Here is a 46,300-nt window from a genome sequence, read left to right as displayed (position 1 = left end):
CTTGAAAACCCGCTTCGCCTTCCTTGAGAATGGCGATGATTTGATTCTCGGTAAAACGTGATTTTTTCATCAGAGCCTCCTGGTCGCATTGTGCCAGAAAACTCTACTTTTGGCATGTCTACCTTTTAGGGAAGCTTACGTTGTCAATTAAGGCAATCATAATTGCACATTGGCTATACTAGCAGGAGATGGGGCCATGCCTGAAATCTTCAACAAAAACTCTGCAGAAGAGTTGGGGATTAGAGAAAGATCAATGTGCTCAAACAAGAAAGTATTAATCTTTGTCGGGGCATTTTCTTTGTCAATTCTTGCTAATGCTGCTTGTGCGACTGCCCAGGCATTGTTGAAATGCCCGTAATTGAGAATGATGTGACCGGCATCCACTTGTCGCTTGCTTTGGAACTCTATTGCCGCATCAGCCAATTGAGCTGCGTTTGCAGGGTTGCTTGATGTGTAGTGAATATCATATTCGCCGTTAAGTAACGCCAGAGCAAACCTGTCGGCCTCAGATTCTTCAGGATCATCGTCAGCGAGCAAGTAAGATTCTTCCCCAACTGAATAATCGACCAGCACCTCATTTTCTTCGACGTGACCAAGGGAAATGTGGGCCAATTCATGTGCGACAATAAACAGCTGCCAAGCCTGATATCGGGATTGTTTGCCTAAAACTACAACTGGCCTACTCCCTATCTTGAGGCAAAGGCCATCCATTTTTTTTAGATCGCCAGGCATGTCGGCTAAGTGGATCGTAGGAACCCCACATTCCCACAGAAAACCAATCACGCTCATCAATGAGACTCGTTTGGCCAATCGACTTATAATGTCCTTGCGAAGTTGAAACGGATCGTTCGGGATGGACGTAATATGGGTAGGAGTAGCAGCTGCAACCATTTTTGCGACAGAGTACACGAGAGCCGTGGCGCCATCGAGATCGCATGGATCAATTTTTTTAGACCGTTTATATTTTGCGCCTTTTGGCACCTCAAATTCTACCGCAGGCATATCTTTCAATAGGTCACGAAGCTTTAACCCAAACATCCGAGACAGGGTAAGGCTCAACTCAACATTTGCAAGCGGGTCATTCAGCAATTCATCGCTCCACCAAGAGGGGAGCATATGATTTATGTATTTCTTCGAGTAGCCCACATTTTTCAGGGCGCGAAATAGCCGCTGGGCTTGTTTATTCGGAGTCATGAGTCCTCTCCTTTTTGTTCACAACATGATTTAGCTTATCGCCCAAAATTAATGCTCTGGCGAACACAGTGCTTTCATACTTCGAATGACCTTGGCTAAAGCAGCAGCATTTTTAACTGACCCATCCCAGACTTCCCTCAGAGCGTCAATCAGTACTTCATTTTCTCTAGGATCACGGTGTAATGCGTTAGCCGTTATCTGTGTCTTTATTCCTGCATAGTTGCATAAAGACAAAAGCCCTTTGGATAAACGATCCCTTTGTCGATATGCCCTGGCGCGACTTATGGTCGACTGGCTTACTCCCGCTTTTATGGCGAGATTCTGCTGAGTTCCCTGATATTCCTCCAGAAATTTTTTTAGTTCTTGGAAAATCTCTGTCAGAGGTCTTGCGTTTGGCATCATGGCATGTTACCATAATGCATAAATGCATAAAGGAGCAACAAAAAATGTTAAATCTTGACCACAACCAAGACCACCGAGCTGACACGAACAAGATGCTGAGGTATTCTTTGCCCTCCCCCAGGATCCCACTCAACGAGATACCAGATTTTTTTTGCTGGACTAAGATGGGTGTGGAAGCAGGGCAGTCTTTGCAGGCTATTGTGCGCAGAAAAGAATTAGAGAGGCAGCTTGGAGGCGGGTCATTTGTCTGGGGTATTGGAAATTCTTTGGGATCTTCATTGCATGAATTTGGGAAGGCTAACGGGGAAATCCCCCTCCTTTTTTCTCCAATTCAGTCTAAACCGCGCGCCGTTGACACCAACCCTGGGAAGTTAATTTTGTGGTTGGACTATTTTGATAATCTTGGAAAAATCCGACCTTTGCCGAAGCATACTTTGGTCACCAGCCGTGGTCTTGATGGTGCCCCAGAATCTAAAAAACGCCATTACGCCTTATTTTGCCACAGTGAAACGAGTCTTCTGGAAGAGCTCAACCTCGTAGTTGATTTTCACCAGCTACAAAATGCTAACTCCCTGAAGCCTCTTGGTTTCTCTCAAATCACAGCATTTGTTCGACATGTATCGAATATTTCGCGAGAAACTGAAGCGCGTCGTATTTATGATGTTCCATTCAGGGCAAACCTGATTAATCCTTTCTGTGTTCGCCTGACGAACGGCGTCGAAATCCCTGCAGATTTCGCCTTTCAACTTGAAGAAATTACAAATAATGCCAGCTTATCTGAATGGGAACATTTTGTTGAACAAGTGCGCCGTTGGGTCTTGCAGAAGGCACATAGAACTGTTCAGTGAAGCGGGATTCTCCCCGGATAGGGAAATTTCTGTGGATGTATTATCTATTCATAATAATGACCTAACTGATTATTTTTTCGTGCATCTCCAATCCCAAGCATTTCAAAATCTGATTCCCAAATCCCTTTTCGAGATCCCCTTTGCGGTTGAGGCTGTTGACCCTACCGCCCACCATTTCCCAACTTTATTTACTATTTGCCAACTTTATTTTTCATTTCCCAACTTTATTATCCGTTTACCAACTTTATTATTCAGGAACAGCTGCCAAGAATGCGAAAAGCCGCTACTCCACGGTGACGCTCTTGGCCAGGTTGCGGGGCTGGTCCACGTCGCAGCCGCGCAGAATGGCAATTTCGTAGGCCAGCAACTGCAGGGGCAGGACAAAGAGGATCGGGTTCAGCTCCTCATGGCAGACCGGGACCGTGATCACCTGCTCGGCGATGCGCTTGCAGTTTTTGTCGCCCGCATGGGCAACGAGGATGATCCGGCCGCTCCTGGCCTTGACCTCTTCCACGTTGGAGATGAGCTTTTCGTAGACGCTGTCCTTGGGGGCCAGGGCCAGAACCGGCATATCCCGGTCGATGAGGGCGATGGGGCCGTGCTTGAGTTCGCCTGCCGCATACCCTTCGGCATGGATATAGGATATTTCTTTCAGCTTCAAGGCTCCTTCCAGGGCTATGGGGAAATTGCTCCCCCGACCCAAATAGAGGAAATCCCGGCTCTGGGCAAAGGTTTCAGCGATGCGGGCGGTTTCCTCCTGCAAGCGGGGCAGCTCCTGCTCCATGAGCCCTGGCAGGTCGAGGAGGGCCTGGCCGATGGACTTGCGCTCCTTGGGAGCAATGGTCTTGCGGATCTCGCCTAAGAATAGGGTGAGCAGCAACAGGGCGGTGAGCTGGCAGGTAAAAGCCTTGGTGGAGGCCACCCCGATCTCCGGCCCGGCATGGGTGTAGATGGTGCCGTGGGACTCCCGGGTGATGGTGCTGCCCAAAACATTGCAGATGGCGATGACCTTGGCCCCCATCTTCTTGGCCAGCCTGAGGCCGGCCAGGGTGTCGGCGGTTTCCCCGGATTGGGAAATGGGGACCACCATCACGGTGTCGTCCAGCAGCAACCGCCGGTAGCGGAACTCCGAGGCGATATCCACCTCCACCGGGATTCCCACCCATTTTTCCAGCCAGTATTTGGCCACCAGGGCCGCGTGCCAGGAGGTGCCGCAGGCCACCAGGGAGATGCGGCTGATTTTTTTGAGCTCCGTCGCGCTCAGGCCGATCTCCGGCAACTGCACCTTGCCGGTTTCCGGATCGAGCCGCCCCCGGAAGGTGTTGAGGATGGCCTGGGGCTGCTCGAAGATCTCCTTGAGCATGAAATGGCGATACCCCGCCTTCTCGGCCATGGCCGCATTCCACTCGATGGTCTTGATCTCCTTGGCAAGCTTTTTGCCATTGGCCAACCCCATCACCTGCCAGTCCCCCTGTTTCAGGACGGCAAGCTCGCCATCCTCCAGAAAGACCACCTGATTGGTATAGGGGAGCAGGGCCGGGATATCCGAGGCCATCAGGCAACCGCCCCCCTCGGCAATCCCCAGAACCAAGGGGCTTTGATGTCTCACCGCCACCAACCGGTCCGGCTGGCCGGTCCACAAAACCCCGATGGCGTAGGAGCCTTCCACTTTTTTCAGAGCCTGGCGCACCGCCTTGACCAGATCGCCGCCTGGAAGATGCTCCTCAATGAGATGGGCCAGCACCTCGGTGTCGGTTTCCGAGCAGAAGACATGCCCGCGCCCCTTCAGCTCTTCCCGGAGGGTATGATAATTCTCGATGATGCCGTTGTGGACCACCACCAGATCGCCGCTGCAGTCGCAGTGCGGGTGGGCATTAAGCTCGGAAGGCGCGCCGTGCGTGGCCCAACGGGTATGGCCCAAGCCGATATGGCTGTCGCGGTCGCGCACCGTTTCCAGCAGCTCTTCGAGCTTGCCCAACTTGCCCGCGGCCCGGTGCTTCTGGAGCTTGCCCCCATGGACATACACCACCCCGGCGGAATCATAGCCCCGGTACTCCAGACGCTTCAAGCCTTCGAGAAGAATGGGCAGCACATGCCGCTGCCCCACATAACCGACTATTCCGCACATACTTTGTTTCCTTATCTTTTTTCCGGGAGTTACAGGGCGAAACCCTGCCTGGATTTGACAACCGCTTGCGGCAACAGGGCCAACAGGGCCGCAACCTCTGCCTCGGTATTGTACCGGCTGAGACTGATGCGCAGGGTGCCGTGCAAAAAGGGCTCGGGCACCCGCATGGCCCGCAGCACATGCGAGGGGTCCACGTCGCCGCTCTCGCAGGCGGCATGGGCCGAAACGGCTATGCCGCCCGCATCGAGATCCTGGATAAGCCCGGCCGAGGCAGCATGCCGAAAACTGACGTTGGTGGTGTTGACCAGCCTGGGCGAGGCAGCCCCGTTGATCCGCACCTCGGGGATCGCGGCGATAATCCCTGCCTCCAGGCTATCCCGCAGCGCGGCCAGCCGCTGATGCGCCGCCTCGTCCATCCCCATGGCCAGCGCACAGGCAGCACCCAGGCCAACCAGGCCGGGCACGTTCTCGGTGCCGGATCTGCGGCCATGTTCCTGACCGGAACCCATGATCAGCGGGGTGAAGGGCGCGGTGCGGCGAACATAGAGCGCCCCCACCCCTTTGGGTCCATGCAGCTTATGCCCGGCGATGGTGAGGTAATCCACCCCCAGCGCTTCCGCAGAAAAAATCGCCTTGCCCGCCAACTGGATGGCGTCGCAGTGGAAGAGCACGCCCCGCTCCCTACAGATATCCGCGATCTCCCCAATGGCCCAGATCACCCCGGTTTCGTTGTTCGCCCCCATGAGGGTGACCAGGACGGTGTCCGGCCGGATCGCACCCTTGAGCGTGTCCAGATCAAGCGCCCCGTTTTCATCCACCCCCAGCAGCTCCACCTCGTAGCCCTGGGTGGCGAGAAACTCCAGCGGCGCCAGCACCGAACCGTGCTCGACCTGCGAGGAGATAATGTGCTTCTTGCCGGGATTAGCCCAAACCGCGCTCAAGATGGCGGTGTTGTTGCCTTCGGTGCCGCCGCTGTTCAGAACGATCCGGCCCGGATGGCAGCCGAGCAATCCGGCCACCTGTTCCCGGGCCAGATCCAGACCCCGCCGGGCCGCTTCGCCGAAACGGTGGGAGCTGGCCGGGTTGCCGAACCATTCGGCCAGATAGGGGGCCATACCCTCACGCACCTCAGGGGCCAGCGGGGTGGAAGCGTTGTTGTCGAAGTAGATGGATGGCATGGCTAGATCCGCAGCATTCTATCGAGAGAGAGTTTGGCCTCGACCGCCACCTCGGGGGGTACGGTGATCCGGTTGACCACCCGCCCCTGGGCCAGGTTGTCAAGCACCCACAGCAGGTAGCCGGGCTTGATCCGGTACATGGTGGAACAGAGGCACTGGAAGGGTGAGAGGGAATGGATCTCCCGGTCCGGAAACTGGCTTTTGAGCCGGTTCACCAGATTGACCTCGGTGCCGATGGCCCACTTGCTGCCCACCGGGGAATCGCGCACCGCAGTGATGATCGCCTCGGTGGAGCCGTACTGGTCCGCCCGGCTCACCACCTCGTGGCGGCATTCCGGATGGACGATGATCCGCACCTCCGGGTCGCGCTCGCGCCAGGCAGCCACATGACCGGCGGTGAACTGCATGTGCACCGTGCAGTAGCCGTCCCAGAGGATTACCCTGGCCTTCTGCAACTGGGCCGGAGTATTGCCGCCCAGGGGCTTGTTTCGTTGCCAGAGCACCACCTCATCCTCTGGGATGCCCAGGGCGCTGGCGGAATTGCGGCCCAGATGCTCGTCCGGGAAAAAGAAGACCTTGTCGCCTTCGGACAGAGCCCAAGTCAGCACCCGCTCGGCGTTCGATGAGGTGCAGACCGAGCCGCCGTTTCTGCCGACAAACGCTTTAAGCAGAGCGGAGGAATTCACATAGGTCACGGGAATAACCCGGCCGGTAGTCACCTTGGCCAAATCCTCCCAGGCCCAGGCCACCGCTTCGCTGGTGGCCATGTCGGCCATGGGGCAGCCGGCCCGGAGATCGGGGAGGATCACCACCTGATCCGGCGCGGTGAGGATGTCGGCGGATTCCGCCATAAAATGCACGCCGCAAAAGACGATGTACTTGCTGTCCTTGGCCTCGGCGGCATTGCGGGCGAGCTTGAGGGAATCTCCGGTCAGGTCGGCGAACCGGAAGGTCGCCTCCTGCTGGTAGTGATGCCCCAAAATTAAAAGATTGCCGCCCAGCTCTTTCTTGCGGGCGGCAATCTTTTGGCAAATTACGTCTTCATTTTCCTGCAGGTATTCCGAGCCAAGCTCAACCTGCTGCAACACGGTCATCTCTCTGTCCTTCACTCCCGGCTAATCTGAAACCACCCTTCGGCAGGCTCTGGGCGAACGGCGGTCATCTTGAAATCATTGACCTTGCCGCTCGTGGCGAGCCCTGTCGAACCACATTTGTACTGCGGATATGCCAAGGCGCAAAGACCTCTTTCCCTGGCATCTTTGCGCCCCTTGCGACTCCGCGTTCGCTCTTGTTATTTAACCAGCTTTACCCAGGCCGCGGTCGGCCCCTTGTCGCCTTCGCCCTCGCCAAAGCGAACCTCGTCGCCTTCGGCCAATTGGGCCATGGTCACGTCCTTGAGGGCGTTCTCGTGAAAATACACCTCCTGGCCGTCCAGGGTCATGAGAAACCCGTAGGATTCATAGGGGAACAGGCTCTTGATGGTGCCCATGGCCGGGCCGGCTGCCGCAGCCTCCGGCTCCTTGGTGGTCTGCCGCCGCTTGCGCTGTAGCTCCTTCAACTGAAGGCCAAGGGTGTCGAATGCCTCCACCAGCAGGGGCCGCACCGTCTCCCCTTTTCTTTTTACAACCACGGTGTCATTGGGAACGGAAGCAACCACGCGAACCTCATGCCCGCCCGCTTTATGCCCGGCGGTCTCCTCAATGGAGACACGGAGGTGATGAACAAGCCCGGGATGGTGGCGATCAAGGCGCCCTTTCTCCTCTTCGATTTTTTCCTGCCAAGCCTTGCGAATTTCCAGGTTACGTCCTTCAACTTGTAGTTCCATGCAGTTCCTCCATCACAAGTGATTAAATTGCCGCCCGCATGGGGCAGCCGACTGGAGAGCTTTCGATAGTATTCTACCACGATGGCGGGCAAAAAACAGCTTCTCTTCGTGGGGGTTGCAAGAAAAAAACCGGTGCCGAAAAGGGGGTGTCACCCCCCGGGACTGCGCTCTTTTTCAGCCCGCTCCGGCAGCTCCTTGATATGCACATCCTGCTGCGGAAAAGGGATGGCGATGGCGTGTGCGGCAAAGGCCGCGTAGATGCCCTTCAACAGATTGTGGATCTCCAACCCCTTGAACCGGGGCTCCGCGACCCAGCAAAGCAGCTCGAAATCAACGGACGAACTCCCGAAACCGCGCAACCGCACCCTGGCCTCGGGGTCCTTGACCACCGCGGGATTTTCGGCGGCCACCGCCAGGAGCACCGCCTCAACCTGCTCCAGGTCGCTGCCGTAGGCAACCCCCACCGGCACCCGGATCCGGAAACGGGGAATGGGCGCGCTCTCGTTGATGATCTTGCTGTTGGCCAGAATGGAGTTGGGAATGGTGATCAGCACATCGTCCCGGGTCATGATCCGGGTGGAGCGTACGCCGATCTCCACCACCTCGCCCCGCTGGGCATCGTCAATAATGATGTAGTCGCCCACCTTAAAGGTTTTGTCGGCAAAGATGCTGATCCCGCCGAAGAAATTGGCCAGGCTGTCCTTGGCCGCCAGGGCCACGGCAATACCGGCGATGCCGGCGGAGGCAAAGAGCGGGGCCAGATTGACGTTCCAGATGGACAGCAGCCAGATCAGGGCGGAAACAATGACAATCACCCGGACCACGTTTTTGAGCAGCAAAAAGAGATCAGCCCCGATCTTGCCCCGCCCTGCAATGGATTTCAGATAATGCTCGCCCACCACCATAAAGAGGCGCAACGCGGCCAAGGTCCAGACGATAAGAGCAACACTCTGCGCCAGGGCAGGCACAAACTTCTCCCACGGCTGAGCAAGAACCGGCTCCATGGTCACGGCATGAAAAACCCCGAAAAAGAACACACTGAAAACAATGGGGGTATGCAGGATGGAGATGACCTTGTCGTCCAATTCGCTGGTGGTATAGGCGGCGGCCAACCGCTTGAGGATGCGGTTGACAAAGATATCCACTGCCTTGGCCAAAAGGGCATAGGCCGCGATTATCAGAAGCCGCTGGATAATGGGTTGCCGGGAAAGGTCTTGCAGAAATGGGGAAAGTTCCATGCATTCACTCATTGTTTATAGAAATAAGATCATGACCACACCCTTGTTTCCAAAGAGCGGCCATCTTTCCTGTTGATGTGCTGTATCGTATATGATACACTCAAAACATGCAAGCCATTCCGCGCCAACTCACCTACTACACCGATCCGCACGGAAAAAAGCCTTTCCGGGACTGGTTTCTCTCCCTGCGCGACCGTGCCGCCATGCAGCGCATTGCCGCCAGGCTTGACCGGGTTGCTGTTGGCAATCTTGGCGACCACAAGGGCGTTGGCTCCGGCGTCATAGAATTACGCATCCCCCACGGTCCGGGCTATCGTGTGTACTATGCCCACGACGGCGACCAAGTGGTGCTGTTGTTGGTCGGCGGAGACAAGAGCACGCAGGAACGAGACATAGAAACCGCCAAGGCGTACTGGAAAGATCATCAGGAGAGACAGCGATGCGCACCATGACCGATTACGAAAAAGACCTGGACAAACTGCTCAAAGACCCTGAGTTTGCCGCCGGATACCTCACCGCCGCCATCGACGAAGACGACCGCGATGCGCTCTTGCTGGCCATGCGCCGGGTGGCGCAGGCCATGGGAGGCATGACCGCCGTTGCCGAACGGGCGCACATCAAACGGGAAAACCTCTACCGCACCCTGTCCAGAAAAGGAAACCCGGAACTGCGCACCTTCCACAACATCATCCATGGACTCGGGCTCAAACTCGCCATTGTTCCCGACAAGGGATAGGCCCATCGATAGCAAGCAACATCACCACCCCCACTTCTCACATGCCACACCTGGACCTTGGAGGAGAGGAAATTGGCTTTGAATTTTGCTCGGTGGCCAAAGTGGCTTCAACAAATTGGAAAGCATCATTACAGGATGAAAAATTTCCATTTATTTTGATGTTACCGTGCCACACCTCAAACCACACATTGATTACATTTCCTTCATCATCAATGTTTTCAAACCGATATACGGTCAACCGACCTTTCTCGCCCGCGTTTGATCGAGTAGTTGTCATCAGTTTCCCCCGAGATTTGATCTTCGTAATCTTGCAATAATTACCACACCATCAGTTACACTATAGCCGTAACCATATCCCCATCCATAACCCCCTTGACCCATTACCCCAGCATTGGTATTAAAACTGTACCGACCATCAACAGTGGAAATTATTGACAAAACATCGTACCCCTCCGCATCAAGACTATTGCAGGCATCAGTGATTCTTTTTGAAAAATCTTCGATGTCTATGCAGGTATCTGATTTTTTGCCTGTCGACACCCATTCTTCGCGGACTTCATACACTGGCTCCTCTACCTCAAAGTCCTCCTTCTTAAACAGTCCCCTAGTTTTCGTTACTTTCTTTGTCCCAATTTGATGTTTGACATTCTTTTTCTCTTTGATGTCCGCCATCTTTGCCCGGACCCAACGGTGGGTGTACGCTGAATTATTGATGTCTGACATGTGCTCTCCTTTATTGACCCAACAAGTTATTCTACGGATATGGCTATCATGCTAAAAAACTTGCTAGCCGGGAATATACAAAAAAAACCCGTGCCATCACTCCCCAGCAAACCGGCTGCGCACCCCCCCAATCCTCTCCAGCGACCTCCGCACCCTCTCCTCGGAAATCTCCCCGCCCACAGCCCTACTCAATAACTCATACGCCGCAATAATCTTCGCGTGCTCTTGGCAGATCAACAGCATATCCGCCCCGGACAAAAATGAGGTGAGCGCCGCATCCGCCACGGTCCCTTCATTCTCAATTGCCCCCATCTCCAGATCATCGGTAACCACCATCCCATCATACCCCAGCTCCTCCCGGAGCACTCCGCCCAGAATCCTCGGCGACAGGGTGGCGGGAAACTCGGAATCAAGCTGCGGGTACACAGTGTGCGAGGTCATCACTCCAGCCACCCCCGCCCGGATCGCGGCACCAAACGGCACCAGATCGCACCCGCGCAGCTCCTCCAGCGAACGATCCACCACAGGCAGCACCTTATGGGGGTCCAGGGTTGCGCCGCCCAGGCCGGGAAAATGCTTGGCGCAGGCAGCCAACCCGTTCTCCTGCATGGTCGTAATCACCAGCGCACCCAAGCGGGCCACCTGCTCCGGCGTCCCGCCCAAACTTCGCCTTTCCATGAACAACCCCAACCCGGCAGGACTCACATCCAGCACCGGGGCCAGATTCATATTGATCCCCACCGCCAGCAGCTCCCTGGCGCAGGTGCGGGCATAGTCAGCCAACAATTCCTCACCCTGCTCACTCTCCGCCAGCGCCCTGGCATCCGGAAACTCGGTGAAATCCGGCCCCTTGAGCCGGGCCACGGTGCCGCCCTCCTGATCAATGGAGATCAGCGGCGCACCCAGCCCGGCCGCCCGGCAGGCATCGGCCAGCCCCTGGCAGAGGGTGCGGATCTGCTCCGGGTTCTCGGCGTTTCTCTTGAAGAGGATGAAATTATTAATCCCATACCTATTAATAAGGTCGCGGGTGGAATCATCCAGCTCCGTGCCTGGCAGGCCGACCATGAACAACCCGCCCAGTTGTTTATCCAAAAAAGACATGCATCATCTCCAGGGTTTTTCTTGTGCGGTAGTCATCATCAAGGCTCAAATCTCGGCATGCGCGCCACATGAACTCGTCAACAAGCGACGCCGGTTATAACACGATGACAGTATAACCATGTATAACTCACTATAACCAACACTGTTTCGGGTTTGCTTGATGACATCAATTCCCTTTCCCGTAAAGGAATTCCCTCCTCCCATCCCCGCACCCCAGTGTCACTGATACTCCACCGGATCAACCCGGCCGGCCTCGGCAAACCCCTTGAGCCGCAACAGGCAACTGTCGCAACTCCCGCAGGCCCGCCCCTTTTGGTCCGGATCATAACAGCTATGGGTCAGGCCGTAATCCACCCCGAGCTCGAACCCCTTTTCGATGATCTCTCTCTTGGTCAGCTTGAGGAGCGGGGCATGGACCCGGAACCGGGTTTCCCCTTCCACCCCGGTCCTGGTGGCCAGATTGGCCATGCGCTCAAAGGCTTCGAGAAACTCCGGGCGGCAGTCGGGATAGCCGCTGTAATCCATGACATTGACCCCGAGAAACACGTCGCCCGCGCCCAGCACCTCGGCCCAGGCCATGGCATAGGAGAGAAAGATGGTGTTGCGGCCCGGCACATAGGTGATGGGGATGGACGAATTCATCTCCGCCTGGCTGCGGCCCTTGGGCACCGCTACATCCGTGGTCAGGGCCGAGCCGCCGATGGCGTCGAGGTCCAGGCGGAGGATGAGGTGTTTTTTGATCCCCCTGCGAGCGACATTGGCCTTGGCCCGCTCCAGCTCCACTTGCTGGCGCTGGCCGTAGGCAAAGCTGAGGCAGCAGCACTCGTAGCCTTCGGCCATGGCCATGGCCAGGACCGTGGCAGAATCGAGCCCGCCGCTGAGTAAGACCACGGCTTTTGGTTTTTTTCGCATCATATATCTCCTGGCCGCATCAGGCGGCCGTTTTCTGTTCTCGTTACTTTATTGCAAGGGTTGCGGCGAAGCAAGCTGAGAAAATCAGCGCCTGCATTTTGCGATACAGTCCCCCCGCCCCTGGCGGGGGGGGGGTTAGGGGGCGGGGGTGCTTGCCACATCCTAGCCATCGGCAGCTTCACCCACCCCTCAGTCCCCTCCCGTCAAGGGAGGGGAAGCAAAAGCCTGGTAGCAACCCCTTTCCCGCCCCCTTAGCCCAATCGCACCGGCAGCTTTCGCGCAACAGTGATCGCCTCCTGGCTCAAGACCGCGCCATAGGCCAGCACCTCCACCCCTTGGGCCGCCACCTCCCGCAACGCTATGGCATACCCCGGATCGATGTGTCCGGCCGGGGAGAAATAGTCCACATCCTCGCGCTGGACGCAGAAAAAAACCACGGCCCGGTAGCCCTGGCGGCGCAGGGTCAGCAGCTCATCCAGATGCTTCGCGCCCCTTACGGTGACGGCATCGGGGAACATGGCCGCCCGGTCCAGAGCCAGGCTGCAGTTCTTTACCTCCACATAGATCTGCTCCTCCCCCCGGGTGAGGAGAAAGTCCAACCGGCTTTTGTCCGACACCTTGACCTCTGGCCGGATCGTCTCGATCCCGGCCAGCTCCGCCACCATCCCGGAGCTGATGGCCTCGGCGACCAGACCGTTGGTGCGGGCGGTGTTGATCCCCACCCAGGTTGTACCCACCCGCACCATCTCCAGGGTGTGACCATACTTGCGCTTGGGGTTGTCCGCCAGGGAGACGAGCACCGGGCTGCCAGGCTCCTTGCAGCCCAGCATGCTGCCGGAATTCGGGCAATGCACGGTGAGCAACCGGCCGTCGTCCATTTCCACGTCGGCGAGGAATCGCTTGTACCGCACAACCAGCCTTCCCGGCCGCAGGGTCTGACCGAACTCCATTTTTTTCCTCCGCGTCCATTGTTGTCGGGTATAATGAACCGCACATGCTCCCTTGACCACACACAAACCCAACCATACAAGCAGCGCCCATAATGCCAGATACCCCAGCAAAAAAAAAGGCTGTTGCCCTCCGCTACGACACAAGCCAGGATGCCGCGCCCAAGGTGGTCGCCAAGGGCGCGGGGGAGCTGGCGGAAAAAATCATCGCCCTGGCCAAGGAACATGGCATCCCTATCCAAGAGGACGCCGACCTGGTGGAAATCTTAGCCAAGCTGGACCTCAATGCCGACATCCCCCCGGACACCTATCTGGTGGTGGCGGAGATCCTCGCCTTTATTTACCGGGCCAACACCAAGATGACGCCTTCGTAAACAATCCACGTTCTCACCTCGCATTGGCCCACACTCCAGCCCTGTGCGCTAGGCAAAATATACCGACCCTCCTGCTCAAGCATCCATTTTTTTGACGCTCCCCGCCCCGGCCCCGCAGCTCGCAAATAACCCAACAACCACCTGTATTTACTACACTTTCAAAGCAAGCAGCACCACGCCTCTCCCCGCACAACACCCCGGCACGCCTTTTGCAAAGATAAACCACAAACACACGAGAGGTATGCCATGTTCGTCCATAACAGACTCGGATTGCTGGAAAGCGTTGAAACCCTGATCAACCAGGAGCAGCGGCTCAACCAGGTGGCAAACAACCTGGCGAATGTCGATACGCCGGGGTTCAAAAAAGAAACCGTCACCTTCGACGAGATGCTCTACCAGGCCAACCAGTATCGCCAGAGGGTCGGCAAGGGCCTGCGCATCAACACGGTTCACCAGCAAGGGGTGGTTCAAAAAACTGACGCCCCCTTTGATCTGGCCATTTCCGGGGACGGCTTTTTCCGGATCCAGACTCCGGCCGGGGAGCGCTTGACCAGGGCCGGAAATTTCCAGCGCAACAACGAAGGGGTGCTGGTCACGGCCAACGGCTATCCGGTGCTTGGCGAGACCGGGCCGATCACCATCACCGGCAACAAGGTCGATGTGGCCCGCGACGGGCGTCTGTTTGTCGATGGCCTTCCGGTCGACCGTCTGGCGGTGGCCACCGCGGACCCCCAGGATCTCAAAAAGGAAGGGGAAAACCTTTTCCGCCTTGCGGACGGCGCGGTGGCGGAAGCCCCGCAGAACCTGCAAATCCTGCAAGGACATCTGGAAAAATCAAACGTCAATACCGTCACGGAAATGACGGAGATGATCGATCTGTACCGCGCCTACGAAGGGCAGCAGAAAATGATCCAGGCCGTGGACGACCTGGACAACCTTGCCGTGAGCAAAGTCGGCGCCCTGGCAGGGTAACAACCGTTTACCGCCGCAACGAAAGCTCCCCGGGCATCAACGGCGGCAGCACTCGCGGCGTAAGGAGCCGAACAGCTCCTCAACATCCAACACAAGGGGACCAGCATGATCCGCTCATTATTCTCAGGCCGCACCGGCATGACCGGCCAGCAGTTGCAACTGGACACCATCGCCAACAACCTGGCCAACGTCAATACCGCCGGCTTCAAGAAAAGCCGGGCCCAGTTCGAGGATCTCTACTACCAGGAACTCCGGGCCATGGGCACGGAAACCGCCGATGGCGGCAGGGTCCCCTCCGGCATCCAGGTGGGCCTTGGTGTCCGCCCCACCTCGGTGCAGAAGATCTTCACCCAGGGCAGCCTCACCGAAACCGGCAACGATCTGGATTTTGCCATCGAAGGCACCGGCTTTTTCAAGGTGGTGCGCGACGGCGAGGATTACTACACCAGGGCCGGCGCCTTCAGCCTTGATGGAGACGGCAACGTGGTCACTCAGAACGGCGACCGGCTCCAGCCCGAATTCACCGTGCCCCAGGGAACAACCTCCATCGCCATCGACAACAATGGGTTGCTCGAAGCCAAGGATGCCCAGCAGCAGGTGCTCGCCACGGTCCAGATCACCCTGCACAGCTTCATCAATCCCGGCGGCCTGCGCAGCATCGGCGCCAATCTTTTTCTTGAAACCGAAGCCTCCGGCGCCCCCACCGAGGCCAACCCCGGCACCGAGGGAATGGGCACCATCCAGCAGCGTTTCATCGAGGTTTCCAACGTGGATGTCACCGAGGAGCTGGTCAACATGATCATCACCCAGCGGGCCTACGAGGTAAACTCCAAATCGGTCACCACCGCGGACAAGCTGCTGGAAGTGGCGAACACCCTGGTCCGTTAAAAGGAATGACTAAAATGCTGTTGCGCCTGTGCACGATTGCCCTGCTGCTCTGCCTTGCCTGTCCCCTGCCAGGACAGGCGGCGGACCCCATTGCGACCCCGGACCTCACGGCGTTGGAGAATATCTTCAGCGAGGTGGTACTCAAGGATTCCCCTTGGCCCAAGGAGGATGTGGAGATTGCCAACTTCAGCGTCCGGCCGCTGGCCATGACCTTGCCGGAGGGCGGTTTTGACTACCGGATCACCCAGAAGCCCAACGACACCCGGCCCGGCAAAAAAAATGTCACCGCCACCATCCTGCAGGAGGGCCAGGAGCAAGGACAAGTGAGGATGAGCGGCGACCTCCGGCTGTTCGGCACGGTGGTCAGCACGCTGAAAAGGTTGAACCGAAACGAGATCGTGGGCGAGAGCGACGTCACTGCGAAGCGGCAGGACATCTCCATGCTGGACGCGGGCCTCATCCAAGATCCGAAAGAGGCGGTCGGGAAAAAGCTCAAAACCTCGCTGCCGGCCGGGGCCATCCTGTATGCCCAAGGCCTTGAGGCCCCGACCCTGGTAAAACGGGGCGAGCGGGTGACCATCATGGCCAAATCGCAGGCAATCAAAATAACCGCACCTGGCGAAGCCAGAAATTCCGGGGCACTCGGCGAAATGATCCGGGTCAAGAACCTCACCAGCCGCCGCGAGATCCATGCCCGCGTTACGGGCGAAGGCCTCGTGGAGGCCGAGTTCTGAAACAGCGCCCCATCCATCATAAGGAGAAGAGTATGCGCACCACACTGCACACCACCAGCCTCATCCTCCTGCTGGCAGGACTTTCCGGCTGCGCCGCCGCGGGCAGCCAGCAGGCCCAGCAGTTGCCGGAACGCTACACCCTGCCCGCCCCGGCAAAGGCGGCGCAAACCCGGCCCGAGGGCACAATCTATGCGTCCGCCAACAGCCTCGACCTGTACGCCGACAGCCGGGCGAAACGGATCGGCGATATCGTTCTGGTCCGCATCGTGGAAACCTCCAAGGGCAACAAGGAGGCCAACACCAAGACCGAACGCGAGTCCACGGTCACCGGCGGCGTTTCCAGCCTTTTTGGCCTGGAGACCTGGTTGGCGGACAAAAACAGCCGCTTTTCCCCCTCGCTCACCGAGCTGCAGGCCAGGCTGACCAATGATTTCGAGGGCAAGGGCAAGACCGACCGGAAAAGCAACGTGACCGCCACCATCTCCGCCAGGGTGATCGACATCACCACCGACGGCAATCTGAACATCCGCGGCTACCAAGAGGTGAAGGTCAACAACGAAACCCAGCACATCATCCTTTCCGGCATCATCCGGCCGCAGGATGTCGCCCAGGACAACTCGGTCCTTTCGACCCATGTTGCCGACGCCCGGATAGAATACAGCGGACAGGGGGTTCTCGGCGACAAACAGCAGCCGGGCTGGCTGGCCAGGGCTCTGGACAGTGTCTGGCCGTTTTGAGGATACAGGCACAAGGCTGCAGGTGAAAAAAACGACCTTTAGCCTTTTTGTGCCTTGTTCCTGTTGACTAGGCAAAATATTCCGTACACCCCGAGGGAGATTCCATGAAAAAAAGAATATTTCCTTTAAAAATGGCGCATTACAACACCTGCCTCTCCCGTGGCACGCTGCTTGCTAAACTATCAAGATACAGGCTCCGCAGAATACAGGCCGAGGACAGCTCCATGCAGACGACCCAAACACAACCAAAAACCAACCCCGCGCGGATTTTTTCGAGCACCACGCTGCTCTTTTCCGCCGCGCTGCTGCTCGGGCTTCTCCTCAGCACCGGGATTGCCCACGCCGTTCGCTTAAAAGATCTGGCCTCGGTCAAAGGGGTGCGGAACAACCAACTGGTAGGCTATGGCATCGTGGTCGGCCTGAACGGCACCGGCGACGGCAACAAGGCGGCTTTTACCGGCCAGAGCCTCAACAACATGCTCAATAATCTCGGGGTCAAGGTGGACCCGGAAGCCACCAAGGTGAAAAATATCGCCTCGGTCATGGTGACCGCCACCCTGCCGCCCTTTTCCAAGGTGGGCCAAAGTCTCGATGTCACCATTTCCTCGGTGGGCGACGCCACCTCCCTGCAAGGCGGCACCCTGCTTGTCACCCCGCTCAAAGGGTTGGACAACAACGTCTATGCCATGGCCCAAGGCCCCATCAGCACCGGAGGCGGCCCGGATGGCCGGCCCGCGGCACGGCAGACAAACCATCTGACCGTGGCCCGGATCAGCAACGGCGCCTCGGTGGAACGGGAAGTGCCCATGACCTTTGCCAATAAGAAATGCATCACCATCAGCCTGTCCGCGCCGGATTTCACCACCATCTCCCTGATGAAAACCGCCATCGACACCTATCTGGGCGGCCCCTACGCCACCGCCCGCGACGGCGCCTCGGTGGACGTGGCTGTTCCCCCCAAATACCGAGCCCAGGAAATTGCCCTGCTGGCAGCCCTGGAAAACATCGAAATCAACCCGGAACAGCGGGCCAAGGTGGTCCTGAACGAACGGACCGGCACGGTGGTCATGGGCGCCAATGTCACCATCAACCAGATGGCCCTTTCCCACGGCAACCTGAGCCTGCAAGTCAAGCCCCCGCCCCCGCCAGGCGTTCAGGTCAACTCCCCGGCGGACCCCATCAGGGTCGGCCAGAAGGTGGTGACCCTGCAGCCGGGCGTAACCCTGGGCGAGGTGGTGCGAGCCCTGAACTCGGTGGGCGTGGCCCCCCGCGAACTCATCGCCATCTTTCAGGCCATCAAGGCCGCCGGCGCATTGCAGGCGGAACTGGAAATCATTTAGTAACTTAGAAATTATTTTCTGGCAGGAAATAATTTCGTTAACGCACTTACCCCGTTTATCGGGATGAGGAAACGCCATGGATATCATCAGCGAAGCAACAGCCGGACTTAAGGGAATCACCAATTCTGCCGATACGCTCAAGGAGAGGAAACTCCGCGAGGCCTGCGCCGGATTTGAAGCCCTGATGCTCAAGCAGATTCTGAGCCAAGCGCGCCAGGGTATTCCCAAAAGCGGCCTGCTTGACGGCGGTTATGGCGAGGAAATGTTTCAATCCATCCAGGATGACCAACTGACCCAAAAATTGGCCGGAAGCTCTGGAATCGGTTTCGGCGACATGCTGTACCGGCAACTGTCGCAAGCACATGTCCCGCCAAACAAGGAGAAATAGACCATGCAGCAGACACAGACGACGGAACAACGCTCCCTGCCCGCACGGTTCTACGAAGTGTTGGAGCAACAAGTCCAGCTTTCCGAAGACATGCTCGCCATCTTGAGCGAAGAGCAAAAAGCCCTGACAGCCATGGACATGCAGGCCCTCATCCGTCTGAGCGCCAAGAAAGAAAACAGACTGAATCGCATCCAGGCCTTGGACACCCTGCTCGCCGAGATGACCAAAGAGTTCCGCCCGGAAGCAGAGGCGAAAACGGCAAAACTTTCCGCCCTCATTCCCCTGCTTGCTCCGGAAGAAGGAAAAAAGGTCGGCCAATACAGGAAAAACCTGGCCCGACTGCGGGAGGAAATCCTCAGCCGCAACCAGACCAACGGTCATTTTGCCGCGGATGTAAAAACATATCTGAACGATGCCATTACCTTGATCACCAGCTCCATTGCGGACCGGCCCATGTACGGCCTCACCGGCCTCAGCAAAAAGCCTTCGCTGAACCAACCCTCCTTAATCAGCAGGGAGGTCTAGGCCATGGCCGGCATTTCCCATGTGCTCAGCATTGCCAAAGAGGCGCTCCTCACCCACCAGCTTTCCATCCAGGTGGCGTCGCACAATATCGCCAACGTCGACACCCCCGGCTACACCCGGCAATCGCTGCAACTGGAGTCCAACACCGCAACCCCGATCAGCGCCGGCATGCTGGGCGGCGGGGTGAAAGGCACGACCATCCTGCGAAACTACGATCAGTTCATGGTGCAGCGGCTTGCCAAACAGGAGTCAACCCTGGGCAATCTCCAGGCGCAGCAGGAATCCATGCGGCTGGTGGAAACCGTGTTCAATGAAGCGCCGGGCATGGCCATCAACGATCTGATGAACAAATTCTGGAGCAGTTGGCAGGACCTGGCCGACAATCCGGAGATATCCGCGACCAGACAAGCGGTGGTGCAATCTTCCGAACTGATCATCGACCAGTTGCATTCCATGACCACCGAAATGGCCCAGACCAAATTCGATATCGGAGTCAGCCTCGACACGGCCATCGGCGACGTCAATTCCATCGTCAACCAGATCGCCAATCTCAATGTGCAGATCTCCGGGGCGGAATCCGCGGCAGGGCAGGCCAACGACATGCGGGACAAAAGGGACACCCTGATCAACGAGCTTTCCACGCTCCTTGACATCTCCTTTTTCGAGGATAAAAACGGCGCCTACACCGTTCTTATGGCTGACGGCCATACCCTGGTGGAAAGCAACGAATCCTGGCAAGTGGACTGGGAAAACAACGAGCTTATTTGGGTAAACAAGGATGCCGATGGCGGGGAAACGCGCCGCGCAATCGGCGACGGGGCTGAGTTGGGCGGCAAGATCGGGGGCTGGCTTGAGGTGCGCGGCAACCTGATCGAAGGAGACCCAAACAATTTCCTTGGCCGGCTGGACGCCTTCGCCAATGCCCTGATCCGGGAGGTCAATCAGCAGCACTCCCAAGGAGCAGGGCTTACCATGTTCGGAGACACCCTGACCGGTGCCCAGGTGAGCAATGTCGCCATCCTCACCTCCACCGTGGACCCAGCCGCAGACGCAGCAAATGTGACCATCCCGGCAGGCACCATCACCATCAACAACCGGCCGGTCGGCGAAATCCTCGGCGGCAATGCGGTGAACGGCCTGGCCATGACCAAGGCATATAATTCCGTGAACGCCATCAATGCGGCCGAGGCAGGAGTCGAGGCGCGGCTCACCACGCTCACCTCTTCCTCTGCCGCAACCGCTGCTGCCACGGCAGGAGGCACTATCTCCATGACCCTAAACGGGGTCGGGATTAGCGTAGCAGTGGCGGCAGGCGACTCAGCCGCCGCCGTCAATGCGAACTTTCTTGCCGCCGTGAACGCGGTGAAAGACCAAACCGGTGTATCAGCCGTAATTGGAACCGGCAGCAACGGCGCACCCGCTGATACCCTTATTTTACAGAACACTGAAAATGGCGACAGTGCAACCATTGACATCACCGCCTTCGACATAGGCACAACCGCAGGGACAAATATCAATTTCTCGATTGGGACGCAAAGCGCCGACGCCACCCACAACACCGGGGAAATCACCCTGTTTTCCACCAGCACCTTCACCCTCAATGCCGGAGCAAACGACTACACCCTGGCCCAACTTGGCCTGACCGATCCGGCATTCACTTTTGACACCCAAAAAGACGACGGCTCCATCACCTACGGGCCGCTCAGCACAAATGCAACCGTGGACACCCTGCTCTCCGGCTACGACTATTTTGACGAACTTGACACCTCCGGCAGCTTCGATATCTGGGTTTACAACGATGACGGCTCGCTGGCCATCCCCCAGCCCGTCACCGTCTCCTTAAAAGGAACCTACGCGCTGAACGATGTGGCCAACGCCATCAATGCCGCCATGACGAACGCCGGGGCAGCGAGCGGCGTTCCCCCTGCCCAAAGCCCCTGGGTGAATGCCTCAATCTCCGACAACAGCCTGCGTCTCACCCCAAGCTCCGGCCGCCAGTTCGCCTTTGCCAACGACACCTCGAACTTCCTCCAGGTTGCCGGGCTCAACACCTTTTTCTCCGGCAGCGATGCGGCGACTATCGGCGTAAACAGCGCGATTACCGGCAACCTCAACAATCTCGCCGCTGCCACCGTTGGCCCCCAGGGGCAAATATTCCGCGGGGACAACACCAATTCCCTCAAGATCACAAGCATCCAGAACGCTGAATATATTTCCTTCACCGGCGGCGCCGTAAACACCCTGGATGGCTTTTACAACACCCTGGTCGGCCAGGTGGCCAACACCACCCGCACCATCAGCCAATCCTACGACTCCACGATACTGGTGAACAACCAGGTAACCGCCATGCGCGATTCGGTCTCCGGCGTTTCCCTGGACGAAGAAATGGCGAATCTGGTCAAGTACCAGCACGCTTACACCGCCGCGGCCCGGCTCATCACCATGTCCGACGAGATGCTGCAGACCCTGCTTGACTCAGTGAGATAGGAGAAAACCCATGCGACTTACCATGCAGTCCATCCATAACGATATCCTGAAAAATCTCAACAAGATCACCACGGACATGGCTCGGCTCAATTCCCAAATTTCCTCGGGAAAGCAGATGTCCAAGATCTCCGATGATCCGGTCAATCTCGTGACCGCCCTTGGGATCAGAACCAATCTCACCCAGATCACCTCCTATCAGAGCAATCTCAATTTCGGCAACAGCATGATCACTGCGTCGGAATCCGCGCTGAACAGCATGAAAGAGATGGCGATCCGCGGCAAGGAGCTGGCCATCCAGATGGCCAACGGCACCATGACCCAGGAAAACCGGGATAGCGCCGCCATGGAGGTAAGCCACCTCTGGGAAGAGGCGATCTTTCTGGCAAATTCACAGGTCGCGGGCAAATATGTCTTCGGCGGCTACCGCACCGCCGGGTACTCCGAAGCAGAACCTGCCCCCTTTATCGCGGATATGGTGGATGGGTATATCGTCAACGGAAACAGCCTGGCTCCGCTTCTTGCTGCCGATCCGGTCGCATACAGCCTCCCCAACCCCGGGGATCTCTCCATCAACGGCGTTGCCATCGGCGCGACAACGGGACTCGACCCTCTTTCCACGGCCCATGCCGATGCCTCGGCTGCGGCCAAGATGGCGGCCATCAATGCCAAAAGCACCGAAACCGGGGTGACCGCGGATTTCACCGCGGCCAGCAAAACTGGGGGGATTGTGGCACCCGGAACCATGAATTCAGGCGATCTGCTCATCAACGGGCAAAATATCTTTGACGGAGTCATCAACCCGGACCCATCGGCCATCCTTGCCCAGGATTCCGACAATGCTCTGACAAACGCCATCAACGCCCACTCTGCAACCACCGGGGTCATCGCCTCCCGCGACAGCAGTGGCACGCTGTCCCTTACCGCGGTAGACGGAAGAAATATCCAGATCACCACGACTGCCAATGGGGAGACGATTTCCAAGCTCAACAATTTAACCGGCACGGCATCAGATTCCGTTTACTTCGGCGCCGTCCAGCTCAAATCGGACCTGCCCATTACCCTGCAAACCGATCCCGGACCTCCGGAACAGGGCCTGGTTGCCCTGGGCCTGAGCGGAGGTTCCGCGGCCACCAACGAGGCAAATGATGTTGCCGGCGACGGCCTGCTCCTGATCACCACTATCCAGCAACAAAAGGGAAACGTCCGCTATGCCGGTGATCGCGACAACAACATCGCCGTCAAGGTGGGAGCCACGAGCAGCCTTGAGGTTACCAAGAACGGGATGGACGCGATAATGAGCACCGGCGTATTTTCCGCACTCAAGGGGCTGGAGAATGCCCTGCTCGGCGAAAAATACACCACCGTGACCGGCGCTGCCGAGGTCATCAACAAGACGGCTACCCTCGGCAGCGGCACCACAGGCCTGGCGCAGGCTGGCCTGGCCTTTGTCGATGGAACCCTCGCCTTTACCGTGACCGATCAATCCTTCTACCCGCCGCGGACCAAGACCATCAACCTTGCGGTTGATATCAGCCAGGATACACCCGAGACCATCGCTTCCCGGATTAACGAGATCCCCGGCATGAACGCCTCCTGGTCAACCGATGGCCATCTCACCGTGGCAAGCAGCGATCCGGACCGTTATACCTTTAACTACACGGATTCCAGTAATTTCATGACAATGAACGGGATCACCCAGGATGCGTTGCAGTCGCAAGCGATCCAGAAGTCCATCGGCGAACTCGGAACCTTGCTGGACAACCTGAGCAACCAAGTCTCCGACTTCGGAGCCCGCGCCAACCGCATCGAAGTACAGAGTTCGCTCTACATGAACCTGGAGCTGGCGGCACAGGAAAATCTTTCCGGAAAAGAAGATACCGATTTACTCAAGGCGATCATGGAACTGAATGGCAAGAAAACAGCCTATGAAGCGGCCCTGTCCGCCGCCGCACAGACCATGAAGCTCAGCCTGGTGAACTATATCTAAATTCGCCCTTGTCTTGGCCTTGCGAAAAGGGGAGAATACGTTCAGGGAAGAGCGGAACTCCTAAAAAAAGGCGTCACACACCAAGCCAGGGAGGGCGAAGGGAATGCTGATCTTATCAAGAAAACACGAGGAAGGTATTTCAATCGGAGACGATATTACGATTCGAATCCTTGAAATAAAGGGGGGGCAAGTCAAAATCGGGATCGAAGCGCCCCCGGAGATCACCGTGCACCGAGAGGAAATCTACCTCAAAATTTTAGAGGAGAACCAAAGAGCGGCCCTGGACACCCAAGCCGACTTCTCCTCTCTCGCCACCGCCTTTGCCCAGGGCAAAGGCAGAACGAGCCCCCGTCCAGGGCGAGAAAAATAAAAGGTCGCGACGATGCAAGCAGATACCACCCAAGCCCACACGGAGAAGACCATGGCCCAGAATCTCAATCATGCCTTGCCGCCGGAGGAACATACGATGCTCACCGTTTCCAGCTCGCGGTTTGGCGAGATCCAGGCAAACCCGGACAAGATCATCACCATGACCTCGCCTTTTTTGGGCTTCCCGGAATCCAAACGCTTCATGCTCATTCCCCATGGCGAGAACACGCCCTTCATGTGGCTGCAGTCCTTGGATGATCCGCAGCTTGCCTTTGTGGTTATTCCGGCCTTGATCCTTGTCCCGGACTATAACCCGGCTCTCCCGGCCCAAGCCAGGCAGGAGCTGAAAGCAGGAGAGGAGGACGAACTCAACATCCTTTTGCTGCTGACCATCCCGCATAACAATCCGCAAAAGATGACTGCCAACCTGCTTGGTCCACTGATGATCAATCCGGAGCAACGGTTAGCAAAACAGATTATTTTGGACCCGAACAAATGGGATCCTCGCTGGCCGGTCTTTACCGATGATGGGAAATAAAACAAGAATGGGGCGCCTGCTGGCAGCAAGCACCCCATTAAGAGAAAAAAAATGCGGAAAAGACTAATTCACCACAGACTCAGAAAGCAGGCTGGTCAGCATATTATCGGCAATCCTGTGTGGATCAACGGTATAATCGCCGTCGGCGATCTTTTCTTTAAGAGCCTGCACCTTATCGGCCCGCACATCAGGGGTTTGCGCAAGAATAGCCTTGGCTTTCTGCACATCCTGAGAACCGGCGGAAAGCTCCACTGTATCGGCAGGGACAGCTTTGCCCGAATTCGCGTTAGAGGCAACCGCCTCCTCGGATCTTTTGAGCTGAACCTTCTCCGTCTTAACCTGTGGAAAAATACCTGTCAGTTTCATGACCAACTCCTGGCGTCCATGCGGGTGCACCGCCATCCTTAACCTGCAACGCATAATCCTGGACCCTTGCCCAAGCCATGCACCTACAATATCTTACTTATCATATCGGCTATTCAACGACAAACTTAATAAATAAATTCATGCCGGTTTGCTAAATTACGTCTAGATCGCCCTATCTTATTGGCTTTATTACAATTCACCACGCCATTTCTTCTCCCCCAACGAAAATCTGCCCCCTCCCTTGCAGACCATCCATAAGGCTATACCGTCCCGGCGCTCTTCTCTGTTGCCCAACAAGACGCGGGCCGGTGTTGCCAAACAGGTATGCTGCTGGTAGTATCTGCCCATGAAAAATCTCGACCCTGTGTATCTCATCGACGGAAGCGCCTACATCTACAGGGCCTACCATGCCATTGCCCCGCTCACCAACAAGAGCGGCCTGCCCACCCATGCGGTGTATGGGTTCACCAACATCCTCCTCCGGGTTCTGCGGGAAAAAACGCCCAAATTTCTCGGCATCGCCTTTGATGTGCGGGGCCCGAACTTCCGCCACGAGATGTACCCTGCCTACAAGGCAAACCGTCCGGCCATGCCCGACGACCTTGCCTGCCAGATCCCCTATATCAAGGAGATCGTCGCCGCCCACAACATCGCCTGCCTGGAGCGGCAGGGCTTCGAGGCCGACGACCTGATCGCCTCGGCGGCCAAAAAGCTGGCGGCCCAAGGGCATTCGGTGATTGTGGTCTCCGGGGACAAGGATCTCCTGCAGCTCGTTTCTGAGTCCATCACCGTCTGGGACCCCATGCGGGACGTATTCATGAACCCTGCCGCAGTGCAAAAAAAATACAACATACCGGTGGACCGTCTCCTCGATTTTTTCGCCCTGATGGGCGACAGCTCGGACAACGTGCCCGGGGTGGCCGGCATCGGCCCGAAAACCGCGGAAAAATTGATCAATCAATGCGGTTCGCTGGAAGGAATCTACCAGCATATCGAGACCATTTCCCAGGCAAAGCTGCGGGAAAAACTTCTGGCCGGCAGGGAAAACGCCTTTCTCTCCCGCCAACTCATCGCCCTCAAGGACGATCTCGCCTCGCCGGAGCTCAAGGACTACGAGATCCCCGAACCCAACCAGGAAAAGCTGCAGGAGCTTTACTCTTTTCTCGATTTCAGCCGGTTGCTGAAAACCCCCGTCTCCACGGCCATCGCCCTTGAAACCACGGGATTCCACTTGATCACCTCCGAGCAGCACCTCCAGAAGGTTTGCCACCAACTGACCAAGGTCCCTTTACTGGTGCTGGACACGGAAACCACCTCCCTGGACCCGCTGGTGGCCGAGCTGGTGGGCATCTCCCTGTGCGGTTCCGCCGAGGAGGCCTATTATCTGCCCATCGGCCACCGGGACAGCGAGGGAAAACCGGTGGCCGGCCAGTTGCCCCTGGCCCTGGTCCAAAAAAATCTGGCCCCGCTTCTTGCCGACCCCAAACTGGCCAAGCTCGGCCACAACCTCAAATTCGATCTGCCCATCCTGGAAAACCATGGGCTCCCTCTCAATGGCCCCCTGTGGGACACCATGATCGCCTCCTACCTCCTCGACCCTTCCCGCCGTTCCCAGAAGCTCGACGACCTGTGCCTGGAGATGCTCGGCAAGCGGCTGACCAGCTTCGGCGAGGTCACCGCAGGGGACAAGCGGCCGGACAGCTTTGCTTACGTGGTCCCGGAAGCGGCCAAGGACTATTCCTGCGAGGATGTGATCGGCGCCTTTCTGCTCTGGCAACGGTTCCGGCCACAGCTCGAAGCGTTTGGCCTCTGGGAGCTTTTCTCCGGCCTGGAGATGGCGCTGGTCCCCATTCTGGTCCGGATGGAACAAACCGGCATCACCGTGGACCAGAACCAACTGCAGCGCTTGTCCGAGCATTTCGGCCAGCAGCTCGCGGATTTGGAAAAGACCATCTATGCCATGGCCGGAGAGGAGTTCAACATCAACTCCACCCGCCAGCTCGGCGAGATCCTCTTTGCCAAGCTGGGTCTGCCGCAAGGGCGGAAAACCAAGACCGGCTACTCCACCGATGTCAAGGTGCTGGAAAGCCTGGCCCGGCAGCACGACCTGCCCGCGGCGATCCTGGCCCACCGCAGCTTAAGCAAGCTCAAGAACACCTATGTGGACAGACTGCCGGAGCTCATCCACCCCGCAACCGGGCGGGTCCACACCTCTTTCAACCAGACGGTCACCGCCACCGGCCGCTTGAGCAGCAGCAACCCCAACCTGCAAAACATCCCGATCCGCACCCCCGAGGGGCAGAAGATCCGGGCCGCTTTCGTCGCGGCGCCGGGCCAGCTCTTTTTGTCGGCGGATTATTCCCAGATCGACCTCAGAGTCATGGCCCATTACGCCCAGGACCCGGCCCTGCTGGCCGCCTTCCGCGCGGGCCAGGACGTGCACAACCAGACCGCGGCCGAGATCTTCCGGGTCAATGCCGCCTTTATCTCGCCGGAGATGCGGCGGGTGGCAAAAACCATCAACTTCGGGATCATTTACGGGATCAGCGCCTTCGGCCTTGCCGCCCAGCTCAACCTGAGCCGCAAGGAGGCAGCCACCTTCATCGAGCGCTACTTCGCCCACTACGCCGGGGTGAAGCGCTTCATGGAGGAGATCGTCGAAAAGGCCCGGCAGGACGGCTTTGTCACCACCCTGCTCAACCGGCGCAGGCTGCTGCCCGACATCAACAGCTCCAACAAGGCCAGCCGCGAATTCGCCGAGCGCACCGCGATCAACACCCCGATCCAGGGCACGGCCGCCGACATCATCAAGCTGGCCACCATCGCCGCCACCCGGAGGATCAGCGAACTGGGGCTTGGCGCCAAGCTCCTGCTCCAGATCCACGACGAGCTGGTCTTTGAAGTTCCGGCCACGGAAATAGAAAAAACCGCCGCCGTGGTCAAGGAGGCCATGGAAAGGGTCATGCAGCTTGACGTCCCCCTGGTGGTGAACACGGTGGTGGGGGAAAACCTGGCCAAGGTGTAAGGGGCATCCCCCCGAGGCTGCTTAAATCCATTGACTGTCTCCGGGAAAAAAATTAGGATAACGTCCTGAATTTCAAACAAAACAGCCTTCTCATCATTATCCGTGGGTGACACATGCTCGACTTCATGCGCCGCAAGGCCAAATCGACCTATATTCAGGCGATCATCCTCATCATCATTCTGGTTTTTGTCTTCTGGGGGGTGAACTCTTCCCAACAAGGCGGCCCCGACGCCATTGCCACGGTCAATGGCCAGAAAATCTCCTTGCGGCAATACCAGCAGGCCCACGAACAGACGGTCAATAGGTATCAGGAACAGTTCGGCGGCACCCTGCCTCCGGAGCTGCTTGAGGTCTTGAACCTGAAGCAGCAGGTGCTGAACCAGATCATCCAGGAACTGGTCATGCAACAGGGCGCCAAGGAAGCGGGGTTGATTGTCGGCAACGATGAGGTGCGCAAGGTTATCCATGGCATGGATGCCTTCCGGGAAGAAGGGATCTTCAAACTCGACCGCTACAAAACGCTCCTTGCCTCCTCAAAAATGACCACGGCTGATTTTGAAAACAGCGTGCGCAACGATCTGCTCCACGCCAAGATTCTCGCCCACCTTTCCCGGTTCGGCCGAGTCTCCGACAGCGAGATCAAAGACCGGTTCGCCTTTGACAACGATCAACTCAAGCTCGAATATGTCGCCTTCAACGCGGATGATTTCCGGACTGCGGGCCCGGTGGCCGATCAGGAGCTGAACACCTTTTTTGCGGAACGCAAGCAAGCCTACCTGACCGAACCGCAGGTCAAGCTCCGATACCTCACCTTTCGCAATGAGCAGGGGCTGGCCGCCATCCAGGTAAGCGATCAGGAGATCGAACAGTACTACGCCTTGAACCCGGACAAATTTTCCGCCCCCGAACAGCGCCAGGCCCGGCACATCCTGCTTCGCTCCGATGCCAAGGAGAGCCCGGAGCTGCGAGACGCCAAACGCAAAAAACTGGAGGCCATCCTGGCGCTGGCCAAGGCGGGCAAGGATTTTGCTCAACTGGCCAGGGAACACTCCGAGGACTCATCCGGGGAAAAAGGGGGCGACCTCGGCTTTTTCCGCAAGGAGCAGATGGTCCAGCCCTTTGCCGAGGCGGCCTTTGCTCTCAAGGAAGGAGAGATCAGCGGAGTCGTGGAGACGCAATTCGGCCTCCACCTCATCAAGCTTGAGCACATCAAACCGGCGCAGGTGACCACCCTTGCCGGGGCGCGGGAACAGATCGCCAATGAACTCAAGGCCCAGCGCGGCAAGGATCTTACCTTCCAACTGGCAAACCAGGCCTACGAGGGCATCATCCAGGCCGGCAGCCTGGACAAGTATGCGACCGAGTCGGCGGCGCCGGTGCAGACAACCGATTATTTTACCCAGAGCAACCTTCCCGCGGCGCTGGCAGGGCCGCCCGCGCTTGTCAAAACCATCTTCGCCCTGAAAAAGGGCGAGTTGAGTTCCTTGCTCGAGATCAACGGCGGCTACGCCATTCTCTATGTGGACGAAGTGAAGGAACCCCAGGTTCCGGCGCTGGCCGAAGTTCGCGCCAGGGTGGAAAAGGATTTTCTTGACGAGCAGGCCCAGGCAAAGGCCAAGGATGGTGCCGTAGCCTTGCTGGCCCAAGCCAAAAAGGAAGGCTCCCTTGTTGCCGGGGCGGAAAAGACCAGGAGCCGGATTCAGGAAACTTCTTTTTTCACGAGAAGCCAGCAGGCAGACAGCGGCTTGCCAGCGCCCGTCGCCGCGCAGGGCTTGAAACTCAGCAGTGCTTCACCGTACCCTGATGAGATCGCGGAGAACGGCGCCACTTTCTATGTCCTCCGTTTCAAGGAAGACAAACCGGCAAGCGAGGATGTATTTGCCGGCCGGAAAGAAGCGCTGCGAAAAATGCTGACCCAGGAAAAACAGATGCAGGTCATGGGCTCTTGGCTCGCGTATCTCCAAAGCCGGGCCACAATCACCACCGATAAGAAGTTTTTGGAGTAAGCAGTCCAGCCTCGCCACGCGGCAAACGTGACGAGGCTGTGAAGCAAATGGCTGCCCTGCGGCCGCTGGCGATTATTTGCCGCGGCCCGGACTCCAAAGGGGATCATCCCCAAAACGCTCCATCCACCAGTCTTCCCCGTCAAGGGGCTGATCCTCCCCCGGCACCAGGGGGATTTTGTACTTTTTCCCATATTCCAAAAGAATCTGGCACGCCTCGGTGAGCCGGTGCATTTCCAGCCTCTGCACTTCCGGCCCCGCCTCTTTATGCCGGGCAAGATCGGGATGATGCTCCTTGGAGAGCCGTCGGTAGGCTTTTTTTATCTCGGCCAGGCTTGCCTGGTCCGGCAAACCCAAGAGAGTCTTGGCCTCCACGATCTTTTTCCATTCATCGTTGGTCATGCGCTGTTCGAGCCGGAGTCTTTTTTTCTCCAGCTCTTCTCCTCATGCTTCATGAGACGCTCGATGTTGTCCCGATGCTTGAGCCAGATCAACGCCCCTATCCCGAACGCCAGGAGAGAATTGCTCACTGAACCGGAGAGCAGCCAGACCAAACCCGGCATCAGCAGGGCCACGGTGAGCGAACCCAGAGAAACATAGCCCCAGTTGTAGACCACCCCGACAAAGAGAAGCATGCCGATGAGCGCCGCCGCCGGCTCAAGATAGAGAAAGATGCCCAGCGCCGTGGCCACGCCCTTGCCGCCCTTAAACCGCAGATACAGCGGATAGAGATGGCCCAGAAAGGCCGCGCCGCCGCAAAGCGCTACCCACAGCTCCCGCTGGCCGCTATTCTCCAGCAACCAGGCCGCGGCAAGCATCGGCAGAATGGCCTTGAGCGCATCGCAGGCCAGGGTGAGCACCCCAAGCTTTTTGCCGGCCAGCCGGGCGACATTGGTGGCGCCGATATTGCCGCTGCCCGCACCGCGCACGTCAATACCCGCCAGTTTTCCCAACACCAGACCAAAGGGTATTGAGCCTATGAGATATGAGCCGAGAACCAGGATATATTCCATGCCGCCCCTGCCAGAGTATGGATAAAAAATGTCTTCCGCGCCAGTCACTCTAAACCGCAAGACGACATTTTTCATGCTTAATTTTCTGTTTTCAGCCGTCAGACCGCAGCCATCAGCGCAGTTTTGCAAAAAAATCAATCCGGACAAAAAATATCTTTGTTCTTGATTTAAGTCAACGCCCCGGGGGATAATTACCGCTATAGTCTCCTTAACAAACGCACCAATACGGGCTACACCACCTTTACATCACAACAGAGGAGAATCGCCATGTTTTGCAACCAATGTGAACAGACCGCCAAGGGAACCGGATGCACCGTCATGGGTGTCTGTGGAAAAAACGAAGCAGTTGCCGGGCTGGAAGACCTGCTGACCCATGCGGTCCAAGGCTTGTGCCTCGTAGCCGCTGCCGGCCGCAAGGTCGGCGTAGTTGACCGCGGTGTTGACCGCTTCACCTGCGAGGCGATTTTTTCCTGCCTCACCAATGTGGATTTCGACCCCAGCCGCTTTGAAACCCTGATCCGCAAAACCGTCACCCTGCGGGAAGGCTTGAAGACCAAGGTCAAGGCTGCGGGCGGCGTGGTTGATTTCACCGTTCCGGCCGCCACCTTTACCCCGGCCGACACCCTGGCCGGCTTGGAAGCGCAGGGCGCGGCCCTGAACTTCATCAATACCCTGGACGCCAATCCGGACCTGCAATCCTTGAAGCAGATCACCATGTACGGTCTGCGCGGCCTTGCCGCCTACACCGACCACGCCGCCATCCTCGGCAAGGAAGACGAAACGGTCTATGCCTACATCCATGAGGCCATGGGCGAGCTGACCCGCAAGGATCTGGGGCTTGACCAACTGGTGGGCCTGGCTCTCAAATGCGGCGAGGTCAATCTCAAGGCCATGGAGCTGCTCGATGCCGGCAACACCACCACCTACGGCCATCCGGTTCCCACCCCGGTGCCGCTGGGGCATATCCCCGGCAAGTGCATCCTGGTCACCGGCCATGACCTCAAGGATCTGGCCATGCTCCTTGAGCAGACCAAGGGTAAGGGGATCAACATTTACACCCATGGCGAAATGCTTCCCTGCCACGGCTATCCCGAGCTGAAAAAATACCCCCATTTTTACGGGCATTTCGGCACCGCCTGGCAGAACCAGCAGAAAGAGATGCCGCAATTTCCCGGGGCCATCCTCTTTACCACCAACTGCATCCAGAAGCCCAGCGACGCTTACAAGGCCAACGTCTTCACCACCGGCCTGGTCGGCTGGCCCGATGTAGCGCACATCGGCGAGGACAAGGACTTCAGCCCGGTCATCAACCGCGCCCTGGCCCTGCCCGGCTTCACCGATACCGTGGACAACGGCTCGGTCCTGGTAGGCTTTGCCCGGAACACCGTTTTGGGCGTGGCGGACAAGGTCATCGCCGCGGTCAAGTCCAAGGCCATCCGCCACTTCTTTTTGGTGGGCGGCTGCGACGGCGCCAAGCCCGGCCGCAACTATTATACCGAGCTTGTGGAGCAGATCCCCACGGACTGCATGGTGCTGACCCTGGCCTGCGGCAAGTTCCGCTTCTTTGACAAGAAGCTGGGCGATATCGGCGGCATCCCGCGCCTGCTCGATGTGGGCCAGTGCAACGATGCCTACTCGGCCATCCAGATCGCCGTGGCCCTTGCCGGCGCCTTCGAATGCGGGGTCAACGACCTGCCGCTCTCCCTGGTGCTCTCCTGGTACGAGCAGAAGGCGGTGGTCATCCTGCTGACCCTGTTGAGCTTGGGAATCAAGGACATCCGGCTCGGACCCTCCCTGCCCGCCTTCATCACCCCCAACGTGTTGGATGTGCTGGTAAAGAATTTCGCCATCAAGCCGGTAACCACCCCGACCGAGGATCTCAAAGCCATTCTCGGATAACACAACGGATCAGACAGCGGCCCTCCCTCCGCCGCCTGATCCGAGCTACATAAAAAGAGTAACGGTTCAGCAGCGCCGCAGATGCGCGAAAGAGGCCTGCGAAGTGTGCTATTGCACATGAGCAGGCCAATGACAAAGCAGATGTGGTGTTGCTGGGCAGTTACGAAGGAGCTTGCCATGCAGTGCCCCGGTCAGGACAGCCGCTACTGGGACGCCAATGCCGTTTTCGAGGCGATCTGCCCCAAATGCGGCAACAGTGTCGAATTTTTCAAGGATGACGTGAGCCGCAAGTGCAGCACCTGCGGGACCAGGATGCTCAACCCCAACAACGACTTCGGTTGCGCATCCTACTGCCCTTATGCCGCGCAATGCCTGGGCTCCTTGCCCCCGGAGCTGCTGGCCAAGAAGCAGGAACTGCTCAAGGAGCAGGTGGCGGTTGAGATGAAACGCTACTTTGGCGACGATTTCCGCCGCATCGGCCACGCCAGCCGGGTGGCCCGCCATGCCCTGGATATCGCGGCAAAAGAGGAGTGCAACCCGGCGGTGGTGGAAATCACCGCCTATCTCCACGACATCGGCATCAGGGAATCGGAACGCAAGTACAACAGCTCGTCGCCCAAATACCAGCATGTGGAGGGGCCGCCGGTGGCCAGGGAGATTCTCACCGGACTGGGTGCGCCGCAGCCGCTCATCGACGAGGTCTGCGACATCATCGGCCACCACCATGTGCCGAGGCCGGAGGAGACCATGAACTTCAAGGTGCTCTACGACGCGGACCTGATCACCAACCTGGAAGAAAAACAGAAGGATGTCCCGTCCCCCCCGGACCATCTGCAAAAGATCATCGACCGCTCCTTCCTTACCAAGGCAGGAGCCGCCCTGGCCGCCAAGACGCTGTTCAGGAGCTAACGGAGAACCACCATGAAGATACTGCGAAAAATAATCGAGATAGACGAAAACCTCTGCAACGGCTGCGGCGAGTGCATTATCAACTGCGCGGAAGGGGCGCTGCAGATCGTGGACGGCAAGGCGCGGATGCTGGCGGAAAAATATTGCGACGGCCTGGGCGCCTGCCTGGGCCATTGCCCCACCGGAGCCCTGCGCATCATCGAGCGGGAAGCGGAGGATTTTGACGAAGAGGCGGTGGAAGAGCTGCTCAAAAACCGGGAGGCGCCGCACGCCCAAACCGCCCCGCCGGTGGGCGGCTGCCCCTCGGCGAGATTGCAGACCTTTGCCCCGGCCACCCCCTGCCAGGCGGCCAACGCCCCGGTTCAACTCGGGGCGGCCAGCGGCTCAACCTTAAGCCACTGGCCGGTGCAGATCCGGTTGGTGCCGCCCAGCGCCCCATTTCTCAAGGGCGCCGACCTCCTGATCGCGGCCGACTGCGTGCCCGTGGCCTATCCGGATTTTCACCGCAATCTGCTCAGCGGCAAGGTGGTCATGGTGGGCTGCCCAAAATTCGACGAGGCGGAAAGCGCCATCGCTAAATTCGCGGAAATCTTTGCCTCGGCCGGAATCAAAAGCATCACCATGGCCATCATGGAGGTGCCCTGTTGCGCCAACATGCGCCACATTGTTTCCCAAGCCCTTTCCCGCTCCGGCACGGCCATCCCGGTGCGGGAGGTGGTGATCTCCGCCCGCGGGGAGCTTCTCCGGCAAGGGGATATGCCCTCTTGATCCCCGCGAGCCGCCGGCCCGATAATTCCCCTTTTGTTTCCCTGAAAAAGAGGGTAGATTGATGCTATTTCGGTAAACGATTACAGACCGTGTCGGCGGCAGACCTTAACCTAGGAGAAGCACATGCAAAGCAGAAAATCCATGGCGGCGACAGCCCGCCTTCTCACCCTCGCCCTTGTCCTTTTCACCCTGATGGCGGGCGGGGCCCAGGCCGCCACCAAGATGCCCTCCTTTGCCCTGCCTTCCGTGAAGGATGGCTCCGTGGTCAAGGCCAGCGCCTACCAGGGCAAGGCTATGCTGATTAATTTCTTCGCCACCTGGTGCCCGCCCTGCCGCAAGGAAATCCCTTCGCTCATCCAGCTCCAGAATGAATACGGGCCAAAGGGTTTCACCGTAATCGGCATCTCCACCGACCAGGGCGGCGCCGCGCTGGTTGACAAATTCGCCCAGAAGATGGAGATCAACTATCCCGTATTGCTGAGCGACTCGCAAACTCCGGCGGCCTTTGGCGGCATTCTCGGCATTCCCACCTCGTTTTTGGTCAACCGGGAGGGCAATGTGGTCAAGCGCTACGACGGCTACGTCGGCCACCAGACCCTGGTAAACGACCTCAATGCCATCCTGAAATAAAAAGAAAGACTTTCCGGTTGACATCCTGGGCTCCTGTCGTATACTTACTGAACGGCAATTCATTATTTCCTGTTTCCCATAAACAGGATATTCCCAAATAACACTTAGAGGAGATGAACATGAGCAAGAAGATGATTTCCCTGGCAATGGCTTTGGCTTTCGTAGTAAGCACCGCAGCGGTTTCTTTCGCTGCTGACTGCAAAGTAACCGCGGTTGACGGCACCAAGGTAACCGTAGATTGCGGCGGCGCTGTATCCACCGTAGAAGGCACCGCCAAGGTTGGCGACAAGGTTACAGTAAAAGACGGCAAGATCCAGGCCGCCAAGAAGAAAAAAGCCATTGAGGGTTGCTAATCCCTTGTTGAACCGTTGACCCGGATTTCCGGTCAGCAAAAGCCCGGCCTCAGGCCGGGCTTTTTTTTATCCAGACGCACAACATCCCCCATCGGTATTTACTTTTCCCCTTCCCTTTCGTATAGTGCCAGACCATGAATATCTTCACCGCAGCCATACTCGGCATCATCCAGGGCGCCACGGAATTTCTGCCCATCTCCAGTTCCGGCCACCTGGCCCTGGCCCATTATTTTTTCGGGGGCGAAGAAGCCAGCCTGGCCTTTGACGTGGCCCTGCATCTCGGCACCCTCCTGGCCATCCTTATTTATTTTCGTGATGATTTCTTGCAGATGGGCAAGGCAGTGCTCGGCCTCAATCATAATGAGGGGGAAGCAAAAAAACTGCGCGGCATGGCTTTTTTTATCTGCCTTGCCACCATTCCCGGGGTTTTGGCCGGGCTGTTTCTGGGCGACACCGCGGAACAATACTTCCGCCATCCCGCCATGGTGGCGGCAGCCCTGGCCGGAGCCGGGTTGCTGCTCCTCCTTGCCGACCAGGCAGGAAAGCGCGCCCATGATTTTGGGGAAATAACCCTGTCCGACGCGCTGCTCATCGGCCTTGCCCAGGCCTGCGCCATCATCCCCGGAGTATCGCGGAGCGGCAGCACCATCACCTGCGGCCTTGCTCTGGGCCTTACCCGGCAGGCGGCGGTCCGCTTCTCTTTCCTGCTTTCCGCCCCCATCATCTTCGGAGCCGGAGTCTATAAGCTCCCGGAAATCATTACCCAGGGCCTGCTGGGCGAGCAAAGCTCCCTGTACCTTACCGGTTTTTTCGCCTCCGCCATCTCCGGTTACCTGTTCATCTCCTTTATCATGCAATACATCCGGGCCAGAAGTTTTGCCATTTTCGCTTACTACCGCTTCCTGCTGGCGGCCTTGGTCGTAGTCGCCCTTTTCCTGCAACGATAAACAGCTACGCGGCATCCTCCGCCGCCGTGGAGACCCCCATGGATCCTGCCCAGCTTCCTGAAAAACAGTACGCCCGTCTCCGGGAAATCCGCAAGACATACAAGGTGGACTTCGACCCGCTACGCTTGCGCGGCAAGGAGATCCAACTGCTGCAGGTCACCGACCTCGAACCGCTTTTGGCCGGGAAAGATCCCTTCAAGGATGTGCAGGACTTTCCCTTCTGGGTAAAGCTCTGGGAAGCCGCCATGGTCCTGGCGGACCTCATGCTCACCACCCCCCCGGCAAAAGAAGATCATACCCTGCTCGAACTCGGCGCCGGTCTGGGCGCGCCGGGCCTTGCCGCCGCCCTGGCCGGTTACCGGGTGACCCTGACCGATTACGAGCCGCATATCCTCGATTTTCAACGGGTCAGCGCCGCGGCCACCGGCCTCAAAGGGGTGGACTGCCGGTTGCTCGACTGGCTGAAACCGCCCGATCTGCCGCGTTTCGACACTATCATCGGCGCGGAGATCCTCTTTCGGGAAGAGTTTTTCGCCCCGCTTTTAAACATCTTCCGCTCGCTGCTGGCGGACCAAGGGGTCATCTACCTGGCCCACGATGTCCGTCGCAAAAGCCTGCCTAAATTCCTCCTGCTGGCGGAAAAGGAATACGAGATCGCGGTGTCCACCCGCAAGATGCGCAGCGATGACAAGGAGCTGACCATCATCGTCAACCGGCTCACCCGCCGGGGGTAAAGAACGGATGCGTTATCAGGATATCGACTGGGACACCATGTGGCGGGAATCCAGAGCCCATAAGTCCTGGAAAAAGAAAAAGTCCAGCGACTGGGATCAGCGCGCCGCCGGATTTGCCGAGCGCAACCTCGACTCACCCTTTGTGGCGCAATTTCTCTCCCGCCTCCAGGTAGAACCGGAATGGAGCGTGCTGGACGTGGGCTGCGGCCCCGGCACCCTGGCGATCCCCTTGGCCCGTCAGGTGCGTCGGATCACGGCCCTCGACTATTCCGCCGCCATGCTGGACGAACTCGGCAAACGGGCCAGGCAGGAATCTCTTACCAATATCCGGACCATTCAGGGTTCTTGGGACGATGACTGGCGGAAACTCTCCATTGCCCGGCACGACATCGCCATTGCCTCCCGCTCGCTCTCCGTGGACAACCTCGCCGATGCGCTGCGCAAACTCAACGACTGGGCAAACAAAGGGGTCTACCTGGCTGACCGGGTCGGGGCCGGCCCCTTTGACCCGAACCTCTTCGCCGCCATTGGCCGAAATTTTCAGCCCGGGCCGGATTATATCTTCACGGTCAACATCCTCTACGCCCTCGGCATCCATGCCCATGTCGACTTCATTACCCTTGATCAGCAGCGTACCTACGGCTCACGGGAAGAGGCCTTGCAATCATACCGGTGGATGGTGGACAATTTGACCCGTGCGGAAGAAGCTCAGCTTACCGCCTATGTGGATGCGCGCCTCAGTCAACTCGACGAAAACACCTGGCAATTCGCCCGCCAGACCGCTCCGCAATGGGCCTTGATCTGGTGGCGAAAAGAGAGCTGATTTGCATATTCCCGGCAGAGCGGCTATAATGCCGTTTTTTTGTGGAAGATCGGCCTATCTGGTTCTTTTTTCAAATGTCTTTCCTTTTTTTGCGTACACCGGACACCGGGACGTGACGTCTCTTTCCTCCGGCAAAAAACCACCGGTTTTTTTTAAAACGAGGGCTCCATGCGTATCATGATCGTCGGCGCAGGCATGGTCGGTTACCACCTGAGCGAAAAACTCTCGGTGGAGGGCCAAGAGGTTGTCCTCATCGATCAGGATGAATCCAAACTCCGCCGCATCGAACGGGACCTCAACATACTCACCGTGCGGGGCAGCGGCGCCTCGGCCCGCATCCTTGAGGAGGCGGGCATCGCCAAAACAGACCTCTTTATCGCCGTCACCGACAGCGACGAGGTCAACCTCATTGCCTGCATCATCTCAAAAAATTACAATGTCAAAACCCGCATAGCCCGGGTGCGCAACGACGATTTTTACCTCCAGGGCACCTCCCAGGCCGAAAAATCCCTGGGCATCGACCTGCTGATCAGCCCCGATCTGGCCATGGCCGAAGAGATCATGCACCTCATCAATGTTTCCGCCGCCTTTGAGGTGGCGGAATTTGCCCGGGGCCAGGTGGAGTTGCTCGGCTACCTCGTCCAGGCGGGCCGTCCCTGCGTCGGCTCCACCCTGCTGCAACTCCGGGACCTGCAAGGAATCTATGATTTTGTTATCGTCGCCATCACCCGGGACGGGCAGACCATCATTCCCCACGGGCAAGACAAGATCGAGGCCGGCGACAAGATCTATCTGGTCATGCGCAAAAGCGATGTGTCGGCGGTGGAGCGGTTGCTTTTCAATACCGAAAGCCAGGTGCCGAAGAATGTTTTCATCGTGGGCGGCAGCACCATCGGCTATATGGTTGCCCGGCAACTGGAGCAAAAAAAGATCAATGTCCGGCTGGTGGAACAGGACACGAACCGCTGCGAATTTCTTTCCGAACAGCTTGAGCAGACCGTGGTCCTCAACTGCGACGGCCTGGAACCCCAGGACCTGCTCGACGAAGGCATCGACCAGGCGGACCTGGTCATCTCCGTCACCAACAGCGACACCACCAATATTCTTTCCAGCCTGCTGGCCAAACACCATGGCGCGAAAAAATGCATCACCCATATCAACAGCCCGGGGTTCATCCCCATGCTCGGCAAGCTGGGGATCGATGTTCCCTTGAGCCCCCGGCAGGTTGCGGCCAACATGATCCTCCGCTTTGTCCGCGGCGGCGGCAAGATCGTCAACGTCGCCACCCTGATGGGCAGCAATGCCGAAGTCATCGAGATCAAGGTTCCCACAAAGGAACATTTTATCGACCTCCCCCTCAAGCTCCTTGATTTTCCGCAAGGCTCCATTGTCGGCGCCATCATCCGCCACAATCAGGTGATCATCCCCTCCGGCGACACCAAGCTGCAGCCGGGGGACAATCTGGTGGTCTTCTTTACCCAACAGGCGCTTTCCGACCTGGAAAGCCTTTTTGACGCGTAGGCCAGGGGCGAGCCATGCGCACCGGCGGCGTTCTCAATATTCTCGGCAAACTGCTGATCCTGATTTCCCTCTGCCTTTTGACGCCGATCCCCTTCAGCCTCTATTTTAAAGACGGCATGATCGCAACCTTTCTCCTTTCCGCCGGCTTGGGGGCGATCCTCGGACTGCTGCTGCTCGCCCTCTTTGCGCCGGAAAAGGATCTCGGCTACCGGGACGGCTTTGCGGTGGTGGTTTTAAGCTGGCTGGGGTTGGCCTTTCTCGGCGCCCTGCCCTTTTATTTCTCCGGCAAGATGCCCCTGTTCGTCGATTGTTTTTTCGAGTCGATGTCCGGTTTTACCACCACCGGCTCCACGGTCCTCACCCAGGTTGAGATTCTCCCGCACAGCATCCTCTTCTGGCGGGCCATGACCCACTGGCTGGGCGGCATGGGCATCATCGTCCTTTCCCTGGCCATTCTCCCGCTCCTGGGCGTGGGCGGGATGCAGCTCTTTCAGGCCGAGATGCCCGGCCCCACCAAGGACCGGCTCGCTCCCCGCATCCAGGACACGGCCCGCATCCTCTGGGGCGTATACTTTCTCTTCACCGCCGTGCAAACCGTGCTTCTCCTCTGGGGCGGCATGAGTTTTTTCGACGCCATCTGCCACTCCTTCGCCACTCTGGCCACCGGCGGATTTTCCACCCATACCGCCAGCGTCGGCCACTTTGACTCGGTTTACATCGAAACCGTCATCATCATTTTCATGTTTCTGGCCGGCACCAACTTTTCCCTGCACCACCTGGGCATTAAAGGCAAGCTCTCCGTTTACTGGCGCAACGAAGAGTTCCGCTTTTATCTCACCCTCTGCACCCTGGCCACCCTGTTCATCGTGGCGGTGAACTCCTATCATCAGGTGTATGCCACCTTTGGCCAAACCCTGCGCACCGCGGTCTTCCAGGTGATCTCCGTCGTCACCACCACCGGCTTCGGCACCGCGGATTTCGACCAATGGCCCCCGGCGCTGAAAATCCTCCTGGTCTCCCTGATGTTTGTCGGCGGCTGCGCCGGTTCCACCGGGGGCGGCATCAAGATGGTGCGGATCCTGCTCTTCTTCAAGTTCGCCCGTCTGCAGCTCCGAAACCTGGTGCATCCCCGCACGATCGGCACCCTGAAGTTCGGCAAGGTCAAGGTGCCGCAGGAAGTCATGGTCGCAATTCTGGGATTCCTCGCCCTGCATATCGGGGTTTTTCTTTTTGCCAGCCTGGTGGTTACCGCCCTGGGTGTAGACATCGTCACCGGCACCACGGCGGTGATCGCCACCTTGAATAACATCGGCCCGGGGCTCAACCTGGTCGGTCCGGCCCAGCACTTCGGGCATCTGCCGCCCTTGGCCAAGGGGGTCTTAAGCTTCTGCATGCTGGCCGGCCGTCTTGAGCTCTACACCGTGGCGGTGCTGCTCACTCCGGATTTCTGGCAGATGGCGCGAAAACCCGTCTGGCGCTGGCAGATGGCCAAGGCTCCCTCCCCAAGCAGTTCCACCCCTTACAGATTATAGCCATGTCACACTCCACGCAATATGACGTTATCGTGATCGGCGCGGGCCATGCCGGCTGCGAAGCCGCGCTGGCCGCAGCCCGGATGGGCTGCCGCACCGCGGTGCTGGTGGTCAACGTTGATACCATCGGCGCCATGAGCTGCAACCCGGCCATCGGCGGCTTGGCCAAGGGGCATCTGGTCAAGGAGATCGACGCCCTCGGCGGCGAGATGGCAAAAAACATCGACGCCACCGGCATCCAGTTCCGCCGCCTCAACACGCGCAAAGGTCCGGCGGTCTGGTCTTCCCGGGCGCAAGCCGACCGCCTCCTCTACCGGCTGCGGATGAAATCGGTGCTGGAGCAGCAGGCAAATCTCCATATCCGGCAGACCACCGCCGACCGGCTGCTCATCAAAAACGGGATCATCGCGGGGGTAGTCACCTCCCTGGAAGAGGAGCTCACCGCCCGGGCCGTGGTCATCGCCACCGGCACCTTTTTAAACGGCCTGATCCACATCGGCCTAAAGAACTTCCCGGCCGGCCGCATGGGCGACGTGCCCTCGCTTTCGCTGCCCCTGCACCTCAAGGAGCTGGGCTTTGCCATGGGCAGGATGAAGACCGGCACCACCCCGCGCCTGGACTCCACCACCATCGATTACTCCGAACTCGAAGCCCAGCACAGCGACAAGCCGCCCAACCTCTTTTCCTTCAGCAACCGGGGCAAGCGGCCGGTGCTCCCCCAGCGCCCCTGCCACATCACCTACACCAACCCCACCACCCATGCGATCATCCGGGCGGGCACCGATCGCTCTCCCATGTACACCGGGATCATCGAAGGGGTGGGCGCCCGCTATTGCCCCTCGGTGGAAGACAAGGTCATGCGCTTTCCGGAAAAGGAGCGCCACCAGATCTTTCTGGAGCCCGAAGGGCTGGACACGGTGGAGATCTACCCCAACGGCTTGCCCACCAGCCTGCCCATGGATGTGCAGACCGCCATGCTCCGCAGCATCAAGGGACTGGAGAACGTCGCCATCATCCGGCCCGGCTATGCCATTGAATACGACTATGTCGATCCGCTGGAGCTGCACCCCTCCCTGGAAACAAAACGGCTCCGGGGGCTCTTTCTGGCCGGGCAGATCAACGGCACCTCCGGCTACGAGGAGGCGGCGGCCCAAGGACTGATGGCCGGAATCAACGCGGTCAAGTATGCGCGCGAGGAGGACCCGTTGATCCTGGACCGCTCCCAGGCGTACACCGGGGTGCTGATCGACGATCTGGTCACCAGGGGCACCAAGGAGCCTTACCGGCTCTTCACCTCCAGGGCCGAATACCGGCTGCTGCTGCGGGAAGACAACGCCGACCTGCGATTGGGGGAGATCGGCCGGGACCTGGGTTTGGTGCAAGACGACACCTATCGCTTGTTTCAGGCCAAGAAACAGGCCATCGAGGAATCCCTGGCCCTGTTCAACACCACCCAGATCCGGCCCAAGCAGGAGCTCAACGACCGGTTGGTGGCCATGGGCAGCGCCACCCTCAAAACCGCGGTGAGCGCCGCCGATCTTCTGCGCCGGCCGGAGATGGATCTTGCTTCTGTGGCCCAGCTCACCGGCCTCACCCTGCCGCGCCCCGAGGAAGAGGTGACCCGTGAGGTCGAGCTGGCCATCAAATACCACGGCTACATCGAGCGGCAAAGCGAGCAGGTGGACCGCTTCCGCCGCATGGAATCAGTGCTCCTGCCCGAGGATCTTCCCTACCGGACCATGGCGGGCCTTTCCCGGGAGGTGGTGGAAAAACTTTCCAAAATCCAGCCCCGGACCCTGGGCCAGGCCGCGCGCATTTCCGGGATCACTCCGGCCGCCATCTCCATCCTCCAGGTGCATCTAAAAAAGGAGAACCTGATTTGACGAGCATTGACACATGGCTCAGGCAGTTCGGCGAGGCCATGAAATTCAGTCTCAGCTTCAAATTCATTGTTGGCTGCAGCCTTACCCTGCTGGTCACCCTTGGCGCCACCTTCTATGTGTTCAACGAGCGCCAGGAGCAACTCATCGTCCGCCAGGCGGAAAATGAGGCCCGCGCGGTTTTCCGGCAGATCGTTCTGATGCGCAAATGGATCGCCGACCACGGCGGGGTCTTCGTGGAAAAGCTGCCGCGCTCCCAGCCCTCCCCCTACCTTGCCGAGTCCGAGATTCGCGATCGCCAGGGCCGTCGCTACACCAAGGAAACCCCGGCCATGGTCACCAAGGAGCTGGCCAAGTACTCCAAAGAAGAGGGGTTGTTCTGGTTCCACATCACCAGCCTCAAGCTGACCAATCCGGAAAATGCGCCAGACCCCTTCGAGCGCCGCGCCCTGCTGGCCTTTGAACAGGAAAATCTGCGGGAGCTCGTCTCCGTCGAAACCATCGATCGCCAGGCGTACCTCCGCTACATCTCGCCCCTGTACGTCGAAGAAGCCTGCTTGAAATGCCACCTTGAACAGGGCTACAAGGTGGGCGATGTCCGCGGCGCCATCAGCGTTGCCCTGCCCATGGACAAGACCTTTACCGAGGCGAGGCAGAACCGGCGGCGGATGTTCGCCTCCATGCTCTTGGTGGTGGGCGCCCTGAGCGGCGCGATGATCTTCATGATGCGGCATCTGGTGCTGCATCCGATGAAACGGCTCTCCACCTCCATCCGGGAATTTTCCCGGGGCAATTACGAGGCGGGAGAGGTCCTGCGAACCGGGGATGAATTCGAGGATCTCTCCCGCGCCTTTGCCGACATGACCGCCCAGCTCACCGGATACCACGGCGATCTTCAGGATCGCATCCGGGAGGCGACCAAGGATCTTGCCGAATCCAACCGGAAGCTTCTGGAGACCAACCGGCTGCTCAACGCGGCCAGCGAACGCAAATCGGACTTCATCGCCCGCGCCTCCCACGAACTGCGCACCCCCTTGACCTCCATCAAGGGTTCCATGGAATACGTCACCGCCAAGCTGGCCTGCCTTCCTCCCCAGGAGGCGGGCAACTGCCCGCAAAATGAACTCTGCGATTTTTTCCAGCTCATCAACAAAAACACCAATCGCCTCATCCGGTTGGTCAACACCATGCTCGATATCGAGCGGATCGAGATGGGCGACAACACGGCCCTGCATAGCGGTGCATTTGATCTGACGCCGGTGATTCGCGAAACAATCACCGGCCTTGCCTGCCTTGCCGACGAAAAGGGAATCCGGCTCGCCGCCCTGCTGCCGGAGACACTGCCCCTGAGGGCAGACGAGGACAAGATCAGGCAGGTGCTCACCAATCTGCTGGCCAATGCGATCAAGTTCACCCCCGAGCAGTCAACCGTCACCATCCGCGGTTTCCAGGAGGAAGGCTTCGCCGTGGTCGAGGTTCAGGACCAGGGGCCGGGCATTGCCAAAGCAGAGCGGGAAAAGGTTTTTGACAAGTTCTACAAATTGGGCAATAAAGAGGGAAGCGGCCTGGGGCTCACCATCTGCCGGAGCATCGTTGCGGCCCACGGCGGGGTCATCGGCGTGGCGGACAAGGAACCCGGGGCCTGCCTCTATTTCTGGCTGCCCGCCGGGGGAGAATAATGGAACCCAGAGCACCATCGGCCACCTTGCTGGCCATCGACGATGACCAGGACATCCTCAAGGTGCTCAAGGCGAACCTTGAGCTGCACGGCTTTACCCTGCTCACCGCCGACTCCCTGGCCGCGGCCCGGGCCATCCTCGCCGAACGCCAACCCGATCTGGTGCTTCTCGACCTGATGCTGCCCGACGGCGACGGATTGGAATTCTGCTGCGCCCTGAAATCGCTCCATCCCACCCTGCCGGTTATTATGCTCAGCGCCAAGGACAAGGTTTCCGACAAGGTCATCGGCCTGGAACTGGGGGCGGACGATTACATGGTCAAACCCTTTGAAACCCGCGAACTTCTAGCGCGCATCCGCGCCAGGCTGCGGCCGACGGCCCTGCCCCCGCAACCCAGCCTCATCAACGCCGGAGACCTTGCCATCGACCTGCGCAATCAGGTGGTAACGGTGCGGGGCACGGTCGTAGCCCTCACCCCCAAGGAGTTCCAGGTTCTCGCCTGCCTGGTGGAGAATCGCAACAATCTGGTGACCAGGGAAGAGATCCGGCAATGCCTCTGGAGCGACGCCAAGCTCTACTCCTGGAGCCGGGTCATCGACGTGCACATCCAGCACCTCCGCCAAAAGATCGAGGCCAACCCGGCGGAACCGCGCTACATCGTCACGGTGCCGGGGCGGGGGTATCGGTTTGAGGAGTAGGGGGTGGAGGGGTGTTAGGCCACGATTTCATCAACAGGAAGTATTTGCCTTCCGTGTCGTACGGTAAGAATTGAGATGTGTTTTGGCTCTGCGCGATACACGATTCGATAATTCCCAAAAAGTATTTCCCTGATTTCCTTTCGATTTACTTCCGGCACGATGCGTCCACTTGTCGGCGCTGCTTGCACCTGTTCCACTCTGACAAAGATGGATTCCAGCCATTTTCGTGCGGCAGTGGGGTTGTCTTGGGCAATGTACCGGGCAATTTCCGTTACTCTTTCGATTGCCAGCGGCGACCAAATAATCTTCATTTGGCTAGGCTCTGCAAGATCATCTCTTTTGCGTCATTATGAGTCACACCCAGACCATTTTCCATCTGGGAAATAGAGGTGTGAATATCTTGCAAGATTTCGATTTTTTCCTGCATCGCTTCATATTCGCCGACATCAAGCAACACAGCGGCACCCTTGCCATGCTGGGTGATTATGAGCGGCCTTTTGGTGTCGTGTACCTGTTTTAAAAACGAGGCGATACCAATTCTGAACTCCGACATGGAGCGAATGTCTTGATCTATTTTTAATCGTTTCATAATGTACCTCCGGTAAATTTAAGTACATTATAGCGTACATTGTATGGTGTGAGCAAGTGTATGTTTTTTTGGGCATACAACGCTAGCCGGTAGTCGGGTAGAGCAAAACGAAACCCGACAGTTCCTTGCCCACTCCCGAATAACCAGGATAAAACCCCTGCTTCACAAAACGATGGACAGGGGAATATGGTAACGCTGTTAACGAATTTGCCGAGCCGTGCGGGTGTGTAAAGAATTTTGTGTAAATGGTTTTTGTGATCAAAATTCCGGCAGCCTGTCTTCAAACATGATGCTGAACTGATTCAGCGCCGATTTCCAGTTTTTAATCGGCATCGTCCAGCGTTTCGAAATATTCGTCAG

General features: G+C 58.1%; 46 protein-coding genes. 30 read left to right on the top strand and 16 right to left on the bottom strand.

Translation table 11 applies throughout. The features are described from left to right. Positions 1 to 156: 156 nt before the first annotated feature. Together MWR57_RS00475 and MWR57_RS00470 are read right to left on the bottom strand one after the other, a co-directional pair. On the bottom strand, positions 157 to 1,194 hold the full coding sequence (locus MWR57_RS00475; protein WP_423122816.1) for an ImmA/IrrE family metallo-endopeptidase: 1,038 nt from the start codon (positions 1,192 to 1,194) through the stop codon (positions 157 to 159). Between the two features lie 48 nt (positions 1,195 to 1,242). Beyond that, positions 1,243 to 1,596 carry a helix-turn-helix domain-containing protein gene (locus MWR57_RS00470; RefSeq protein ID WP_423122815.1) on the bottom strand — a complete coding sequence of 118 codons (354 nt, stop codon included), beginning with the start codon at positions 1,594 to 1,596 and terminating at the stop codon, positions 1,243 to 1,245. A gap of 44 nt (positions 1,597 to 1,640) precedes the next feature. Here MWR57_RS00470 and MWR57_RS00465 point away from each other — a divergent pair, with 44 nt between their 5' ends. Next, complete coding sequence (locus MWR57_RS00465) at positions 1,641 to 2,444, top strand: hypothetical protein (RefSeq protein ID WP_423122814.1); 804 nt, start codon at positions 1,641 to 1,643, stop codon at positions 2,442 to 2,444. Between the two features lie 283 nt (positions 2,445 to 2,727). Here the strand turns inward: MWR57_RS00465 and glmS are convergent, their stop codons facing one another. The 5 genes from glmS to MWR57_RS00440 all read right to left on the bottom strand — a co-directional run bounded on the left by glmS (position 2,728) and on the right by MWR57_RS00440 (position 8,813). Next, positions 2,728 to 4,572: a glutamine--fructose-6-phosphate transaminase (isomerizing) gene (gene glmS, locus MWR57_RS00460; protein WP_423122813.1), complete on the bottom strand. Its 1,845-nt coding sequence runs from the start codon at positions 4,570 to 4,572 to the stop codon at positions 2,728 to 2,730. A gap of 29 nt (positions 4,573 to 4,601) precedes the next feature. Continuing rightward, a complete protein-coding gene (locus tag MWR57_RS00455; RefSeq protein WP_423122812.1) occupies positions 4,602 to 5,750 on the bottom strand; it encodes a cysteine desulfurase family protein in 1,149 nt (382 codons plus the stop codon). 2 nt (positions 5,751 to 5,752) lie between these two features. Beyond that, positions 5,753 to 6,844, bottom strand: a complete 1,092-nt coding sequence (nadA, locus tag MWR57_RS00450; protein ID WP_423122811.1) for a quinolinate synthase NadA — start codon at positions 6,842 to 6,844, stop codon at positions 5,753 to 5,755. 197 nt (positions 6,845 to 7,041) lie between these two features. Further along, a complete protein-coding gene (locus MWR57_RS00445) occupies positions 7,042 to 7,575 on the bottom strand; it encodes an HPF/RaiA family ribosome-associated protein (RefSeq protein ID WP_423122810.1) in 534 nt (177 codons plus the stop codon). Between the two features lie 149 nt (positions 7,576 to 7,724). Next, on the bottom strand, positions 7,725 to 8,813 hold the full coding sequence (locus MWR57_RS00440) for a mechanosensitive ion channel family protein (protein ID WP_423122809.1): 1,089 nt from the start codon (positions 8,811 to 8,813) through the stop codon (positions 7,725 to 7,727). Positions 8,814 to 8,920: 107 nt separating this feature from the next. On the opposite strand from MWR57_RS00440, the gene MWR57_RS00435 reads away from it, so the two are divergent. Next, positions 8,921 to 9,265, top strand: coding sequence for a type II toxin-antitoxin system RelE/ParE family toxin (locus tag MWR57_RS00435; RefSeq protein ID WP_423122808.1), 345 nt, complete (start codon positions 8,921 to 8,923; stop codon positions 9,263 to 9,265). Next, complete coding sequence (locus MWR57_RS00430; RefSeq protein WP_423122807.1) at positions 9,253 to 9,549, top strand: addiction module antidote protein; 297 nt, start codon at positions 9,253 to 9,255, stop codon at positions 9,547 to 9,549. The genes MWR57_RS00435 and MWR57_RS00430 overlap by 13 nt, the downstream gene beginning before the upstream one ends. 276 nt (positions 9,550 to 9,825) lie before the next feature. On the opposite strand, the gene MWR57_RS00425 is transcribed toward MWR57_RS00430, so the two are convergent. The 4 genes from MWR57_RS00425 to sfsA all read right to left on the bottom strand — a co-directional run bounded on the left by MWR57_RS00425 (position 9,826) and on the right by sfsA (position 13,235). Then, positions 9,826 to 10,272, bottom strand: a complete 447-nt coding sequence (locus MWR57_RS00425) for a hypothetical protein (protein ID WP_423122806.1) — start codon at positions 10,270 to 10,272, stop codon at positions 9,826 to 9,828. Positions 10,273 to 10,368: 96 nt separating this feature from the next. Further along, positions 10,369 to 11,373 (bottom strand): beta-N-acetylhexosaminidase, encoded by a 1,005-nt coding sequence (gene nagZ, locus MWR57_RS00420; protein ID WP_423122805.1) that lies wholly within the window; start codon positions 11,371 to 11,373, stop codon positions 10,369 to 10,371. A gap of 219 nt (positions 11,374 to 11,592) precedes the next feature. Beyond that, positions 11,593 to 12,288, bottom strand: coding sequence for a 7-cyano-7-deazaguanine synthase QueC (gene queC, locus MWR57_RS00415; protein ID WP_423122804.1), 696 nt, complete (start codon positions 12,286 to 12,288; stop codon positions 11,593 to 11,595). A 248-nt stretch (positions 12,289 to 12,536) separates the two neighbouring features. After that, positions 12,537 to 13,235 (bottom strand): DNA/RNA nuclease SfsA, encoded by a 699-nt coding sequence (gene sfsA / locus MWR57_RS00410; protein ID WP_423122803.1) that lies wholly within the window; start codon positions 13,233 to 13,235, stop codon positions 12,537 to 12,539. 92 nt (positions 13,236 to 13,327) lie between these two features. Between sfsA and MWR57_RS00405 the strand changes: the two genes are divergently transcribed. The 12 genes from MWR57_RS00405 to fliW all read left to right on the top strand — a co-directional run bounded on the left by MWR57_RS00405 (position 13,328) and on the right by fliW (position 24,571). After that, on the top strand, positions 13,328 to 13,606 hold the full coding sequence (locus MWR57_RS00405; RefSeq protein WP_423122802.1) for an EscU/YscU/HrcU family type III secretion system export apparatus switch protein: 279 nt from the start codon (positions 13,328 to 13,330) through the stop codon (positions 13,604 to 13,606). Positions 13,607 to 13,852: 246 nt separating this feature from the next. Further along, the gene (gene flgF, locus MWR57_RS00400; protein WP_423122801.1) at positions 13,853 to 14,578 is read left to right on the top strand and encodes a flagellar basal-body rod protein FlgF; all 726 of its coding nucleotides are present in this window, start codon (positions 13,853 to 13,855) and stop codon (positions 14,576 to 14,578) included. A gap of 105 nt (positions 14,579 to 14,683) precedes the next feature. Further along, complete coding sequence (flgG, locus tag MWR57_RS00395; protein WP_423122800.1) at positions 14,684 to 15,466, top strand: flagellar basal-body rod protein FlgG; 783 nt, start codon at positions 14,684 to 14,686, stop codon at positions 15,464 to 15,466. Between the two features lie 14 nt (positions 15,467 to 15,480). Next, positions 15,481 to 16,200: a flagellar basal body P-ring formation chaperone FlgA gene (flgA, locus tag MWR57_RS00390; protein WP_423122799.1), complete on the top strand. Its 720-nt coding sequence runs from the start codon at positions 15,481 to 15,483 to the stop codon at positions 16,198 to 16,200. A gap of 32 nt (positions 16,201 to 16,232) precedes the next feature. Then, on the top strand, positions 16,233 to 16,937 hold the full coding sequence (locus tag MWR57_RS00385; RefSeq protein ID WP_423122798.1) for a flagellar basal body L-ring protein FlgH: 705 nt from the start codon (positions 16,233 to 16,235) through the stop codon (positions 16,935 to 16,937). 224 nt (positions 16,938 to 17,161) lie between these two features. Then, entirely contained in the window at positions 17,162 to 18,277 is a 1,116-nt protein-coding gene (locus tag MWR57_RS00380) for a flagellar basal body P-ring protein FlgI (RefSeq protein ID WP_423122797.1), read from the top strand. Between the two features lie 76 nt (positions 18,278 to 18,353). Next, on the top strand, positions 18,354 to 18,665 hold the full coding sequence (locus MWR57_RS00375) for a rod-binding protein (RefSeq protein WP_423122796.1): 312 nt from the start codon (positions 18,354 to 18,356) through the stop codon (positions 18,663 to 18,665). Positions 18,666 to 18,668: 3 nt separating this feature from the next. Then, complete coding sequence (locus tag MWR57_RS00370) at positions 18,669 to 19,190, top strand: flagellar protein FlgN (protein ID WP_423122795.1); 522 nt, start codon at positions 18,669 to 18,671, stop codon at positions 19,188 to 19,190. 3 nt (positions 19,191 to 19,193) lie between these two features. Continuing rightward, positions 19,194 to 21,677: a flagellar hook-associated protein FlgK gene (gene flgK, locus MWR57_RS00365; RefSeq protein WP_423122794.1), complete on the top strand. Its 2,484-nt coding sequence runs from the start codon at positions 19,194 to 19,196 to the stop codon at positions 21,675 to 21,677. Positions 21,678 to 21,687: 10 nt separating this feature from the next. After that, complete coding sequence (locus MWR57_RS00360; RefSeq protein WP_423122793.1) at positions 21,688 to 23,664, top strand: flagellin N-terminal helical domain-containing protein; 1,977 nt, start codon at positions 21,688 to 21,690, stop codon at positions 23,662 to 23,664. A 103-nt stretch (positions 23,665 to 23,767) separates the two neighbouring features. Continuing rightward, positions 23,768 to 24,034, top strand: coding sequence for a carbon storage regulator CsrA (csrA, locus tag MWR57_RS00355; RefSeq protein ID WP_423122792.1), 267 nt, complete (start codon positions 23,768 to 23,770; stop codon positions 24,032 to 24,034). 12 nt (positions 24,035 to 24,046) lie between these two features. Next, positions 24,047 to 24,571, top strand: a complete 525-nt coding sequence (gene fliW / locus MWR57_RS00350) for a flagellar assembly protein FliW (protein ID WP_423122791.1) — start codon at positions 24,047 to 24,049, stop codon at positions 24,569 to 24,571. A gap of 63 nt (positions 24,572 to 24,634) precedes the next feature. Here the strand turns inward: fliW and flgM are convergent, their stop codons facing one another. After that, on the bottom strand, positions 24,635 to 24,937 hold the full coding sequence (flgM, locus tag MWR57_RS00345) for a flagellar biosynthesis anti-sigma factor FlgM (protein ID WP_423122790.1): 303 nt from the start codon (positions 24,935 to 24,937) through the stop codon (positions 24,635 to 24,637). Positions 24,938 to 25,283: 346 nt separating this feature from the next. Between flgM and polA the strand changes: the two genes are divergently transcribed. Together polA and MWR57_RS00335 are read left to right on the top strand one after the other, a co-directional pair. Next, on the top strand, positions 25,284 to 27,962 hold the full coding sequence (gene polA / locus MWR57_RS00340; protein WP_423122789.1) for a DNA polymerase I: 2,679 nt from the start codon (positions 25,284 to 25,286) through the stop codon (positions 27,960 to 27,962). A 113-nt stretch (positions 27,963 to 28,075) separates the two neighbouring features. Then, positions 28,076 to 29,968 (top strand): SurA N-terminal domain-containing protein, encoded by a 1,893-nt coding sequence (locus MWR57_RS00335; RefSeq protein WP_423122788.1) that lies wholly within the window; start codon positions 28,076 to 28,078, stop codon positions 29,966 to 29,968. A gap of 72 nt (positions 29,969 to 30,040) precedes the next feature. On the opposite strand, the gene MWR57_RS00330 is transcribed toward MWR57_RS00335, so the two are convergent. After that, the gene (locus tag MWR57_RS00330) at positions 30,041 to 30,367 is read right to left on the bottom strand and encodes a J domain-containing protein (RefSeq protein ID WP_423122787.1); all 327 of its coding nucleotides are present in this window, start codon (positions 30,365 to 30,367) and stop codon (positions 30,041 to 30,043) included. Continuing rightward, the gene (plsY, locus tag MWR57_RS00325) at positions 30,364 to 30,978 is read right to left on the bottom strand and encodes a glycerol-3-phosphate 1-O-acyltransferase PlsY (protein ID WP_423122786.1); all 615 of its coding nucleotides are present in this window, start codon (positions 30,976 to 30,978) and stop codon (positions 30,364 to 30,366) included. Before plsY ends, MWR57_RS00330 begins: the two co-directional genes overlap by 4 nt. Before the next feature lie 267 nt (positions 30,979 to 31,245). Between plsY and hcp the strand changes: the two genes are divergently transcribed. From hcp to MWR57_RS00260, 13 genes are all read left to right on the top strand, one after another. Continuing rightward, entirely contained in the window at positions 31,246 to 32,877 is a 1,632-nt protein-coding gene (hcp, locus tag MWR57_RS00320) for a hydroxylamine reductase (RefSeq protein ID WP_423122785.1), read from the top strand. A 129-nt stretch (positions 32,878 to 33,006) separates the two neighbouring features. Continuing rightward, positions 33,007 to 33,786: an HD domain-containing protein gene (locus MWR57_RS00315; RefSeq protein ID WP_423122784.1), complete on the top strand. Its 780-nt coding sequence runs from the start codon at positions 33,007 to 33,009 to the stop codon at positions 33,784 to 33,786. A gap of 12 nt (positions 33,787 to 33,798) precedes the next feature. Next, the gene (locus MWR57_RS00310) at positions 33,799 to 34,554 is read left to right on the top strand and encodes an ATP-binding protein (RefSeq protein WP_423122783.1); all 756 of its coding nucleotides are present in this window, start codon (positions 33,799 to 33,801) and stop codon (positions 34,552 to 34,554) included. Between the two features lie 123 nt (positions 34,555 to 34,677). Beyond that, a complete protein-coding gene (locus tag MWR57_RS00305; protein WP_423122782.1) occupies positions 34,678 to 35,184 on the top strand; it encodes a TlpA disulfide reductase family protein in 507 nt (168 codons plus the stop codon). 119 nt (positions 35,185 to 35,303) lie between these two features. Next, the gene (extJ, locus tag MWR57_RS00300) at positions 35,304 to 35,537 is read left to right on the top strand and encodes a selenite/tellurite reduction operon protein ExtJ (RefSeq protein ID WP_423122781.1); all 234 of its coding nucleotides are present in this window, start codon (positions 35,304 to 35,306) and stop codon (positions 35,535 to 35,537) included. Between the two features lie 134 nt (positions 35,538 to 35,671). After that, a complete protein-coding gene (gene uppP / locus MWR57_RS00295) occupies positions 35,672 to 36,484 on the top strand; it encodes an undecaprenyl-diphosphatase UppP (protein ID WP_423122780.1) in 813 nt (270 codons plus the stop codon). A 38-nt stretch (positions 36,485 to 36,522) separates the two neighbouring features. Further along, positions 36,523 to 37,218 (top strand): class I SAM-dependent methyltransferase, encoded by a 696-nt coding sequence (locus tag MWR57_RS00290; protein WP_423122779.1) that lies wholly within the window; start codon positions 36,523 to 36,525, stop codon positions 37,216 to 37,218. A 7-nt stretch (positions 37,219 to 37,225) separates the two neighbouring features. Beyond that, on the top strand, positions 37,226 to 38,041 hold the full coding sequence (locus tag MWR57_RS00285; protein ID WP_423122778.1) for a class I SAM-dependent methyltransferase: 816 nt from the start codon (positions 37,226 to 37,228) through the stop codon (positions 38,039 to 38,041). A 168-nt stretch (positions 38,042 to 38,209) separates the two neighbouring features. Beyond that, complete coding sequence (trkA, locus tag MWR57_RS00280) at positions 38,210 to 39,562, top strand: Trk system potassium transporter TrkA (RefSeq protein WP_423122777.1); 1,353 nt, start codon at positions 38,210 to 38,212, stop codon at positions 39,560 to 39,562. 14 nt (positions 39,563 to 39,576) lie between these two features. Continuing rightward, positions 39,577 to 41,094, top strand: a complete 1,518-nt coding sequence (locus MWR57_RS00275; protein ID WP_423122776.1) for a TrkH family potassium uptake protein — start codon at positions 39,577 to 39,579, stop codon at positions 41,092 to 41,094. Continuing rightward, positions 41,088 to 42,977, top strand: a complete 1,890-nt coding sequence (mnmG, locus tag MWR57_RS00270; RefSeq protein ID WP_479723926.1) for a tRNA uridine-5-carboxymethylaminomethyl(34) synthesis enzyme MnmG — start codon at positions 41,088 to 41,090, stop codon at positions 42,975 to 42,977. Before MWR57_RS00275 ends, mnmG begins: the two co-directional genes overlap by 7 nt. After that, positions 42,974 to 44,653 carry a sensor histidine kinase gene (locus tag MWR57_RS00265; RefSeq protein ID WP_423122774.1) on the top strand — a complete coding sequence of 560 codons (1,680 nt, stop codon included), beginning with the start codon at positions 42,974 to 42,976 and terminating at the stop codon, positions 44,651 to 44,653. The genes mnmG and MWR57_RS00265 overlap by 4 nt, the downstream gene beginning before the upstream one ends. Next, entirely contained in the window at positions 44,653 to 45,351 is a 699-nt protein-coding gene (locus MWR57_RS00260) for a response regulator transcription factor (RefSeq protein WP_423122773.1), read from the top strand. The genes MWR57_RS00265 and MWR57_RS00260 overlap by 1 nt, the downstream gene beginning before the upstream one ends. A gap of 14 nt (positions 45,352 to 45,365) precedes the next feature. Here the strand turns inward: MWR57_RS00260 and MWR57_RS00255 are convergent, their stop codons facing one another. Next, a complete protein-coding gene (locus tag MWR57_RS00255) occupies positions 45,366 to 45,662 on the bottom strand; it encodes a type II toxin-antitoxin system RelE/ParE family toxin (protein WP_423122772.1) in 297 nt (98 codons plus the stop codon). After that, the gene (locus tag MWR57_RS00250) at positions 45,659 to 45,940 is read right to left on the bottom strand and encodes a type II toxin-antitoxin system Phd/YefM family antitoxin (protein WP_423122771.1); all 282 of its coding nucleotides are present in this window, start codon (positions 45,938 to 45,940) and stop codon (positions 45,659 to 45,661) included. Before MWR57_RS00250 ends, MWR57_RS00255 begins: the two co-directional genes overlap by 4 nt. Positions 45,941 to 46,300 lie beyond the last annotated feature (360 nt).

Origin of the sequence: Hydrosulfovibrio ferrireducens, assembly GCF_046883345.1 — a bacterium.
Classification (GTDB): Bacteria; Desulfobacterota; Desulfobulbia; order Desulfobulbales; family Desulfurivibrionaceae; genus Thiovibrio; species Thiovibrio ferrireducens.
This window is presented reverse-complemented; position numbering and strand designations above follow the sequence as displayed.

Bases quoted from the DNA above. Each gene is read 5' to 3' on its own strand.
- MWR57_RS00255 (WP_423122772.1), bottom strand. From the start codon at position 45,662: ATGAAGATTATTTGGTCGCCGCTGGCAATCGAAAGAGTAACGGAAATT.
- MWR57_RS00275 (WP_423122776.1), top strand. From the start codon at position 39,577: ATGCGCACCGGCGGCGTTCTCAATATTCTCGGCAAACTGCTGATCCTG.
- polA (WP_423122789.1), top strand. From the start codon at position 25,284: ATGAAAAATCTCGACCCTGTGTATCTCATCGACGGAAGCGCCTACATC.
- MWR57_RS00445 (WP_423122810.1), bottom strand. From the start codon at position 7,575: ATGGAACTACAAGTTGAAGGACGTAACCTGGAAATTCGCAAGGCTTGG.
- MWR57_RS00425 (WP_423122806.1), bottom strand. From the start codon at position 10,272: ATGTCAGACATCAATAATTCAGCGTACACCCACCGTTGGGTCCGGGCA.
- trkA (WP_423122777.1), top strand. From the start codon at position 38,210: ATGCGTATCATGATCGTCGGCGCAGGCATGGTCGGTTACCACCTGAGC.
- MWR57_RS00310 (WP_423122783.1), top strand. From the start codon at position 33,799: ATGAAGATACTGCGAAAAATAATCGAGATAGACGAAAACCTCTGCAAC.
- MWR57_RS00330 (WP_423122787.1), bottom strand. From the start codon at position 30,367: ATGACCAACGATGAATGGAAAAAGATCGTGGAGGCCAAGACTCTCTTG.
- MWR57_RS00435 (WP_423122808.1), top strand. From the start codon at position 8,921: ATGCAAGCCATTCCGCGCCAACTCACCTACTACACCGATCCGCACGGA.
- sfsA (WP_423122803.1), bottom strand. From the start codon at position 13,235: ATGGAGTTCGGTCAGACCCTGCGGCCGGGAAGGCTGGTTGTGCGGTAC.
- nagZ (WP_423122805.1), bottom strand. From the start codon at position 11,373: ATGTCTTTTTTGGATAAACAACTGGGCGGGTTGTTCATGGTCGGCCTG.
- MWR57_RS00475 (WP_423122816.1), bottom strand. From the start codon at position 1,194: ATGACTCCGAATAAACAAGCCCAGCGGCTATTTCGCGCCCTGAAAAAT.
- MWR57_RS00405 (WP_423122802.1), top strand. From the start codon at position 13,328: ATGCCAGATACCCCAGCAAAAAAAAAGGCTGTTGCCCTCCGCTACGAC.
- plsY (WP_423122786.1), bottom strand. From the start codon at position 30,978: ATGGAATATATCCTGGTTCTCGGCTCATATCTCATAGGCTCAATACCC.
- MWR57_RS00370 (WP_423122795.1), top strand. From the start codon at position 18,669: ATGCAGCAGACACAGACGACGGAACAACGCTCCCTGCCCGCACGGTTC.
- flgF (WP_423122801.1), top strand. From the start codon at position 13,853: ATGTTCGTCCATAACAGACTCGGATTGCTGGAAAGCGTTGAAACCCTG.
- MWR57_RS00430 (WP_423122807.1), top strand. From the start codon at position 9,253: ATGCGCACCATGACCGATTACGAAAAAGACCTGGACAAACTGCTCAAA.
- MWR57_RS00380 (WP_423122797.1), top strand. From the start codon at position 17,162: ATGCAGACGACCCAAACACAACCAAAAACCAACCCCGCGCGGATTTTT.
- MWR57_RS00335 (WP_423122788.1), top strand. From the start codon at position 28,076: ATGCTCGACTTCATGCGCCGCAAGGCCAAATCGACCTATATTCAGGCG.
- MWR57_RS00360 (WP_423122793.1), top strand. From the start codon at position 21,688: ATGCGACTTACCATGCAGTCCATCCATAACGATATCCTGAAAAATCTC.
- csrA (WP_423122792.1), top strand. From the start codon at position 23,768: ATGCTGATCTTATCAAGAAAACACGAGGAAGGTATTTCAATCGGAGAC.
- glmS (WP_423122813.1), bottom strand. From the start codon at position 4,572: ATGTGCGGAATAGTCGGTTATGTGGGGCAGCGGCATGTGCTGCCCATT.
- MWR57_RS00290 (WP_423122779.1), top strand. From the start codon at position 36,523: ATGGATCCTGCCCAGCTTCCTGAAAAACAGTACGCCCGTCTCCGGGAA.
- flgM (WP_423122790.1), bottom strand. From the start codon at position 24,937: ATGAAACTGACAGGTATTTTTCCACAGGTTAAGACGGAGAAGGTTCAG.
- MWR57_RS00315 (WP_423122784.1), top strand. From the start codon at position 33,007: ATGACAAAGCAGATGTGGTGTTGCTGGGCAGTTACGAAGGAGCTTGCC.
- MWR57_RS00385 (WP_423122798.1), top strand. From the start codon at position 16,233: ATGCGCACCACACTGCACACCACCAGCCTCATCCTCCTGCTGGCAGGA.
- MWR57_RS00285 (WP_423122778.1), top strand. From the start codon at position 37,226: ATGCGTTATCAGGATATCGACTGGGACACCATGTGGCGGGAATCCAGA.
- flgK (WP_423122794.1), top strand. From the start codon at position 19,194: ATGGCCGGCATTTCCCATGTGCTCAGCATTGCCAAAGAGGCGCTCCTC.
- hcp (WP_423122785.1), top strand. From the start codon at position 31,246: ATGTTTTGCAACCAATGTGAACAGACCGCCAAGGGAACCGGATGCACC.
- MWR57_RS00260 (WP_423122773.1), top strand. From the start codon at position 44,653: ATGGAACCCAGAGCACCATCGGCCACCTTGCTGGCCATCGACGATGAC.
- nadA (WP_423122811.1), bottom strand. From the start codon at position 6,844: ATGACCGTGTTGCAGCAGGTTGAGCTTGGCTCGGAATACCTGCAGGAA.
- MWR57_RS00440 (WP_423122809.1), bottom strand. From the start codon at position 8,813: ATGGAACTTTCCCCATTTCTGCAAGACCTTTCCCGGCAACCCATTATC.
- MWR57_RS00305 (WP_423122782.1), top strand. From the start codon at position 34,678: ATGCAAAGCAGAAAATCCATGGCGGCGACAGCCCGCCTTCTCACCCTC.
- fliW (WP_423122791.1), top strand. From the start codon at position 24,047: ATGCAAGCAGATACCACCCAAGCCCACACGGAGAAGACCATGGCCCAG.
- MWR57_RS00455 (WP_423122812.1), bottom strand. From the start codon at position 5,750: ATGCCATCCATCTACTTCGACAACAACGCTTCCACCCCGCTGGCCCCT.
- MWR57_RS00375 (WP_423122796.1), top strand. From the start codon at position 18,354: ATGGATATCATCAGCGAAGCAACAGCCGGACTTAAGGGAATCACCAAT.
- flgG (WP_423122800.1), top strand. From the start codon at position 14,684: ATGATCCGCTCATTATTCTCAGGCCGCACCGGCATGACCGGCCAGCAG.
- MWR57_RS00465 (WP_423122814.1), top strand. From the start codon at position 1,641: ATGTTAAATCTTGACCACAACCAAGACCACCGAGCTGACACGAACAAG.
- MWR57_RS00250 (WP_423122771.1), bottom strand. From the start codon at position 45,940: ATGAAACGATTAAAAATAGATCAAGACATTCGCTCCATGTCGGAGTTC.
- MWR57_RS00470 (WP_423122815.1), bottom strand. From the start codon at position 1,596: ATGATGCCAAACGCAAGACCTCTGACAGAGATTTTCCAAGAACTAAAA.
- extJ (WP_423122781.1), top strand. From the start codon at position 35,304: ATGAGCAAGAAGATGATTTCCCTGGCAATGGCTTTGGCTTTCGTAGTA.
- flgA (WP_423122799.1), top strand. From the start codon at position 15,481: ATGCTGTTGCGCCTGTGCACGATTGCCCTGCTGCTCTGCCTTGCCTGT.
- uppP (WP_423122780.1), top strand. From the start codon at position 35,672: ATGAATATCTTCACCGCAGCCATACTCGGCATCATCCAGGGCGCCACG.
- queC (WP_423122804.1), bottom strand. From the start codon at position 12,288: ATGATGCGAAAAAAACCAAAAGCCGTGGTCTTACTCAGCGGCGGGCTC.